The organism is Flavobacterium crocinum (genome assembly GCF_003122385.1).
GTDB classification, from domain to species: domain Bacteria; phylum Bacteroidota; class Bacteroidia; order Flavobacteriales; family Flavobacteriaceae; genus Flavobacterium; species Flavobacterium crocinum.
The window spans coordinates 4,210,014-4,267,684 of sequence record NZ_CP029255.1; the positions used below are offsets into that span (position 1 = coordinate 4,210,014).

The following is a 57,671-nucleotide window of genomic DNA, read 5'->3' on the forward strand; positions in this document are numbered from 1 at the left end:
ATTGTATTGGAACTTTCGATGGCTACGAAATCATAGAAAGCGGATTAAATATCGCTGAAGACAATACTCCTTATTCTAATTACGATGAAACTAATCCGTATGATAGTTTTAATCTTGACAATGAAGACGACAGATATTTGTATGTCTAATAAAAAAAGAATACTATGTCTCCGAAGAACGATCAGGAAATTATGAACGAATACTTGTCTAATGAAAGAACTTTATTAGCATGGCTTCGTACTGGGATTGGAATAATGGTTTTCGGATTTGTAGCAGTAAAATTTTCTTTGTTTTTAAAACAGCTTCCGACAAAATATTTAGCAGAAACCCTACCGCCAAACAGCAATTTCACCATCTATTTAGGAATAGGTTTATTAGTTGCCGGAGCATTAACTATTTTACTGTCATACCTTCGTTACATACACACTATCAAACTATTAAAAAAAGGCAAGTATCAATATTCAACTGCAATGCTTACCTTTATTACAATGATGCTGTTTGTGTTGAGCATTTCACTTATCGCCTATTTAATCATCGCGGCAAGTGCTTAAGATAGATTATCTAATTACCCAATTTTCTAATTATCAAATTAAAAAATGAATCCGCCATTACTGCAATTTAACGACAAAGGAATTTACTGCCAACAAGCCGATGTTTACTTGGATCCTTGGCGGCCAGTTACCAACGCGATTATCACACACGGACATTCAGACCATGCGAGATGGGGACATAAAAATTATATCACACATTATTCCAATATTCCTATTATAAAATATCGTTTGGGAGAAATTAATGTCTCTGGCAAAAACTGGAACGAGACTTTTACGATAAACGGAGTGAAATTTTCTTTTCATCCTGCGGGGCATATCATCGGTTCAGCACAAATTAGAGTAGAATACAAAGGTGAAATCTGGGTTTTTACAGGCGATTATAAAACCGAAGATGATGGAATTTCTGTACCTTATGAAGTAGTAAAATGTCATTCTTTTATAACCGAATGTACTTTTGGACTTCCCGCCTTTAAATGGGAACCGCAAGCTGATGTGATGACGGAAATCAATAATTGGTGGACTGAAAATCGTGCAGAAGGAAAAACTTCTGTTCTTTTTGGTTATTCTTTAGGAAAAGCACAACGATTACTAAAATATCTTGATCCAAACATTGGACAGATTTACACTCATGGAGCAATTGAAAATATGACCAATATTGTTCGTCCGATGATTGATCTTCCGCCAACAATTCGAGTCACTTCTGAAACTAAAAAAGAAGATTTATTAGGGAGTATCGTAATTGCTCCGCCAAGCGCACATGGAAGTACCTGGATTAGAAAAATGACTCCTTTTGTAACAGGAACAGCAAGTGGCTGGATGGCTTTTCGAGGAGCAAGACGCAGACGCGCCGTTGATCGTGGTTTTGTTTTAAGTGATCACTGCGACTGGACAGGTTTATTGGAAAGTATCAAAGCAACAGGAGCTGAAAAAGTAATTTGTACTCACGGATATTCAGATATATTTTCCAGATATCTAAGAGAATTAGGTTACGATGCCAGAACGGCAAACACACAATATGAAGGAGAAACAAATGACGTGGAAGAAAGTTAGGGAAGTTAGACATTATGCGATACTTTAAATGAAGCAAAAAAGTTAGACGTTATACGCAAAACGTTGTTCGATACCTAACTCCTTCCCCATAACCCATAACCCATAACCCATAACCCACAACCCACAACCCACAACCCACAACCCACAACCCATAACTCATAATCCATAACCCATAACCCATAACCCATAACCCATAACCCATAACTCATAACTTAAAAAAATGAAAAACTTTGCCGAGCTTATAAAAACCTTAGATAGTTCTAATAAAACATCGGTAAAAGTTGATGCGCTGACCACTTATTTTCTAAAAGCAAGCGACGAAGACAAAGTCTGGACAATCGCCATTCTTTCGCATCGCCGTCCTCCCAGACCTGTTAATACTACTTTACTTCGTTTATGGGCAAACGAAGTAGCAAATATTCCGCTTTGGCTGTTTGAAGAAAGTTATCATATTGTGGGTGATTTAGCCGAAACCATAGCTTTGGTTATTCCAACTACAAAAGAACATTCTGATAAAAGCCTAACCGAATTTCTACAGGAAATCATCGCTTTAAAAAAGAAAACAGATTCGGAGAAAAAAGAATATTTACAAACCAACTGGCTTAATTTAAATTATTATGAACGATTCGTTTTCACAAAGTTAATAACAGGCAGTTTCAGAATTGGTTTAAGTCAGAAATTAATGACTCGGGCGCTTTCTAAAGCGGAGAATATAGACGAAGATACACTCGCTTACAAATTAATGGGCGACTGGAATCCGAATACGATTACGTTTCAGGAATTAATTTTGGATGAAAGAAACAGTGATTATTTATCGAAACCTTATCCATTTTATCTGGCTTATCCAATCGAAGGTGAACTTGAAAATCTTGGTAATCCAGAAGAATGGAGCATCGAACATAAATGGGACGGAATACGATCACAGACTATTATTCGTGATAATGAAATTTATGTTTGGAGCCGTGGAGAAGAATTGGTATCCGATAAATATCCCGAATTTCAATCTTTCATCGGAAATATTCCAAACGGAACTGTTATTGACGGTGAAATTCTTCCTTTTATTGAAAATCAAATTGGAACATTTAATGATTTACAAACCAGAATTGGTCGTAAAAATGTATCGGCTTCTGTTTTAAAAAATACGCCTGTAATTATTAAGGCTTACGATTTATTGGAATGGCAGGGAAATGATATTCGGAATGTACCTTATGAAGAACGTCGTGCTTTGTTGGAAGAATTATTTACTTCTTTAATTGGAAAAGAAATTCCGCTACAGCTATCTGAAAGGTTTCATTTTTCATCTTGGGAAGAAGTCACCAACGAAAGATTAAAATCACGCGAACTCAAAAGCGAAGGTTTAATGCTCAAACGAAAGGATTCTCCTTATTTAGTCGGAAGAAAAAAAGGCGATTGGTGGAAATGGAAAATAGAACCTTTAACCATAGATGCCGTCCTCACCTACGCCATGCGTGGTCATGGAAGACGCTCGAATTTGTTTACCGATTATACTTTTGCCCTTTGGCAGGAAAATGAAAATAAAGAACAAGAGCTCGTCACTTTCGCAAAAGCATATTCTGGTTTAACCGATGCCGAATTTAGAATGGTAGATGATTTTATCAAAAAGAATACTTTGGAACGATTTGGACCTGTAAGAAGTGTTACACCAAAATTAGTTTTTGAAATTGGTTTTGAAGGAATTGCACTTTCCAAAAGACATAAAAGCGGAGTCGCAACCCGTTTTCCGCGAATTTTAAGATGGCGTCACGACAAGAAAATTGAAGAGGCCAATTCTATAGAAGATTTAAAAAATATGATTTCATAAATGAACAGAGAGCAGTTATTTACCATCGCCAATAATTGGTTTGAAAGTCAGGGCTGGAAACCTTTTCCGTTTCAAACTCAGACCTGGACTGCTTTTTTGCAGGGAAAAAACGGTTTGCTAAATGCTCCAACCGGAAGCGGAAAAACGTATGCACTTTGGCTTCCTATCATTTTAAACTACATTAAAGAAAACCCGAATTATAAAACTAAACATACTTCAGGATTAAAAGCAATCTGGATTACACCTCTGCGCTCTTTATCAGTAGAAATCAAACAGGCGGCAGAACGAGTTTTAAATGATTTAGACATTCCAATGACGGTCGGAATTCGTTCGGGAGATACATCTGCGGCAGAACGTGCCAAGCAAAAAAATAAAATGCCAGATTTACTAATTACAACTCCCGAAAGTCTGCAATTGCTTTTGGCAACAAAAGGTTATGCCAATACTTTTAAAAACTGCAGTTCGATTGTAATTGATGAATGGCACGAATTACTTGGAACCAAACGCGGTGTACAGATAGAATTAGCGTTATCAAGATTGAAAACAATCGCAAAAAATATTAGAATCTGGGGAATTTCTGCAACTATCGGTAATTTACAACAAGCTCAGGAAGTTTTACTGGGCATCGATTCGGAAGCTTTCAATAATTCTGTCTTGATTAAAGCCGTAATTCATAAAAAAATAAAAGTGATCTCTATTATTCCGGAAAAAATGGATACTTATCCTTGGCGTGGACATATGGGGTTACATTTGATTGATGAAGTGGCAAAAATTATAAAAGCCAGTAAAACGACTCTAATTTTTACGAATGTTCGTTCGGCTTGCGAAATCTGGTATCAGCGTTTATTAGAACATTATCCTGAATTTGCAGGCGAGATGGCAATGCATCACGGAAGTATCGACAGAGAAACCAGACTTTGGGTTGAAAATGCGATTCGGAATGAAGAATTAAAAGTTGTAGTCTGTACTTCAAGTTTAGATTTGGGTGTTGACTTTGCTCCCGTTGAATCAATTATTCAGGTTGGAGGGCCAAAAGGTGTTGCTCGTTTCATGCAACGTGCGGGACGAAGCGGACATCAGCCAGGAAAAGAAAGCGTTATTTATTTTCTTGCTACTCATGCTATCGAATTGATTGAAGCTTCTGCTTTAAAAAAAGCTGTTGAAAATACTATTATTGAAGATCGCATTCCGTATTTAAACAGCTGGGATGTTTTAGTACAATATCTCAATACGCTCGCAGTTTCAGATGGATTTTACCCTAATGAAATTTTCAAAGAAATTCAGGGAACTTTTAGTTATCAAACTATTACAATCGAAAACTGGAACTGGATTTTAAACTTTATTACACAGGGAAGTCAAAGCCTTCACGTTTATGATGAATTCAAAAAAGTAGAAATTGACGAAAACGGCTGTTATAAAATCAATAATCGAATGACCGCCACGCATCACAGAATGCAGATCGGAACTATTGTGGGAGATGCCGTTATGAATGTAAAATATATGAGTGGCGGTTATATCGGTACGATTGAAGAATGGTTTATTTCGAAATTAAAACCGGGAGATACTTTTATTTTTGCAGGAAAAAAACTGGAATTATTCAAAATCAGAAATATCCAGGTTTTGGTTAAAAAAGCGAGTCCGAAAAAGGAATCTAAAATTGCCAGCTGGATGGGCGGACGTTTGGCGTTATCTTCGCAAATGAGTGAATTATTACGTCAGGAATTGTATCGCGCGAACACAGACAATTTTTCTCCTGAATTAAAAGCATTACAGCCTTTATTCAAAAGACAACGAAAAGAATCTATTGTACCGAGTTCCGATGAATTTTTAATTGAAACTTTTAAAACCAGAGAAGGATTTCATGCCATTTTTTATCCATTTGAAGGACGTTTTGTGCATGAAGCTTTAGCTAGTTTACTGGCATTCAGAATCAGCTTACTGCAATCTATCACATTTTCTCTCGCGTATAACGATTATGGATTTGAATTGCTTTCGGATCAGGAAATTGATATTGAAGCGGTTTTAGATAATAATTTATTTTCAACCGAATATGTGCACCACGATTTACAGAAAAGTTTAAATTCAACCGAAATGGCGCGACGCAAGTTTAGAGATATTGCTGTAATTTCGGGATTGGTTTTTACTGGGTTTCCCGGAAAACTAGTCAAAACAAAACATTTGCAAAGTGGTTCTCAATTGCTGTTCGAAGTATTTAGAGATTTTGAACCTGATAATTTATTATTGCATCAGGCGTATCGTGAAACCTTTGAACATCAGCTGGAAGAAGGACGTTTGATTTTGGCTTTAGAAAGAATTCAAAACCAAAAAATTATTTGGAAACAATGCTTAAAGCCAACTCCATTTAGTTTTCCAATTATAACAGATCGTTTGAGAGAAAAACTTTCAAGCGAAACCTTAGCCGAAAGAATTCAGAAAATGACTGCTTCTTACATGAAATAAACCTTTATGAATATTCAATTAAAAAACGAAAAGTTTATACTTCATCCAACTGGAGCTGTTTTTTGGGAAAGCAAAAAAACAATCATTATTTCTGATGTTCATTTGGGAAAAATAACGCATTTTAGAAAACATGGAATCGCCATTCCGCAAAATGCTGTTTTGGAAAACTTTAGAAAAATCACGGAAGTTCTGGATTATTTTCTTCCTGAAAAAATCATTTTTCTTGGAGATTTATTCCACAGCGCCAAAAATGCAGAATGGAATTTGTTTGAAGAATGGCTTTTCAATCATCAACAAGAAACCTATTTAATTACTGGAAATCATGATATTATTGATGAAAGTCATTATAAAAAAATTGGAGTTATTATGACAGAAATTTTAGAAATTGACGGTTTCTTTTTTACGCATCATCCCACAGAAAAAGAAAACTTATTCAATTTTTCGGGACATATTCATCCCGGAATTGTCTTGCGTGGTTTGGGTTTACAGACTTTAAAGCTTCGTTGTTTCTTTTGTAAACCAAACCAAATCATTCTTCCTGCTTTTGGAGAATTTACAGGAAAGTATTTTCTAAAACCCAATTCAGAAGATACGGTTTATGCTATTGCAGGAAATGAGGTTATTCAAATTAATAAAAAATAACATAACATTCGGATAAATTTAAAATCATATCTAATTAACAATCAATAAATTATACGAATATATTCTCAAAAATAAAAGAATTATCTTTCAAATTTTAAGCTTACATTAGTTGAATTAACTTCTAAAGCTTTGAAAATGAAGAATATTACATCAAAATTTGACAAAGTCCTAAACAATTCTACAACCTACGGAAATGTTAATCACGAACCAGATTCGAGCACAGAAACACAGTTAAACACCCCCGAAAAATCAATGCCGTTTTCAGATCAGATTGGAAACTACCAACGTAATATTGGAATTCCTCTCAAGTCGCATGAAAACAGCAAAATCTATATTGTAGGAAGCGGTATTGCTGGAATGGCTGCTGCTTACTATTTTATTCGAGATGGTCGAATTCCTGCCAAAAACATCACTTTTCTGGAACAGCTTCATATTGATGGTGGTTCACTCGACGGTTCAGGAAATCCCAAAGAAGGTTATATGATTCGTGGCGGTCGTGAAATGGATATGACCTACGAAAATCTATGGGATATTTTTCAGGATATTCCTGCCTTAGAAATGCCTGCTCCCTACACTGTTTTAGATGAATATCGACTAATCAACGATAATGATTCTAATTATTCTAAAGCAAGATTGATTCATAAAAATGGAGAAATTAAAGATTTCAGCAAATTTGGTCTGAACAAAAAAGATCAATTGGCAATTGTAAAACTTCTTTTAAAAAGAAAGGACGAATTGGATGATTTGACCATTGAAGATTATTTCAGTGATTCGTTTTTAGAAAGCAATTTCTGGACATTCTGGAGAACAATGTTTGCTTTTGAAAACTGGCATAGTTTATTGGAATTAAAACTCTACATGCACCGTTTTCTACATGCTATCGACGGATTGAATGATTTATCTTCTCTGGTATTTCCGAAGTATAATCAATACGATACTTTTGTTACGCCACTTCGAAAATTCCTTGAAGAGAAAGGCGTAAACATTAAATTTCATACACTGATTAAAGATTTAGTAATTCAAAGTAATACTGAAGGTAAAGTAGTTGAAGGAATTATTACAGAGTATGAAGGCAAAGAAAATAGAACACCAATTGGCAAAGATGATTTTGTAATTGTCACCACTGGTTCCATGACTGAAGATACTTTTTACGGGGACAATAAAACAGCACCGATTATTAAAATTGATAACTCTACAAGCGGTAAAAGTCCGGGATGGATGTTGTGGAAAAACCTAGCTGCTAAATCTCCTATTTTTGGAAAACCCGAAAAATTCTGTACTAATATTGAAAAATCATCCTGGGAATCGGTTACGCTTACCTGCAAACCTTCAGCTTTTGTAGAAAAACTAAAAGAATATTCCGTAAACGACCCGTATTCCGGAAAAACAGTAACAGGAGGAATTATCACCATTACCGATTCTAATTGGTTGATGAGCTTTACCTGCAACAGACAACCCCATTTTCCAGATCAGCCGGACGATATTTTAGTACTTTGGGTTTATGCTTTGTTTATGGACAAACCTGGTAATTATATCAAAAAAGTAATGCCGGAATGTACAGGAGATGAAATCCTAACTGAATTATCTTTTCATTTAGGAATTCTGGACAAACTGGACAATATTATAGAAAATACAATTGTACGAACAGCTTTTATGCCTTACATCACTTCTATGTTTATGCCGAGAGCCAAAGGCGACCGTCCGCGAGTTGTGCCTGATGGATGCAAAAATCTTGGTTTAATCGGTCAGTTTGTTGAAACGAATAATGATGTGGTATTTACAATGGAAAGTTCGATTAGAACGGCTAGAATTGCGGTTTATAAATTATTGAATTTAAACAAGCAGGTTCCCGATATTAATCCGTTACAATATGATATTCGACATTTATTGAAAGCCGTTAGAACACTGAATGACGGAAAAGCATTTTTGGGTGAAGGCATACTGCACAAAGTTTTAAGAGGAACTTATTTTGAACACGTTTTACCGCCAATTGAAGAAGATAAAGAAGAACATGAATCTTTCTTTGCCGAACAGTTTACACGATTTAAAGATTGGATAAAAGGAATAAAAGACTAAAACTCAAAATTTATTCATTTACAACATTTTATCCATCATCATTTAAAGCAATAAATAATATTCCGTAGGAATATCTCATCGGTAAAAAAAGGTTTGTGTTACGTTGTGTCCTGTAGGGACACCTCAATTATGGGAAGAAAATATTCTGCAAATCAATCAGACGTTCTTACGGAACGTTTGTACCCACGCAATATTCTTTTTCTACCGATGAGACATTCCTACGGAATGAAAAATTTTGAATGATTATTTTTTAAATTAGAAACCCCAGTAAATAAATTTACTGGGGTTTCCTGTTTAATACTAAATTTGTAATCAGAAATTAAACATTATTGTTCGTCATTATTCATGGCAGACATCAATAAAGTGTAGGCATTTTTTACGACGATTTTAGAAGAATTATTCAACTCTTTTGAAGTAATCTGACAGAAACCTTCGTTTTTAACTCCAGATTTTACTTCTACCATTTGAAACTGATTATTTCCAAGATCTGTAAAAACAAAAAACTTGCCCTGCCAGCGCACTAAAGCATCTTCAGGAACAGTTAAAGCTTTTTGATTTTCTACTTCAACTTCGGCATTTACAAACAAACCTGGCAAAAGAGCCGGATTATAAGCATTTACTTTACAGATAATTTCAGCCGCACGATCACCATTTAAACTCTGATTAATAAAAGCAATCTTTGCAGGATATTTTTTTGCATCCGAATTATTTGCAAAAGCCATTACCGTCTGACCGATTGATAAAGACGCAACATCTTTTTCAAAAGCATTTAAAGTCAGTACAATATCTCTTTTATCAATCAATTCAAAAAGCATATCGGTTGGATTTACATATTTTCCAAGATTAACGTTTACTCTTGAAACCAAGCCGTTTATAGGCGAAACTACTTTTATGGTTTTGCTTATAGTGTTTACGTTTAATGATTTAGCATTAATTCCTAACAAATGTAATTTCTGCTCCAAAGAAGACATTGTGATGCGCTGTGTTCTCATTTCAGTCGTAATTTGCTCCAAAACTTTATCACTGCTGGCTTTGCTTGCATTAAGCTCTTTCTGTCTTTTATATTCGTTCTGAGCCAGTTCAAATTTTTCTTTTGCCATCAGATAATCCTGTTGCAATTCAATAAACTGCATATCTTCTAAAACGGCTAAAACCTGACCTTTCTGCACATTCATTCCGGCAATCAAATTCGTGCTTTTTACATATCCACCCAACGGAATACTGATACTAATTACACTTTTAGGCGGAACCGTAACGGTACCTTGAAGCTGCAAAACCTCTTTTATGTTTTGAATTGTCGGATTTCCAGTTTGTAAACCTGCATTTTTAACCTGCTCGCTGGTCAATTTTATAATATTAATGCTTTTAGGTTCAGCATTTTTATTTTCTTCATTTTGCTTCTTTCCACAAGAAAACAGTACTAATGCGCCTGCAAACGCTGCTATATATTTTTTCATTTTAAATATTATTAAGATTCTGCAGCGTAATTACTGCTTTGTTATAAGCATTCAATGCGTCCAGATATTCACTTTTGATTGTAATCGCCTGATTCACGACCAAAACCCATTGCAGATAATCAATATCTCCGTTGTAAAGCTGACTGCTTGAAGCTTCGATAATCGTCTGAGCATTTTTCAATCCTTCCTTTTCATAATACTCTAAACTTTCCTGATATTTTTTCACTTCTCGATCAGCATTTTCAATTGTGGTTTTTACCTCAATTTTTGCAGCTTCAGAAAGCGCTTCATAACTTTCATATTCGGCTTTTGCAGCACGTTTGCGTTCAGACTGACTAGTGAAGAAAATTGGAATTGAAAGTCCAGCATTGATATAATTAAATCTTTGTCCACTATCATAATAAACCTCCTGACCTGAAGCATTAGTTTGACTTCCGATAATACTCAAATTATTATAACCTAAAGTAATTTCAGGAAGCAGTTTGGCACTTTCGGTTTTCCATCTCCATTTGGCAGATTCAGATTCGTATTGCGAACGTTGTATAATTGGAAGATTTTCTGTCTTTAGATTTTCAACCAAAGACTGATTTAAAACTGCTTTCAATTTTTCTTTCTTCGGAGTATAAGCTTCTTTATCCTGCAGTACCGAATTAAATAGATTTAAGGCAATTTCGATATCACGATTTACCATTACCAATTGATTGCTGTAAAACTGTCGGGCAGATTGCGAAGCACTTTTTTCTAAAACATTCGCCTCACCTGCTTTAAATCTCAAATCCGATTTCTTTTCCATAATTCGGTAAATCGAATCGGCATAAACTAAAAGTTCTCTTTTACTCTGAAGCCATAAATAATCGTAATAAATATTTCTGACTTTAGTTTTGATTTCCTGCGAAGTCAGCTGTACTTCTGTTTTCGCTTTATTAAAATCTGCCTGAAGTGCTTTTTTCTGGTTGCTGTAAACCGTAGGAAAAGCAAAAGTCTGACTGATTCCAAATCTGGTATCTTTCTGAGCGCTGTTAAACTGTCCGTAATCTGCATCGATTTGCGTCTGTGGCAAATTATAAGCGGTTTTCTGCAAATGACTTTTGGACTGTTCGTTTAATTTAGCCGATTTAACTGTTCTGTTATTCTGAATCGCAATTGAAATCGATTCGTCCAGCGAAATTGGTAATTCTTGTGCATTTGCCATATTACCAATAAAGAAAAGTGCCAATAAAATGGTTAAATTATTCATATGTTTTTTTCTTTTTTTAGAAAATACTTTAGCGTGATAGCTCATCAAATAAATAGCCGGAAGCACAAAAAGCGTTAAAAGTGTAGCTGTTACCAATCCGCCGATTACGACAGTTGCCAACGGACGCTGTACCTCTGCTCCTGCTCCGTTACTTAATGCCATTGGAAGAAATCCTAACGAAGCAACTGCAGCTGTCATTAAAACAGGTCTTAATCTGTTTTTGGTGCCTAAAATGATAATATCAAAAGGATCTGTGATTTCGCCGTGTTTTTGGATTCGATTGAATTCGGATATCAATACGATTCCGTTCAATACAGCTACACCAAAAAGTGCAATAAAACCAACTCCAGCCGAAATACTAAAAGGCATATCTCGAATCACTAATGCAAATACACCACCAATTGCAGATAGCGGAATAGCTGTAAAAATGATAATTCCTTCTTTAAATGATCTAAAAGCAAAATATAGTAAAGCGAAAATCATCAATAAAGCGGCAGGAACGGCAACTCCCAATCTGGCTTTTGCTTGCTGTAAATTCTCAAAAGCACCGCCGTAAGTAATATAATAACCTGGATCAAATTTTATCTGCTGATTTACTTTTTGCTGTAATTCTTCCACAATAGACTGAACGTCTCGGCCACGAACATTAAATCCAACGATGATTCTTCTTTTTGCATTTTCACGTTGAATCTGATTTGGGCCTTCCACTTCATCTACTTTTGCTACTTGATAAAGCGGAATCTGCATACCTGAAGGAGTTGCAATTAACAGATTACGAACATCTTCAATTCCTTTTCTGCCATTGTCTTCCACACGAACAACCATATCGAAACGTTTTTCTCCTTCGTAAATACTTCCGGCAACAGCACCTGCAAAAGCTGCATTTATCGTTCTGTTAATATCTACAACACGAAGACTATATTTAGCCATTTCTGCCCAATTGTAATCAATTACGATTTGAGGCATTCCGGTTACTTTTTCTACATATAAATCGGCTGCACCTTCAACTGTTTTACTAATTTCTCCCAGTTTTTCTGCATATTCAGAAAGCTTTTGAAGATCTTCTCCATAAATTTTACATACCAAATCTTGTTTCGCTCCTGTCATTAATTCGTTAAAACGCATTTGAACCGGAAACTGAAAACCAGTGGTAACACCAGGCGCGATACGTTTTACCGTTTTCGTCATTTTGTCTGCCAATTCTGGAAACGACGAAGCGCTTGTCCATTCTGATTTATCTTTTAGAACAATAATCATATCCCCGCCCTCAATTGGCATTGGATCGGTTGGAATTTCGGCACTTCCAATTCTGGAAACTACTTGCTGTACTTCCGGGTATTCTTTTTTAAGTTCTTTCGATATTTTTTCGATAGTTTCTGTAGTCGTAGAAAGATTCGTTCCTAAAAGCAGACGGGTTTCTACTGCAAAATCGCCTTCTTCTAACTGCGGAATAAATTCTCCTCCCATTCTTCCAAATAAAACAACTGCTATTCCGAAAAGTACAAAGGCCGCAATTACAATTGTTTTTCTAATGCCTAAAGCTTTGGTAAGCCAGCCTTCATAAGCATTTTCTAATCTTTCCATAATTCGGTCTGAAAGATTCTTTTTATGACTTATTTTTTTACTTAGAAATAAAGCGCTGACCATTGGCACATAAGTTAGCGACAAAATAAAAGCTCCTAATATGGCAAAAGCAACAGTTTGTGCCATTGGCTTAAACATTTTACCTTCAATTCCCTGTAACGAAAGAATTGGCAGATAAACAATCAAAATGATAATCTGGCCAAAAACCGCCGCATTCATCATACGTGCTGCAGAACCAGTTACTTCTTTGTCCATTTCGTCCTGCGAAATAGCATCTATAACTTTGTATTTTTTTGAACTGTGAAGATGATGCAGAATCGCTTCTACAATAATTACAGCTCCATCGACAATTAATCCGAAATCTAAGGCTCCAAGACTCATTAAGTTGCCGCTTACGCCAAAAGTATTCATCATAATAATGGCAAAAAGCATCGCTAACGGAATAACCGAAGCCACAATAAATCCGGCTCTAAGATTTCCGAGGAATAAAACCAAAATCAAAACAACGATTAAAGCTCCTTCAATTAAGTTTTTTTCTACCGTTCCAATGGCATTATCTACCATTTTGGTTCTGTCTAAGAAAGGTTCAATTTTTAGACCTTCGGGAAGGATTTTTTCAATTTCGGCAATTTTATCTTTTACGTTTACGATAACATTATTGGCGTTTTCTCCTTTTAACATCATCACGATTCCACCAACAGATTCTCCGTATTCATCTGTAGTCAATGCACCATAACGAATGGCTGAAGAAATCTTAACATCGGCAACATCTTTCACTAAAATTGGGAGTCCGCCCTGAGTGCTTTTAACGACAATGTTTTCAATATCTTCAATACTTTTAGCTAAACCAGTACTTCTAATATAAGATACCGTTGGGCCTTTCTCGATATAAGCCCCTCCAGTGTTTTCGTTACTGCTGTTTAAAACCGTAAAAACTTCACTAATTGTCAAGTTTTGTGCTTTAAGTCGGGCTGGATTTACGGCAATTTCATATTGTTTTAATTTCCCTCCAAAAGTCGAAACATCAGCAATTCCTGCAGTTCCCAAAAGCTGTCTTCTGATAGTCCAATCCTGAATGGTTCTTAAATCTTCGAGAGAATATTTCTCTTCGTAACCTGGTTTTGGTTTTAAAACGTATTGATAGATTTCTCCTAAACCTGTTGTAACCGGAGCCATTTCTGGTCTGTTGGCATTCCGGTCGATTTCTACCTGTTGGAGTCTTTCTGTAATCTGCTGTCTTGCCCAATACACATCTGCATCGTCTTCAAAAACAACACTTACTAAAGAGAGTCCGAAGCGCGAAATACTACGGCTTTCTTTAAGATGCGGAATATTACTAATGGCTTGTTCGATCGGGAAAGTAATCAGCCTTTCTACATCTTCAGCACCTAAAGATGGTGCTGTTGTAATAATTTGTACCTGATTATTTGTGATGTCCGGCACGGCATCAATTGGTAATTGGGTAACCTCATACACACCGTAGATAATCCACAGCAGTGTAAAGATTCCAATTGCCAGTTTGTTCTTAACTGAGAACTGAATTACTTTATTAAGCATACTATATTAATTAAAAAAATAATAAATGAGCAACCGGAAACGATACGTCTCAGTCACTTCAATAAAAATTTTAAAAAATAATTATGCTATTGGAGGTCTAAAAAGAGAAAGCAGATTTGGATCTGAAAAAAGATCAGATCTGTAAGTTGGTATTTTTAATTGTGGTAATTCCGGATTAAAAGGAACCGGAAGCAAATCTTTATCGTCTAAAATGAAAACTGAGTGAAAAGAGCTGTTACTAATCACTTTAAAAGGGAGCTGCATATCACGATCATCATCATTATCATTTAAATCTTCTCCCCAATAGTGCATCGATAAGAAATCAACAAAGCTGACATTTTGCAGTTTTTTGTGCTCTTGATAGTGCTCAATCAGTATTGGCAGTTTATAAAACTGTTGCACAAAACTGCTATTCGAGGCAATAAGAAGGATAAATATGTAGATAATTGTTTTTCGCACAGGGCAAATTTAACTTAAATTCTATAAAACTCCGCTATTTAAAGAGATTTGAATATTTCTTTTAACGATTTAGAAATATTGAAAGGCATTTTTATAGAATTACATTTTATTTACATATTATTTTATAGAGTAAAAGAAAAAACGAGTTAAAGTTCTTAAAGATTTTAACTCGTTTTCTAGCTTTTAAAATTTTCGATACTCTACTCCGTTTGCATCGGCATAAGGAAGCAGTAAATCCATCATTTTAGAATGTTTTTCGTCTAATATTATTCCTTTTGTATCGTCAAGCTGTTTTGCGGCTAAATCAATTTCTTCGTCACTTTTGCCTTCATCGATCATTTTGGCAATCATCATAAAATCCTCGTTTTGAATTTCGTCTGCATATTCAAACAATTCAATTCCGGCTTTTATGATAGGTTCTGCCTCTTTTGTAGGATTCAGATTTTTTATTCTTTTAATATCTTCTTTAAAAGTGTTGGCATAAGCAAACTTAACGACTTCTACGCATGTTGCTTTCTTCATGTGTTTTCCATCTTCAGTAGGAAGCTGCAAAGTTCCGTTTATTTTATGCTGACGAAATTCTTTAAAAACCCTTTCAAAACTAAACGGAATTTTATTCGTATTTAATCCTACTGTATTAAAAACCTGAGCCGGACTGTCTTTTGCAAACTTGCAGGAAACCATAGTTATTAATACTAGGAAAAATGTAAAGTTTCTAATCTTCATAAAAAAATATAGTTTTAATATGGTTTAGTTTTTAATTTCAAAATGCACCTTTCCTATCAGCTTATCTATTTTTTGCAAGATAAAATTCTCATAAGCTGCCTGAATTTCCAAACTTTTGCGACCAGAACCAAATCCTTCACTTATTCTGTAATTCTTGACAAAATGACTTTTTTTCGCTCCTAAAGCATAATTCCAGCTTCCCATTTCAGACTGAACGAAAATAACAGCCTGATTCAGACTCATTATTTTCTTCTTTGAAAGTAAAAAATTTATCTTGTAAACCCCATTGCTTTTAGCATCAAAACAGTATTTAATTTTTGATCTAATTTGAATATCATACAAACTATACAGGGCAAAAATTACAAGTAGAATATAAATTATCCATCGTGTGGCCTCGTCGAAAGAATCCTGAAACAAAAATAAAATAATTACTCCCGCTATAATTCCAATCAAAAACCAACGAGATAACGCTACTGAAGTCTTATAGGGATAAAAAGAGAAAGAATTCTGAGCTTCCTCAATGTTATATCGTTCGCGAATGTTCATTTAATTTTAAAATTTCATCAATTTCATTAATCAAGTCCTGTATAGATCTTGTTGAAAAGCTTTGAGCAACTCCCGTACATTTCTCCTTATTATTTTTCATATAATAAAGGTTCAGACAAACATTTGTTGTAATCAAATAATGTTTTATTTTGACTAACTCAAAATTTACAAAATCAGACAATGGAATTTCAACAGGTTTATTAATCAATCCGTTTTTGATGATAAATTCATTATTATCCAAATCTATAACAAAACGCTGCGACCAGATTGCCATAAAACAAATAATCGTTAGAATTCCAAAAATCCAGATTACGGCAGAATTCTTATAATAAATTCCCCCAATTGTAAAGGCTAACATTCCACCCACAACAACTAAACCAAAACCATATTGTCTTTTCATAACATACTGATTTCCGTCTTTTTCGAATTTCTTTAATTCTTCCATATTAATCAATTTTTACACCGTCTATGACCAAAGTATCACAAATTAATGACATATAAGCACTGTTATAATCTGCCGTAATTTGATCGCTTAAAGAATCAATTCTTCCTTTTGTGAAATCGAATTTTCTGGTTGGCTGTTTTCCATAAGTATCCGTCATTGTAATCTGACCATCAATTCCTGCTTTATTCTTCATAAATGCTGTCAAGAGCGCAATATCCTGTTTTTCAAAATCTAAAGAAAAGTAATAGTTATTTTTGATTTCATTAGTTTCCGAATTAATCACTGACTTTGTAAACGAAAATGTAGCCGATCTCACAGCGCCTTCCACGACTTTGTTTCCGTCTTTTAGGGAAATTTCAATTTTAATGCGTTTTTCCTCCTGCTGACCAAATGTCAAAACAGAGAAAAAAAGACAGGCAAAAGTTACTATTGTAAAAAAAATCTTATTCATAATTTCACGTTTTTAAAAATAATTTATAACAACAAGATTACTACTAAGATCGGCCTTCGACAATTCGAAATTGGCAAATGGAGGTTTTAGATTTTTATTTGGTAATTCTATCCGTTTATTGAGAAAAGAACGCTTTGGAACTCCTTATAAAACAAGGGATTCAACAGTTTTTTCTATTGAAATTGAAGCGCCTTTTTTTTGGTTAGTCAATTCCCAATTCGTAATTTGGCTGTAATTACCACTATATGCACCAGGAAAACATAATTAATCTGATGAAAAACAGCCTTTCGAAATGGTTATTTTACATATTCATTTTATTCTTTTCATATACTAATGCCCAGGAGATTTCTTCTATCGAAAAAATAGCTGCTTATGGCTACTCAAAACGTTTTTCAGATTCATCTGCCAGCAAAAAAATACAGCTACAGGCTTTGGCTTTGGCCAAAAAGAAAAAAAATATCGACGATGAAGTAATTTGTTATTCCTATTTAGCTTTAACTCAAAGAAGGTTACTTCATTTAAGAGAATTTGCCCGTTATGCAGACACCGCTTTTATTTTAGCCGAAAAAACAAACAAAATAAGAGTAAAAGCTTTTGCTTCACTGGCGCAGGGAGCTTTAAAATCTTACATAGACGATAAACCACAGGCACTGGATAATCTTCTAAAATCTTATGAACTTTTTTCTAAAATAAAAGCGCACGATCAATGTGCTAAAATTGCTTCGGACATCTCGTATTTATTTTCTCCGGCTTCACCCGAAAAGGTAAAAAAGTATTCCCGAGAGGCTTTACAACATGCCGCAAAAGCTGGTGATCCCGAAAGTCAATTGTATGCCAGACTTGCTTTTGGAGGTTATTTGACTGACCAATTGGAAACCGGATTTAAAGAGGGATGGATTATAGCGCTAAACTTCTTTAAAGAAACCGTTGCATATTCAGAGAGACATGCTCACGATATCATTAGTAAAAGTAATATCGGAATCGCTTACATCAATCTGGCAGATCTTTATTCAAAAGGCCCAAAACCAATTGACGAAAGCGCAATGCTTGTAAATCTGGAAAAAGCAACTGCCATTGCGCAAAAATATAACGTCAAAATCATTTATAGAAGCGCTATTGGCTTACAAGGAATGTATTTTACCGAAAAAGGCGATTATACCAAAGCGGAATTATTATTTATTGAAGGAATTAAATACCAGCAGAGTCTTCCCTATACTGATAATTATTTACTGGCCACTTTTTACAATTGTCTCAAAGAGGTTGCTGTAAAAAGAAAAGATTACGAAGCTTATTTTGCTTATGATACTTTGTATAGTAAATACAATCAGTTAAAATATAATGAAAACACGCAGAAACTTTTGCAAAATGCAGATGCCCGTTTTGAGTCTTCCAAAAAAATAGAACGCATCAAGCAACTGGAACTCGAAAACGAACTCGAACAGCAAAATAAACTTTTGGGTTATGGAATTGCAGGCGTTTTATTGATTGGACTTGTTTTTATGTTTCGTTCTTACTATTTCAGACAGCGCTATTATCTGAAACGGGAAGAAATTTTAAAACAGGAACAAGCCAACAGCGAACTTAAAGTGCAATTAATGGAAAAAGAAACAATCGAAAATCTTGCCGCAAGACTTTCACTGGAAAGAAGATTGCTTCGTTCGCAAATGGATCCGCATTTTATTTTTAACGCTTTAGGAAATATTCAAAGTATGATTTTGCAAAAAGATACTATTCCGGCCGTTTCTTATCTGAATAAATTTGCCAAACTCACGCGTCAGATTTTGGAACAATCGAGAAAAGAAACTATTTCTCTGGAAGAAGAAATAAGTACTCTGAAAAATTATATTGAATTACAGCAACTTCGCCTTAATAATAGTTTTGAATATAAAATTGTATGCGATGAATCGGTTGAAGACGGAATATTGATTCCGCCTCTATTAATTCAGCCTTTTATAGAAAACGCTGTTGAGCACGGTTTAAAACCAAAACCAAAAGAAGAAAAAGGATTATTACTGCTTAATTTCACACAGCAGCCCGATCATAAAAATCTAATCTGTGTTATTAAAGATAACGGAATAGGATTAGCGGCTTCACGCAAACTTAAAATAAAAGAAAATCATCAATCACTGTCTACAACTATTACGGACGAAAGATTAGCCAAAATGCAAAAAGAACATCCGTTTGCCGGATTTCAGGTTCTGGAAAGAGAATCAGAAAACGGCGAAACGGGCTGTATTGTTATTATTAATATTCCAATCCTGTAAAAAATGTATAAAACTATAATTATTGAAGACGAACAGCGCATACGCGAAGCATTATCGATTATGCTTGAAATGGTCGCACAAGATCAAATTCAAATTATCGCTTACGCGGAAAGTGTTGAAGAAGCTGTAAAATTAATTGATCGCCTAAAACCTGATTTAGTTTTTATGGATATTATGCTCCAAAATGGAACCGGTTTTGACGTTTTAAAGCAGATTTCTTTTAACTCTTTCCATCTCATTTTTACAACAGCTTACGAACAGCATGCTATCAATGCATTCAAATACAGCGCAATAGATTATCTTTTAAAACCAATTGACCCTGACGAACTCAAAACGGCTATTGAACGTATTGCACTTTTACAAGAAAGAGTTTTAGAAAAACAACAATTGACCGAATTACAGCAAAATCTTTCGAAAACGCCTGACCGAATCATACTTCCAACTCAGGAAGCAATGTATGTGGTTAAACTGGAACAAATTTTAAGATGTGAAACTTCGGGTTCATATACAACTTTCTTTCTTAATGATGGAAGAAAAATAATGGTTTCCAAACCTTTAAAGAATTATGAGGATTTATTAGAACCGCCAATGTTTTTTAGAATTCATCAATCGCATTTAATCAATGTAAATTCAATTGTAAGTTATTCCCGTGAAGGAATGGTACACATGAATGATAAATCGGTTGTCCCGATTTCGAGAGGAAAAAAAGAGCAGTTTTTTAAATTAATGAAGGAAGAAAATTAATAAAATCCAAATTTCAGGTTTTTACGGTAAACAACAAACTATAAACAACAAACTATAAACAATCAACCATTATCAATCAAAATCTTCCTAATACCAATTGAAATCAGCCATAGACAAAGCAGGTATTTCAGCATTGGTTTATTGCTTCTACTTTTGAAGTAATAAACACTAAAACGATGAATAATAAAACCCTTTCTATTTTAAGCTACATCACCATTATTGGCTGGATTGTAGCATTTGTTAAAAGTAAAGATTTAACCCCAAAAAGCGATTTGGTAAGTTATCATTTAAAACAAGGTTTCGGAATTTTTTTGGTTTCATTAGTCATCAATATTGCTTTATCAATTGTGGTGAGTATAGTTCCTGCTCTGTATTTTTTAAGTTACGTTGGGTATGTAATCTTAATTTTATGGATTTTCGGAATAATCAATGCAGCAAATGAGCAAAAGAAACCAATTCCTGTAATTGGAAAAATCTTTGAGGATAAATTCAGTTTTATCAACTAATCTGACTGGCTTTTTTAGCTTACGTTTTTATTTTTTGGATGTAGAATTTGATTCTCAAAGAATCTCAGTGGTTTCCGTGGGGTCGTCACACTGAATAGTATTTGGGGATCTTTTCTATTTTAGATTGTCTATTTTCTATTCTCTATATTCTATGTTCTCCTCTAAGACAAACCTTCCAATTGCTGAAAAACTGGAATCAAAGCTTTTCCTTTTTCAGTCAGATTATATTCAATGTGAAGTGGTTTCAGTTTAATTGTTGTTTTTTCCAAAAGGCCTTCTTCTTCCAGTTCTTTTAAAGCCGTTGCTAAAGATTGTTTATTAGAACCCTGAATTTGTCGCAGCAAAGCATTAAATCGCAAAGGCGATTCTACTGCAAGCCGAAAAATTTCTGCTTTCCATTTTCCGGATAACATTTTTAAAAGTCTCTGAGCCGGACAAGTTTCTACTTCTTCCATAGTTTTACAGGGTAGTCAAAAAAAATTGACCTATTGTTTTGGATTCTTTTTTAATTAATTTTTGTGTAAAATGTAATGTAAAAATAGAAAATGAAATCAAAGAAACCAAGTGAAATGAGTATGGCAGAACTGCTTAAAGCTCAGAAAACGATTAATACTGTTGTTATTTTCTTAATCAGTGCATCTGTAGTATTATTTTTTATTATCCTATTCTTTTTTTAAAAAAGATCTGCTGAAAACTCGGGTTGGTAGCTTTATAATATAAATCTGACGATAAAAAGGCCTGATGTGTCTAATTTAATTTTTTGTTGATAAAAAGTTTTATAAAAAAAATTAAATTTGATCTCCCTAAATAAGCCTTTAAATTATGATTTTTCAAAAAAGACCCCTTTATTTTTTATCGCTGTTTTTCTTTCTTTTACTTTCCTTGCAAAGTAATGCTCAAGAACAGCAACCTGCTAAAAAACAAACGCCTGGAAGACTTTTCAATGACAGTACTGCCACCGACAGCGATTATTTAATGTCTATTGAAAAAGCAGAGGAAGTTCTGGAATCTGCTTATAACGATATTGATTTTAAAGGCGACACGCACCATCTTTTTGGCGACATGAAACGCACTGAAAGCAAACTAAACCTTATTCTGGCAAGTTTAAAAGGTGCTAATCCAAACGTCCGCAACCAGCAAATGTATCGTATAGTACTGCAGGAAATCCAGCAGGAATTAGAAGATCAGAATAAAGCCGTAAACGAACACAATCTGAATCTCGAAAACATAAAAAAACGTGTTATTGAACTTCGTAAAGACAAAACTTTAATTACCTTAATACGAGATACTATTCGTCGTAAGCAATTCAAAAAAGAATTTGCCAATTTAAAAAAACACTACGTCGGTACAGATAGTTTAATGACTACTAATCAGACTGTATTAAACACTAAAAAAAGACTGATTGTACAACGCCGAATAGCTGTTTCAAACGCTTTGGTGACTGTTGAAAGCAAACTTGAAAAGTCTGGAATAAATATTTTCAACAAAGAATATCCTTCTTTATGGCAGATTAACGATTCTGCTGCAAATAAAAAGGTAACGCATAATATTAAGGCAAAAATTATTATTGAAGAAAATGTTGCAGCCTATTATGTTGGTTATAAAGCCGGTGCTTTAATAACGCTTTGTTTTTTCATGGGATTATTATTTTGGTATATCTCCAGAAATATAAAATACCTTAAAACAAACGGGCACTTCGAAAATCTTTCGCAGCTAAACTTTAAATATTTAAATCGTGGTACTATAGTTCCCGTAATCGTGATTGCTTTAAATATTGTTGTGGTAACCAACTTATATGCTCCTGCCCTTTTTCTGGAATTTATGCAGCTTATTTTACTTGGAGCTTTAACCATACTTTTCAAAAATCAGTGGTCAGGAGTTTCAATGCGCAACTGGTTAATGCTTTTAGGATTATTCTTTGCGCTTTGCTTCCTTGATTTATTTATAACGATTGGTTTGTTGCAACGATTTGCTTTTGTTGCCATTAATGTTCTGGGTATTCGTTATGGATTGATACAAATCAAAACATTAAAGGAAGAGCTTTATATTAAAGCTTTCTTCAAATGGGCAAGCATTATTTTTATTGCTTTAAATGTTTTGTCTATTCTTTATAATGTATTCGGAAGAGTTTCGCTTTCTAATATGCTAAGTTTAACAGCATTTATTTCGCTTACGCAGATTGTTGCTCTAAGTGTTCTATTGAAGATTATTCTGGAAATTATCCTTTTACAGATTTACACCACAAGAGTAAAAAGAGGTATTGTGAAAATGTTCGATTTCGAAAATTTATCGGATACTTTAAAAAAACCGTTTATCATTGTAATTAGTTATATGTGGCTGATTGTCATTGCTTCCAACCTGAATATTTGGGAGTCACTTCGTTCCGGTTTTCAAAAGTTATTAAGTCATCCTAACACTATTGGAAGTATTACCTTTACTTTAGGCAATATCGTTTTATTCTTCATTATCATTTGGGCAGCGCACTTACTTCAAAACTATGTGGCGTATTTCTTTGGTGAAATTGACGACGAAAATGAAGAAAACATCAACAAAAGACAACATTCTAAATTGTTAATTACCCGTTTAGTTGTTTTAATAAGCGGTTATCTTCTGGCGGTTGCTGCATCCGGAATGCCATTAGACAAACTGAGTATTCTTTTAGGTGCTTTAGGTGTTGGTGTCGGACTTGGACTTCAGAATATTGTAAGCAACTTTGTATCGGGAATCATTTTGATTTTTGATAAACCAATTCAGATTGGTGATGTGGTGGAAATTAGTTCAGAATCCGGACGAGTGAAATCGATGGGACTTAGAACCACCAAAATCAACGCTCCAAACGGTGCCGAAATCATTATCCCAAACGGTAATTTATTATCTCAGAATATTACCAACTGGACGTATACCGATAATTATAAATTAGTTGAAGTTACTTTTGAAATCGCCGGCGAAACGGTTCCTGAAGAAATTAATTCAGTAGTAAATGAAACGTTGGCTAATCTCCCAATGGTAAACAATTCAAAACCATCACAAATTTATTACAGTGCTATTTCTGACGGAAAATATAAACTTTTAATCAAATTCTGGTGCAGTATTTACAGAACCGAAGAAACAATAAGTTTAGCCAGACAAGAACTTTACGTAAGTTTTAAAAATAAAGGACTGAATTTCTCTAGTTAAGGGCAATAAATAAATCCTAAGTTAAAAAAGAAAACTACAACTTAAAATAGTGGTAGTTTTCTTTTTTTTATTTCCTGTCAATTATAAACCTTTTTTAAACGTTTAGTTTTTATTGCCTATAAAAATTCAGAACAAAGAACAACTGATTCAGAACAAATCATCTCGGAAATTATAATCTATTTTATAAATTTGAATAGAAACGAAAAAAATACCATTCAACAATTTTAATCTATTCTTTTTTAATCTTTCCTGCAGTGAGATTTTGTATTAGCCTTTTTCTAATTCTAACCTCCTTAATTTGTTTTGGACAGTCCTCTTTTGAGCACTTGAAAAAAGATCTTGAGCAGAAAATAATACACTGTAATTTTAAGGAAGCTTTAGACATCATCAATGCAAATGGTGACATGTATCAAGGTTCAGCAAAAGTTGAACTGGATATTATGAAAATGAAAATCCTCACTGAGTTGGGGCTTTATGATGAATCTTTTAAACTTTCTCAAAATTTAGTCAGTAATTCTCAAACCACTCCGGAACAACAGCATAAAATTCATGTTGAAAGAGCATTGGTTTTTGAAATTAATGACGACTACTCTTCTTGTATTGAGGAATTAAAAAAAGCAGAACAACTGATTTCCAAATATCCTCATCTCAAATCTAAAAACTACACCAATTTTCTTATTCGCAAATCTTCGTATTATCGTGTTACTGGTTCTTCAAAAATTGCATATAATTTGGCACTGCAGGCAGAAAAATATGCAAAAACTGTAAATGACACTATAAATATGCCTGTTGTACATTTAATCATAGCACTTGGTAATCGAAGAATGAATTCAGAGAAAGAATTGCAGCATTATAAGAGGGCACTTTGTTTGTACAAAAGACAGCATCATTACGAAGCCGTTATTTCTATGTATACTAATTTGAGTTACTACTACTTTGATAAAAAAGAGTATCAGCCTGCCACAATTTATATCGATTCTGCACTTGCTATTGTATCAAAATCAAATGTTCTGAGTTATACCGCAGATGTCTACAAAACCAAAAGTATGATATTAGAAAAGGTTAATAAGCCAGATTCTGCCCTTTATTATTTTAAAAAAGCTTCAGAATACTATAAAAAATTTTACAGCGAACAGCGAGATCTTAAGATCAAAGAACTGGAAACACAATACAATTTTGAAAAAGAAAAAACGGAGAAACAGTCCCTTAAAAAAAATATCAAGAACTCCCGTGTCTTCAATGCAACATTAATTATTTCAATTCTTGTTCTGGCTTTGTTTATTCGACAGCTGATGAAGAACAAAAGAAAAATTGAAAAACAGAGAAAAAGAATTTACGAGAACAATCTGGCTCTCAAAACAAGTCTCGAAGAAAAACAATTTCTGGTACAGGAATTAAACCATCGTGTTAAAAATAATCTGGCAGTGATTTTAAGTCTTATCGATTTTCAAAAAGAACAGGAAAAGAATGAAAATTATAAATACAGATTTGATGACCTTTACCAGCGAATTAAAACCATCATGATTGCTCATGAACTTTATACCTATAGTGTAAATTATAATGATAATGCACTGGTAGAAACTCAAAATTATCTCGAAAAAATATTTGAAACCCATCAAAATAGTAGTCTAAGAACATTTACATACATAAATGACGCTGAAAAAATTCTTTTTAATGTTGATAAAATACTTTCTTTAGGATTGCTTTTAAATGAACTGGTAACCAATTCCATAAAACATGCAAATCCTGTCGGAGAACTAATTTTAAATTTGGAACTTAAAAAAACCGATGAAAATCAAATAATAGTTCATTATTTCGACAATGGAACAGTTTTCAATTTTGATAATAATAATGATTCTTTAGGACTTATTATTATTGAAGGAATGGTAAAACAATTAAAAGGAAATTATACCAGAGAAAACGCCCACTATAAAATCGTGTTTCCAAATGACTGAACATAAAAGCAGAATATTAATCGTAGAAGATGAAGTATTAATTGCCTTATCTTTAAAAAAAATGCTGGAACCTACTTTTGCCGCTGAGACCGCTCATGGTTATGAAGAAGCAAAAATGCTCTTGTCACATAAACTTTTTGATCTTGTTTTAATTGATATTTCCCTTTCCGGAGATAAAACGGGACTAGACCTGGCATTATTAATAAATACTAATATTTCGATACCTTTTATATTTACAACAGCCCTAACTGATCCTGGTACTTTAGAAAAAGTAACCAATCTTAGGCCGTCTGCTTATCTTTCTAAACCGGTAGAAAAAGTAAATCTTATAACTGCTATTCATCTGGCTTTAGCCAATGAAGATGCAACTTTTAAAATTGAACTGGGAAAACAGATTTATTATTTTCAGTCCAAAGATTTCCTTTTTGCCGAAGCAGATCACGTATACATTGAAATACATCTTAAATCAGGTAAAAATCAGATTTTAAGAACCACAATGGCTTATCTCGAAGAAGTATTCCCTCCTAAATATTTCAAAAGAATCAACCGCAGCACCGCTGTAAACCCTTATCATGTATCAAAAATCATCAATGATAAACTGCATATCGAAGACCAGATTTTTAAAATATCAAAGAATTTCTGATATTATCTTATAACAAAATAAGAGGGTTTCAGAACAAAAAAAACAGGTTTCAGAACATTTTCTTCAGCATTTCGTCAGTAAAGTTTTAGTTTTATTCACCAAATACTACCAAAAGCCCCCTGTAATATTCTATTTTGTTCGGATGCGACAGACTTCTTTTGGAGCTTCTGTCATTTTTAAAGAAGCAGATTAATAAATTAATTAACTATTCTCTAAAACAATAACGATATGAAAAAACTCTACTTACTTATCAAATTGTGTTATTTTATTCTTTTTTTATTTTTTACCTCAAACAATATAATAGCGCAGACTTCAACAGAATCTTTTGAAACGGAATCAAATGGTTCTTCCAGTTTTACAGACAATGGAGTCATTTTTAACATTATTTCTCATACCGCTACATTCGACATACAGGCAAATTATCCGGGAACAGGCTGGAGCGGAACAGCAAATGACAATAGATATATTGACAACGCAAATTCTCCAAATTCAAATGCCTCTTTTAGCATTAAGACCACTTCAAACCTGTTTAAAGTAAACCGATTTTGGATATTTGCATCAGAAGCAAACCTCAATCAAAATGTTACCGGAACACTTACAATCACAGGTAAACTAAGTGGAGTAACCAAATTTACTCAGACTAAAACTAATGGTTTTGCTACTTCATTAGGCTCTACTAATGGGTATACTTTAATAGATCTAACCAACTTAAATGGGCAAAATTATTCTAACATAATTATAGATCAACTTCAGATTACAGCAGGTGGAAACTTTGCTTATATAGGGTTAGATGCCTTTACCTGGGTAAAAGATAGCAACGTAGTACTAGGTTGTTTAAACTTTTCATCACAACCGTCTAACAGTACAATTTGTGCCGGTGCCAATAGTTCTTTCACTGCAGCAGCAAATTTTGCAGATAACTATCAATGGCAGGTAAATACCGGAACCGGATTTACAAATGTTCCTAACAGTGCGCCGTATTCCGGTGGTACATCATCTACACTTACCATAACTGGCGCAACAGCCGCAATGAATGGATATCAATATAAAGTAATCGCATCAGGGTCCTGTGGAACATCTACTTCTTCAAATACAGCCACTTTAAATATTAACTCTGCTCCAGCAATAACATTAAATCCTATTAATAACAGCCCTATTTGTTCAGGAGGCAATGTTTCTTTTTCTGTATCGGCCAGTAATGCAACACAATATCAATGGCAGGTAGATCAAGGAAGTGGTTTTTCAAATATTTCAAACAATGCACCTTATTCTGGTGCAAATACCACCACTCTAAACATTACTGGAGCAACAGGAACGATGAATGGATACAAGTATCGCGCTGTAGCAAAAGGAACATGTTCTCCAGATGCAACGTCAAATAGCGCTACACTAAATGTAAATCATATCAATGTAACGGTAAGTAAAATTGATGTAAAATGTTATGGCAATTCAACTGGCGAAGCCACTGCTACAGCCAGTAACGGAGCAGGTACGTATACCTACTCCTGGGCTCCATCTGGTGGAACTGCCGCCACTGCAACCGGACTTGCAGCTGGTACTTATACGGTAACTGTTACGGATGCTAATAATTGTCAAGCAACAGAATCATTTACTATTACGCAACCTAGTGCTCCTTTAAATGCGTCACCACTTGCTCAAACCAACATAGCCTGTTTTGGAGGTTCTACAGGATCTGCAACTGTTAATGTAACAGGAGGAACAGGCGCGTATTCATATTCTTGGGCCCCTTCAGGCGGAACTTCGTCAACAGCTACAGGACTTTCAGCAGGAACATATACAGTAACTGTAACTGATGCCAACAACTGTACAGATACTCAAAGTTTTACAATAACTCAACCTGCAGCAGCATTATCTACAACAGCAGGTACTATAAATAATACAAGTTGTAATGGCGGTAGTAACGGGACAGCACAAGTAATAGCATCTGGTGGTACTCCTGGTTATACGTATTCATGGGCTCCATATGGAGGTACTAATGCGACCGCCACAGGAATTGCTGCAGGAACATATACCGTTACCGTTACTGATGCCAACGGTTGTACAGCAACGCGAAGTTTTACGATAACACAACCTAATCAATTAGTAGCATCAGTTGGTGCACAAACCAATGTTAGCTGCAATGGTGGCGCTAATGGTTCTGCAACCGTGGCAGTAACTGGAGGTACTCCTTCATATACTTATTATTGGTCTCCTACTGGCGGAACCGCAGCCACAGCATCTGGCCTGGTTGCTGGGACTTATACTGTCACAGTTACCGATGCAAATATCTGCCAAACTACACAGAGCTTTACCATTAACCAACCAACACCTTTAATTTCAGGAATTTCTAAAACAGACGTTGCATGTAATGGTGGTTCAACAGGAAGTGCTACAGTAACACCAACTGGTGGAACCAGTGCTTATACCTATTTATGGTCTCCATATGGAGGAACTGGAGCTACAGCTTCTGGATTAGCCGTAGGAAATTACAGTTGCTTAATAACTGACGCAAACGGATGCTCTATAACAAAAAATATTACTATTAACCAACCTTTGACTTTAGGTGCAACAACTTCACAAACAAATGCCACTTGCTCTTCTGGTGGCGATGCAGCCGTAACACCATTCGGGGGTGTAGGAGGTTATAGTTATTTATGGACACCTGGAGGCGCTACAACACAAAGTGTTTCAGGTTTGGCGGCTGGTAACCATAGCTGTTTGATCACTGACGCTAATGGTTGTAGCATTACCAAAAATTTTGTTATTGCCACTAATAATACACTAGTTGCCAGCACTTTTCAGACTAATTTATTATGTAATGGTGTCAATACAGGCTCAGCTGGGGTAATTCCGACTGGAGCTCCTGGACCATATACTTATGTTTGGTCGCCTTCGGGAGGTAATACCGATACAGCTACAAATCTTGCTGCAGGTAATTATAGCATATTGATTACGGCTTCTAATGGATGTTCTATAACAAAAAACTTTACAATTACACAGCCATCGGCACTTATAGCTACTGCAGGTGCACAAACAAATGTTACTTGTAATGGCGGAACAAATGGTTCTGCCACTGTAAATGTTACTGGTGGAACTGGTGCATATACTTATTCATGGGCGCCTTCCGGAGGAAGTGCTGCAACCGCAAACGGACTCGCTGCCGGAACTTACACGGTAACAGTAAAAGATGCTAATTTATGTCAAAAAACACAAAGTTTTACGATTACAGAACCACCTCTTCTAACGGCATCAACGTCTCAAACAAATGTTTCTTGTAAAAATGGATCTAACGGAACTGCAACGGTGAATGTTACTGGAGGAACGGGAACATATACTTACTCATGGGCTCCATCTGGAGGAACAAATGCAACAGCTAGTGGACTTGCCGCAGGAAATTATACTGTAACAGTTAAAGATGCTAATCTATGTATGATAACAGCAAATGTTACTATAAAGGAGCCTGATCAGCTTACTGCGGCGATATCCAAAACAGATGTTTTATGTAATGGTGCCAATAATGGTACTGCTACTGTAACAGCTTCTGGAGGAACCGGAACTTATACTTACGCATGGGCTCCATTTGGTGGAACTGCGGCTACGGCAACTGGATTAAGTCCGAATACTTATACCGTTACTGTTACGGACGAAAACGGATGTTTTACAACTCAAACCGTTCAAATCATAGAACCTCCAGTACTTTCTATATTAGATTCACATACAAATGTATCTTGTAATGGAGGTAATAACGGTTCGGCTTCTGTAACTGTATCCGGCGGAACCGGAACTTATACTTATTCCTGGGCTCCATCTGGAGGAACTGCGGCGACGGCAACTGGTCTTTCTGCGGGAGTTTATACTGTAACTGCAACTGATGCAAATTTATGTTCAATTTCTAAAACAATTACAATTACAGAACCCGATGTTTTAGCTACAAATGCAACAATAATAGATGTTTCCTGTCATAATGGAAATAACGGTTCTGCTTCAATAACGGCAACAGGAGGAAGCGCTCCATATACTTACTTATGGAAACACAACGGAGCAACCACATCATCTGTAACGGGGCTTGCCAAAGGAACTTATGAAGTCATTCTAAAAGACAGTAATTCTTGTACTTTATCTACATTTATCGAAATAAAACAGCCGGAAAATCCAGTTAATCTTAATACAGCAAGTGTTTCAGAAATAACAGTTTCCGGAGCTAAACTATCAGGCACAGCTTCTTCTGACGGAATAAATACGGATAAGGGAGAATGTTTAACAGAAGTTGGTTTTGTATACGCATTACATACCAATCCATCTACAGCAGACACTAAAATCAATACAACTGCTGCATTAGGCAACTTTACAACCACTTTAACTGGTCTTAGAGGAAACCGAACTTATTACATTAGAACGTATGCTGCAAACAGTAATGGTTATATTAATTATGGAAATGAAGTTAGTTTTACTACAGAAAAATATACACTGAATATAACTGCATCTTCAGGGCATACAAAAGTTTATGGCACTTCTGATCCAGTATTCAATTATACTGCAACTGGATTTGCTAACGGAGATACTAATACTATAATTACCGGACAACTTTCCAGAGAAATGGGAGAAAATGTCGGAAAATACAATATCACACCAGGAAATATCAATGCCGGCGCAGATTACACAATTGTTTTTACTGGTGCTGAATTTGAAATCACAAAAGCAAATCAGACTATAACCTGGGATCAGACTTTAGAATTTGGCTGTGATGATTCGACTGTTATTAACTTAAACGCAACAACAGACAGCGGATTAACTGTTTCATACACCATAGCTAATAACGAAATCGGTACAATAAATGAATCAACTTTAACTATTTTGAATTCCGGAAGCACAACGATTACAGCTGTTCAAAACGGAGATCAGAATCATAATCCTGCTGTGGCTGTAATTCAACCAATCGAAGTAAGTCAATCCGGACTTATAACACAACAATGGGCAGATGTTCTTTTATTTGATAATAAATCCAATAGTTTTACAAGCTACCAATGGTATAAAAACGGAAGTGCTGTTTCTGGTGCAACACGCCAGTATTACAGCGAAAACCAGCCATTAAACGGTTCGTATTATGTTATTGCTAAAAATACAAATGGCAGTTCAATTAAATCATGTCCAATTGAAGCCACTGGAACTGCTTTTTCTAAAAGTTTGAAAATCCATCCAAATCCTGTAAGGCCAATGAGCGAATTTACTTTAGAATGCGACTTCAGCGAATCTCAGCTAAATGGATCCGAGATTACCGTTTTTGACATTACAGGAAAATTAGTGCAGACTATTACCAATGTAAAACCTCAAAATCAAATCACTGCTCCTTCTCAAGTAGCCATTTATGTTGTCGTTCTTTCACTGAGTAATGGTCAGAAAAAAACAATCAACTTATTGGTTAAGTAAAAATGAGATTTAATTTAAAATGAAAGAAATGAAAATTAAAATCACCATAGCGATAGTAGTATTTTTTAATCTCACTATAAAAGCACAGGAACTTAATATAAAAATCAATGGAGGACCATCGGGAATTCTTTACGATAGCTCTATTGGAGAAGGCAAACTAAAATTTGGAGGAGGAATTGGTGTTGGATACACCTATTTCTTCAGTAAAAATTGGGGAATTTCTACAGGAATTGATGTAATGTACAATCAGAACAGTTTTGAACTGAATGATGGAAACACTATCAACTCTTACGAAGTTGACGATCAAACTTCTGCATTTGAATACCGTGTAACTCCGTCAAAGTACAAGGAAGAACAACATTTTATTGCAGCCTCCATTCCACTTCTTATCCAATACAGAACTGCTTTTGCTTCTAACACGCAATGGTATCTTGGATTTGGAGGAAAAATCCTTTTTCCCGGAAAGCAAACCGTAAAAGCGTCGGCTAATCAATTACAGCTGAGCGGTTATTATCCGGATTTAAATTTAGTGATCGATGACCTGCCCTCTCATGGTTTTGGACAGTTAACAAACTGGAAAGACGAAACAAAAACAAGTTTGGATCCCACGTTTTTATTAAGTGCAGAAACAGGGCTTACTTTTAAAATCAAAGAAAAGACACAGCTTTATACTGGAATTTATCTGGATTATGGTTTAACCAATTTAGCCAAAGAAACTCCAGATCTTAATATCGTGGCTTATGATCCAAACGGAATTAATAATACTCAGGCAAATGGTACAATCGGAAATAAAAGAATTGTTCAGGACACCCGCTACCTTTCTGCAGGCATTCAGATTAAATTAGGTTTTTCATTAGCTAAAGAAAAATCACAACCCGCAGAACCAAAAACAGAAACAGTAGTTCAAACACAAGTTGCTGCTCCTGTTCAGGAAACTCCTCCTACTCAGCAAAAAATAGTTGAAACGGCTCCTGTCAAAACTGAATTGACAACGGAAGAAAGAAATTATATCGAGAAAAAACCGCTGGCATTTCAGGAAGTTGGAAATACAAGTGTAACTCCGGAACTCGCTTCCAGATTAGACGAAATTGCTAAAATTTTAAACGCAAACCAAGATACAGATTTAAATATTACAGGCTATACCTGTGATATTGGAACCAAAGAACGCAATCTTGAAATCGGAATGCAAAGAGCTCAGGCTGTAGCCGATTATTTAAAGAATAAAGGAATCCAATCCAATCGTATGCATCTGTTCTCAAAAGGAGAAAGTGAACCACTCGTTCCAAACAATCCTGCAGAAAATAAACCGCTCAACAGAAGAGTTTCACTTATACTGATAGACGCAAAATAATTTTTTTTAACTACAATTGTATAAAGCATGATGCAAGAGTTTCTTTATCTCTTCATCATGCTTTTTCTTTTTCATAACACCCTCCTTTATCGCACTAATATTTTCCCAATATCATTAGAGTATACTTTTATTTTAAAACAATTCAAAAACTAACAATTATCATATTTTATTTCCTTTTTAATGCCTTCATTTGTTTTAATTAAAACAATACCAAATACTTAACCAATTTCTTATAATGTGTTAATTGTTTCGCCATGCATATTGATACTGACTTACTTTACACTTGGGGTGCTGTAGCTAAAAAGATTCCTAAAAATTCAATTATTTTTTTTGAAAATGATGTTGCACTTTCCTATTTTCAAATTTTAGAAGGAACAGTAAAAATGAGTTATACTAACGAAGATGGCAAAGATTTGACGGTTGGTATTTTTAATGAAGGAAATAGTTTTGGCGAACCGCCACTTTTTATCGGACAGCCCTACCCCGCTTCGGCAATTGCCCAGACGGACTGTATTGTTTTAAAATTATCCAAAACAAACTTCTTTTCTTTTCTTGAAGAAAACCCGGAAATGCAATTTAAAATACTCAAATTATTTGCATGGAAAATCTATAATAAAATTGTTTTTTCTAAAAATATAGTCAATCATAAACCAGAATATCGTATTCAGTATTTTTTAGATAACTTAAAAAAACAGGAAAATATCGCATCGTGCACAAAAATGAAAATTCCATATACAAGGCAAGAAATTGCAGATTTTACAGGACTGCGGGTAGAAACCGTAATACGCACATTGTCACTTATGAGCAAAAACAAAAAAATTGAAATTATAGATCACAAATTGTTTTACTAATTTCATGTCTTATGATTTGAATCATACTTAAACAATTCCATTTTTTCTTTATTTGTATAAGAGTAAAAGAAATTATTAATTCAGTTCTAATAGCTTTAAAAATAAAAACGGGAGCTTTAAAAGTTCCCGTTTTTATATTAAGAAATGACCTTGTTCATCATTAATTTTGAAATATTTTCTGCCCTTACTTTTATCTCATCAGCCTTTTCTCCTTCAAACAAATCATCGACTGTTTTTTTCCAAAGCTTTGTCCAATGTTTAAAATGAGCATCTGTAAGTATACTTTTCAGGTTCAGCGTTCGATGCTTCATCATAGGATTTCCTTCAAAATTTCCCGTATGAAAAAGAATGTTATCCCAAAAGTTATACATAATCGGCAGATGTTTCTCCCAATTGACTGCAGCGATTTCTGTAAACAAATATCCTATAGTCGAATCTGATCTTACTTTCAAGTAAAAAGCATCTACCAATACAATTATATCATCTTTATTTTTAATATCTGTTTTCATATTTATTTTGTTCTGAATAAATAATAAAAAATTAAAGATCCTTACGGTCAAATTTTCTAACCGAAATTAAAAACGGAACTGCTATCCACAAAACAAGCAGTAAAAAAGAAATCACCAACCCGATAGTTGTTCCGAAAAAATCTTTAAAAATAGCACCTGTATAACCCATCATTGCAGATTGATCTAAATGCAGCAATATTTGTATTCTAGCCAAATCAATCGGACTTGAAGCTGTAATTCCTACCATCGCTTCTTCGATTGGATATTCTGCAAATTGAAACAAAAGAAATAACACCAAAGCATCAAACAATATGGCAAAATACATCCAAAATAAAATGGCCAAACCTATTCCCATTGCTTTATCTCGAGTTAAAATACAGCTCAAAAAAGCCAGTGACACAAAAACAACAGAAATTAAACTTCCAGACAGAACCATCATCAATCCTGCCATTCCTGGCGCATTTACCAAAAGAGGAATTCCTGCTCCAAGAAAAAAAGCCAAAAGCATCGCTATAGAAAGTCCTGTAAACAAACTAATCCAGATTTTCTTTCTTTTGATAGGCTGGCTCAACAAAAGTTCTATAAACTCTGAACTATTGTATATATAGATAGTAGAAAAAAGTATTGATACTAGTGGGACTGTGAATAAAATAACGTTCAAAATCGTTAGTAAACCTTTAGCTGTATTATCTTCAAGCATAAAAGATCCCCAAGAAAGCAGCGCTAGAATTAGAGCATAACTCACAACAATCTTATTTTTAAGAATATCCAATAAGACAATTTTAATTATTCTGTTCATGCTGTTTTTCTTTTAATATTGTGGCAATAGATTTTGAAATTTTGTTTTCTCCAGTTGATTCCAAGAGATCTTTAATCGTTTTATGAAAATGTACTTTTCCGTCTTGCATAAAAATGATTTGAGTAATCATATCATCTAATTCACTCAATAAATGCGAAGTGATCAAGATTAGTTTTCCTTTGTTTTTCTCTTTAATGATTTTCTCTTTCAAAATTTCGGCCGCCAACGGATCTAGTCCTGCAGTCGGTTCGTCTAGAATTAAAACATCAGGATTAAAAAGGAAAGCTAATGTTGCACTTACTTTTTGCGTTGTTCCGCCAGAAAGTGTCCTCATTTGTTTGTCGCTCATTTTATCTAATTTAAAAGCTTTTATCAAATCCTCATCCAATTCTTTTTTCGAATTCCGAATCTGCTTGATCATTTCTATAATCTGAGAAATGGTCATATTATCAGGATAACGGCCAATTTGTGGCATGTAACCTATTTTATTCCGATATTCAAACTTCTTTAAAATAGATTCTTCATGAAGTAAAATATCACCACTATCAGGCAATACCATTCCTAAGATCGATTTTATCAAAGTTGTTTTTCCACAGCCGTTTGGACCAATAAGCGCAATGCATTCTCCTGCTTTAAACTCAAGGTTTACATCTTTCAAAACCTCTAGTCTGCCAAATTTTTTATTTATATTTTTTAAAGTAATCATAATATGAGAGATTTCATTTCGGGAGATTCATCTACAAAATTATCGGGTGTTATGCTCGGAAGGATTTTTTCTGATTTATCCAAAAGCGTAATCATAAAACTTCGAAACAAAAGCATAGCCGACGGATTGTTTTCTGTAATAACAGCAAAAAGACTCAGCGGATGAAAAGGCACATCGCCAATTCCGTCCCGATTTAAATCGTAGCCTTCATATTTATCCCAATAATTATTATTGAAATGATTTAGAACCAAACTTCCGTTAGTACTGATATCGAAAGTATTGGAAAGAAAATTATTAAACGAAATCTCATTATCCATACAGCTTGCCTGCACTTTCATTCCCCATCCATTGTCTTTAAAAATGTTCTTTTCCAATTTTACACGGCTTGTTCCTTCCATATAAATTCCAGAAGTATTGCGGATAAATTTATTTCCAACAATATAGCTGTCTGAAATTTCTTTGAGCAGTAAACCATAAGCAGCGTCGCCCCAGTTCTCTTCAAAATAATTGTTGAACATTTTTACATTTTTGGTAAACATGACCGCCACTCCTGCTCCATTATTTTTAAAAACATTGCCTATGTAAGAATCATCATTGGAGAACATAAAGTGTAATCCGTAACGAATGTTGGCTTTAGATACATTTCGCCAAATGACAGAATTAGAAACAAACTCAAAATAAATTCCGTCACGATGTCCCGAAATTCTATTTCCTATAATCTGCATGCTATCGCTTTTCCAGCAATGAATACCGTTGCCAATACGCTGTTCTTCTTTTTGATAGGCTTTTATGGTATTGTTTTTTACGATGCAGTTTGATCCTTTCTGAACATAAATTCCGAAAAAATTATTATCTAGAACATTGTCTTTTACGACAACTCCGATTTTATCATATATTTTAATTCCACAGGGATCATTAAGGGACGCATATCCTGAATTGATAACTTTAAACCCAGAGAAAATTACGCTGTCGGCTTTTATCGAAACTACTTCATATTTTTGCTGTCCATCCAGAACTGGCAAGCCTTTTCCTTGTAGAATTAATTTTTTATCTATAATAATATTACCTTCTCGATAAATGCCTTTATTGACAATAATAGTGTCACCAGATTTGGCAAGTTCTATTGCCTTTTTAATTGTTTTAACTGACTTATCTGAACCTACCTCAATCTTTTGAGACCAGAGACAATTAAAAAACAATAGCAATGAAAGGCAAATATGAAATTTCATGATTTAATATTTTAATTAAGACGGCATTTTATTTATTCAAAATTGCAGTCCATTCTGTTTCAACTCCTTTTGATTCTGCTTCAAAAGCTTTTGCCTCACTCTTGTTAGAAAAAGCGGCAATATTTCCATTCATCGGACTTTTTATCGTGCCACCCGAAACAAAAAAAGCGTTTTCTGTCTTTATTAATTCATTATTATTGGCGTAATCGTGTACGTAATATGCTTTTATTTTGGTGTCTTTATGCTCTTTACAATAATGTGCCATACAAGCAATATCATCAAACTTGTACGCCCTTCCTTTCTCCGTAATAATTTCGGCTCCGTGTCTTCCGTCACTAATTCCCATCATACAGAAATCACAATTATCAGTATTTAGTTTAATAGGAACAGGTTTGTCTCCAGAACATGAAAAAAGAAAAGTGCAAACAAGCAAAACGCCCAAGAGCCGACCAGATGGTTTAGTATATTTTTCCTTTATAATAGCAGCAAATAGCAAAGCTCCAACTACAATTAGCATCCATCCTCCAATATCCGGAATTGAATAAGCGCCAAAATTTAATAATTGTTTGTATCCAAGCATTGGCGGCTGATAAGCCATTCCAGGAACTCTAATAGCAGCATTCGGATCTAGATTATGTCCGTATTCATAATTCCATCTGTAGAAATCGCAAGCAGATAATATTCCAAACAGCACAAAAGAAAAGAAGAATACAAAGAGTCCTTTTCTATTTGATTTCCATGCACAAGCAATTGAAACAATTCCTAATCCTACAAGAATAAACGGTAGCACTTTAAACTCAATAAAATCTTCTGTATGCAGAGTTTTCATTCCAATATAATGATTCAATCCGTTTATAATATCAACATCACCAGCAATCTTAGAAGCATGAAGTTTTAATACCAAACCTTCAGGATATTGGGGTGCCGTAAGTTCAATTTTCCAAATAGGAAAGAATACAGCTCCAATTAATAAAAGCCCTGATAAAAATAGCATAACTTTAGAAAAAGGGGATAGTTTTTTATTTTTCATAATAATTCAAAATAAAAGGGAACAAAGAATACTTTGTTCCCTTATGGTTACTGACTATTCTTTTGGTAAATTGGTACCTACACTGTAAGTAATCGGAACGTTGCTTCCTGCTGGCGAAACTCGCACATAACCTTGCATTTCTTGGTGCAATGCACTGCAGAAGTCTGTACAATAGAATGGGAAGATTCCTTTTTTCTCAGGAACCCATTTTAATGTTAAGGTTTCTCCTGGCATGATTAGCAATTCGGCGTTGTTTGCACCTTTTATAGCAAATCCGTGAGGAACATCCCAGTCTTGCTCAAGGTTGGTGACATGGAAATAAACTTCATCTCCCACACGAATTCCTTCAATATTATCTGGTGCAAAGTGCGAACGAATACAAGTCATATAAATATGTACCTTATTGCCTTCTCGAACTACTTTAGATTCTTTTTCACCTTTAGTCGCAAAAGGATGTTTGTTGGCTGCAATATCATAATATTTCAGCTGTCCATTATTTCTAACTTTATCTGCTGGAATACCTTGTGCGTAGTGTGGTTCTCCAATAGTTGGGAAATCCAGAAGCAATTTCATTTTTTCTCCGCTAATATCAAACAACTGTGCACTTTGAGCTAATTCTGGTCCAGTTGGCAAGAAACGATCTTTGGTAATTTTGTTATAAACCACCATGTATTTTCCAAATGGTTTTTCTGTATTTCCACCAGGAACCATTAAGTGTCCAGGAGAATAATACGTTGCTTTTCTGTCTAAAACTTTTAGATCTTTAATATTCCATTTTACAACCTCAGATGAAACGAACATTGTAGTGTAAGCATTTCCTTTTCCATCAAATTCTGTATGAAGAGGCCCTAAACCGGGTTTTTGAACTTCACCATAAAGTGCTGCTTCATATTTTACAACTGGAATTCCTGCATAAGCACCATCAAATTGTTTTTTAGCAATTGCATCTTTTAATTTTGTGAAACTAAACACCGGAATCAAAGCTGCCAATTTTCCACTTCCGATAATATATTCTCCTGTTGGATCTATATCACAGCCGTGTGGCGATTTCGGACAAGGAATCATATAACAGATATCTTTCAATTCTGAAGCATCTAGAGTTAAAACCTCATTCATGATTACAGATTTAGCACTTTGAGTTTTTTCATCCCAAGTATTGTGGGCATATTTTGCAGGAATTCGTTTTCCTTTTCCAGCTTTAATATATTCTTCTGCTTTTTTCCAGTTTACCGCCATGATAAAATCCTTGTCATTTTTAGAAGCATTAACTTCCAATAAGGTATTGGCTTGTTCTGTATTATAGCAAGAGAAGAAAAACCATCCGTGAGATTCTTTTTTTCCTGGGTGGCTAAGATCAAAATTCACACCTGGAGCAACGATTTGGAAAGAAAGATCCAATTGACCTTCTTTACCAATTTTTACGAAACTAAGATATCCTTTAAAGTTTTTCTTGTACGTATTAATAGGCACATCGCCATTATCATTATCTGGTGGCACACTAAAACGACTTGCTCCTACTACATATTCTGTGTTCTCCGTAATAAATGGTGAAGAGTGATTACCCGCACAGTTTGGAAGCTCAATAATTTCGGCAGTTCTAAACGTTTTCAAGTCAATACGTGCAATACGTGGCGTATTATTCGCATTAGCGAAAATCCATCGTCCGTCTACTTCTCCATTTGTTTGCGATAAATCCAAGTGATGCTGGTCATCCCAAGGTACATAACCATGAGAGGTATTCAACATTGGTTTTGTTTCTTCACTGTAACCGTAACCGCTTTGTGGATCTTCAGAAAACACAGGCATTACCTTTAGCAATCTTCCGCTCGGAAGTCCGTAAACACTGACCTGACCGCTAAAACCGCCAGATACAAAGTTATAGAATTCATCATATTTTCCGGGTGCTACATACACTTTTTGGGCAGCATCGCCTTCAACAGCATCTGTAGAATCTTTCGGTTTGCACGAAACAAACAAAGCACACCCTAACGTAACAACGAAAATCGATTTTAAAAATTTATTTTTCATAAGGCTATTATTTAGATTTTGATTCCTTTTAATTATTTCACTCCATCATTCTGGCGCATATATTCCAAAATAGATCTTGCTTCATCTTCTGTTAATCCCTGATTAGGCATACGAATCATGCAAAGCTCTAATTGTGCCTGCAATTCTGGATCTTTGTCAATCATTGGATCTGGATTGGTAATAAAATTCATGATCCATTGCGGTGTTCTTCTTTTTGTTACCCCTTTCCATCCAGGACCAACTAATTTTTCATCTGTTGGTTTATGACAAGAAGTGCATTTTACTTCAGCAGTTTTAAGCCCTTTTTCAGCTAATGCTTTATCTAAAGAAGCTCCTAATTCAACTGTTTCATACTTCCCAAGACCTCTTTTTGGATCGTAAGATTCTGCATCAGCTGTTTTCTCAGCTGCAGCTGGAGTAGAAAAATCCTGATCGGTGTTTGACTTTTCTTTCCCGCATGATGTGAGCAGGGCAAAACCAAACATGGTTAATAAAAATAATCTGTTCATTACTTTGTTTTTTACTTGTTAAACTTTTGATCAAAATTCTAAAACTTGTTTTTAGTAAAGTATGATTGCAATCATATCCTCAAAAAAAAGTTCATAATACCTTCGTATTCTCAAAAATCAACAAGCAATGAAGTTTTGTGTTTACATATTTTTATTTGCAGTGGTATTTCGCCCAGCATTTCCATTTCTGGATTATGTGGTCAACTACCATTACATCGCAACTGAATTATGCGAAAACAAAAATGCTCCCGAACTTCATTGTAACGGAAAATGTCATTTGAAAAAAGAACTGGCAAAAAGCTATAAAAACGATACGCCAGCTTCTAACGAAAAGAAAAGTGAAACAGCAGAAACTGTGATTCTGTTTATGGTACAAATCCCAGTATTCTCTTTTGAAAAAAATAGAGTTTCTACTTTTATAGTAAATGCATTTTATAACAACTTATATTCTCATTTAGAGGCCATCAACATCTTCCGCCCTCCGATTTTCATTTGATTTTTATTTCATTCTTTTCCTCCTATCGAATTCATTCGACAGACCTTTTATTATCATTATTTAAATTAAAATCTTATGAAAATTTTAAAATACACAGCCATTTTATTTCTAGCAATTACCTCATTAGCTTGCTCTTCTGATGACGATTCTTCTTCAATTCCAGTAGATGAAACAAGCGGACTACATAAAATACAGGAAATCGCAAATGACACTCATATTATAGAATTGTATTCATCAACTGGTTCTTTGGTTCAGGGATACAATCATATTTCACTTCGAATAAAAGACAAGAAAACCAGCACTTATATTACAGATGCCGAAATCAATTGGACACCGTTAATGCACATGGCTATGATGCAGCACTCTTGTCCAAGATCTGAAGTAGAAAAAATGGACAAGAAAACGGTATTTGAAGGAGATATCATTTTCCAAATGGCGCAAAACGAAACGGAATATTGGGAACTAAGCATTACATACAAAATTAATGGCGCAAGCTACACCGCAACTGACAAAATAAATGTTCCTGCATCGGCAAAACGAACTGTAAGCTCTTTTAAAGGAAGCGACGGAAACAATTACGTAATTGCCTATGTCGCACCATCTTCTCCAAAAGTCGCTATAAACGACATGACAGTAGGAATTTACAAAATGAAGGATATGATGAATTTTGATGCTGTAAACAATTTCAAAGTTAAAATCGATCCAAGAATGCCAAGCATGGGAAATCACGGTTCTCCTAATAACACTGATTTGCTTCAATCTGAAACTAATAGTTTTTATAAAGGAAAACTTTCTTTGACCATGACAGGATACTGGAAAATAAACCTTCAGGTATATAATGAAAAAGATGAAGTTCTAAAAGGTGAACCTGTTACAACAGACAATCCGTCAAGCAGTCTTTATTTTGAGATTGAATTTTAAGTCTAAAAAATAACAAGAAAGAGGCATAACACAATTTGTCTCTTTCTATTAAAGTATGAAATGATGAAAAATCTAACAGCAACCTTCTTGGCTGTATTTTCAACAATATGCTGGGCGCAGGAAAAACCAAATGATAGTCTAGAAACCGTAAAGCTTAACGAAATAATTGTCATTGGAAGTAAACCTTCTTTACATCTAAAACAATCAAAATCATTAACCTCTGTAGAAGAATATCTCTCAAAATCATCAAAAGTTAATATGATTAAAAGAGGTGCTTATGCATGGGAACCTGTTATAAATAACATGGCTACAGAACGCACCGTGATTACGATTGACGGAATGCGCATATTTGGCGCGTGTACCGACAAAATGGATCCGATTACTTCTTATGTAGAGGTTTCAAATTTGGCCGAAGCCAGCGTAGCATCTGGACAGCAAGCAAGCTGTCATGGTGCAGGAATTGGCGGATCTGTCGATTTAAAACGCAATCAGTTTAATGATAAAAATACAGGCTGGAACGGCAGTTTAAATTCTGGCTTTGAAAGCAATAATTTTCAAAAAATTATTGGAGCTTCTTTAGGGTACAATGATTCTCAATTTTATACTCATATCGATTTTATGCATCGTGATGCCGATAATTATAAAGCAGGTGACAATAAAGAAATCCCTTTTTCTCAATTTACAAAATACAATATTTCTGCTACTGCAGGTTATTTTATAAACAAACAAAATCTATTGGAAGCTTCTGTAATTAATGACAAAGCAACAAATGTGGGCTACCCTGCCCTTCCTATGGATGTTTCTTTAGCCGAAGCTAAAATTGTATCTCTAAGTTATAAATATGTGCCAAAATCACGCCTGATAACAAATTGGGAAACAAAAGGATATTACAATTCTATAACTCATAAAATGGACGATACCAAAAGACCAACCGTACCGATACACATGGATATGCCTGGATGGTCTGATACTTATGGTTATTACTCGAGAATTAAAGGAAAAATTAAAAACCATAATTTTCTAGCTGACTTGAACGGCTTTTACAATAAGTCCATTGCAGAGATGACCATGTATCCGACAAATCCAAAAGAAAACCTCATGTTTATGTATACATGGCCAGATGTTAGAACATTATATAACGGATTGTCTTTAGAAGATAATATTACTATTTCCGAAAAAGATCATCTGAGAATTGGTGCAAATCTCGGATTCCAAAATAATACCGTAGCAAATGATTTTGGTTTAGCGAGTCTTCGCATTTTTTATCCTGATATGGATGCTTCAAAAAACCGTTTTCTAAAAAGCTTTGCTACAAATTACACCAAAAATGAAGGGCAATTTGAATTCGGATTTGGTTTGGCTTACGCCGAAAGAGCTCCTTCTGTTTCTGAAGGCTATGGATTTTATCTGTATAACAGCAGTGATTTTTATGATTATATCGGAAATCCAAATCTAAAAAATGAAAATGCTCTTGAAGGAAACTTTTCAATTGGCTATAAAACATCGCAATTATCAGCAAAAATTACGGGTTCGTATTTCTATTTTTCAAACTACATAATAGGTAAAATTGATCCAAATACGCTTCCTATGACTATTGGTGCTTCTGGGGTAAAAAGATATGAGGCTATAGATAATGCCAAAATATTCAATACCGATTTTAATCTGACTTACGATTTTCTAGAAAATTGGCAATTCAAATCTCAGCTTACTTATAGTTCAGGAAAAGATCATGAAGGAAATAATCTTCCATTTATAAGTCCAATTAAATACAGCGCTGGAATCGATTTTAAGAAAGAAAATTTCAATGCTGGAATTAATGCTTTAGGAAATCTGGCTCAAAATGAATTTGCAAAAGTGTACGGGCAAACTAAAACCCCAGATTATGTCATTTTTGGAATTAATGCAGGCTATACTTTCAATTGGAGCCAAAACAAATTAAAAATACAAACTGGTGTAGAAAACATTTTTGACAAATATTACACCACTTATGCCGACTGGAATAAAATTCCGCGAATGGGACGAAATATCTTTGTAAATCTCAATTTTTCTTTTAATTAAAATTAATTCTCAAGGTTAACATATAAAAACAAATATAAAACAGTATGATTTGAATCATGTTTTGAAAGAAATGATGATAATACATTTACCCTATTAAAATTATATGCTTAAAAGCACTTCCAAACCAACATTTTATTAAGATTATAAAAATGGATAAGAACTTTCTAATACAAGAAATAACCCGATTGAAACAGGAAAAAAAAGCTGTTATTCTGGCTCATTATTATCAAGATGAGAACATTCAGGAAATAGCAGATTTTATTGGGGACAGTCTTGAATTGGCTAAAAAAGCACAAAATACCAATGCAGACATCATTGTATTTGCGGGAGTTCATTTTATGGCAGAAACGGCCAAAATTTTGAATCCCAATAAAAAAGTGTTGCTGCCAGATTGGGAAGCCGGATGTTCGCTTGCAGATGGCTGTGATCCGAAAGATTTCAGCGAATTTAAAACACAATATCCTGATCATGTAGTGGTAACTTATATCAACTGTTCTGCCGAAATAAAAGCCATGAGCGATTTGGTTTGTACTTCGGCGAATGCCAAAAAAATAATAGAATCGATACCCGACGAACATAAAATCATTTTTGCACCGGATGAAAATTTAGGTAATTATCTTCAAAAGGAAACCAAACGTGAACTCGTCTTATGGAAAGGCTCGTGCGTGGTACATGAAGCCTTTTCATTAGACAAACTAATCGAATTATACAACAAAAATCCGACTGCAAAAATTGCAGCCCACCCAGAGTCAGAAAGTCATATTTTAAAAGCAGCGCATTTCATCGGCTCTACCTCGGGTATTATTAATTTCATTAAAACGGATCCTGCTGCCGTTTACATTGTGGCTACAGAAGCCGGTATCCTGCATGAGCTTTCAAAAGCTGTACCGAACAAGACGCTGATTCCGGCTCCTTCCACAGAAGACAATAGCTGTGCCTGCAGCGAATGTGCTTTCATGAAAATGAATACATTGGAAAAACTGTATTTGTGTCTTAAAAATGAAAGTCCAGAAATGCTGGTAACAGAAGAACTGAGAATTGAAGCCTTAAAACCAATTGAAAAAATGCTTCAATTATCTTAAAAAAAAATTGCAATAACTCTAAATCAAAATAACATGCTTACAACAGATATATTAATCATCGGTTCAGGTATTTCGGGATTATTTTTCGCCATGAAAACGGCTCAAAAACGCCCAGATTTATCTATTGTTATAATGACTAAAGAAGCAGCCAGAAATACCAATACACAGCTTGCACAAGGTGGCATTGCAGTAGTGACAGATCTTATAAAAGATAGTTTTAACAAACATATACATGATACGCTTCGTTCCGGAGGCGGACTTTGCGATAGAGAAATCGTTAATATGGTCATTACGCAAGCTCCAGAAAGACTTAAAGAATTAATTGAAATTGGAACTTCATTTGACAAAGATGAAAAAGGCCGATGGAATTTAGGTTTGGAAGGCGGGCATTCACAACATAGAATACTACATCATAAAGACAGTTCCGGATTGGAAATTGAGCGTAAACTGCTCAAAATAATCCGAAAAATGCCCAACATTGAACTTTGGGAAAATCATATGGTTATTGATCTGAATACCGAAACCAGAAAAAATAAAACGACTTGTACAGGTGTTTTCTTTTATGATAAAAAACACAATAGAATAAAATACATCAGAACACGAACAGTTGTTTTAAGCACAGGAGGATGCGGACAGCTTTTTGAAAACACTACCAATCCAAAAATCGCAACCGGAGACGGACTTGCAATGGCAGCACGCGCAGGTGCAGAAATTGTGGATATGCAATACATTCAGTTTCATCCAACAGCTTTATATACCAGTAAAGAGAATCCGTTGTTTCTAATCTCCGAAGCGGTAAGAGGTTTTGGTGCTCATATTGTAAACGAAGACAAAAAAAGGTTTTTATTTAAATATGACATTCGGGGCGAGCTGGCTACACGCGATATGGTATCAAGTGCCATCAGTAAAGAACTTCGTTTAAGCGGAAAAGATCACGTTTACCTGGATTGCAGACATTTAAACAAAGCTGAATTTTACGCCAATTTCCCCATAATTGCAGCACATTGTAATGAACTCGGGATTAAACCTGAAAAAGATTTAATTCCAATTGTTCCTGCAGCACATTATCAATGCGGCGGAATAAAAGTAGATCAAAATGGAACAACAGCTATTCCAAATCTGTATGCTATAGGAGAATGTGCAAGAACAGGACTTCATGGAAAAAACCGTTTGGCTTCCAATTCGCTTTTAGAGGCTTTGGTATTTGCGCATCAAGCTTCGGAGAATGTGGATAGAACCATTGCCGGATTCCTTTTTTCCAACAGAATTTTAATACCAAAGTTTCCAAAAGCACATCAGGTTGATGATTATCTGGCTTTTGAAATATTGAAAAAAGAATTGCAAAAACTAGTTACAGCTTTTTATACCAACGAAGAACGTGATGCCGATTTGACTTTTGAAAAAATAAAAGAGCTTCATAATTATGCTGTTTCGCTTACACAAACACACGAAATTACAATTCCGTTTATAGAATTTTCAAATATGATTGCAGTGTCTTTAATCATTGTTAAACAATGCAAGGCATCAAACAAAGAAATGTGCTGAAACCAATAAATCCCCCCACTAATATGAAACTAACAAATAAAACCACGATTGGCGAAATTGTAGCAGATGATTTTAGAACAGCGGCAATTTTCACGAAATACCACATCGATTTTTGCTGTAAAGGATATCGAACTATTGAGGAAGTATGTAAAAAAAGAGATATCGAAGAAAGTGAGCTTATCGAACATATCGAAAAAGCCAGAAACAGTTCTGTCAATCAGTCTTTTGATTATAAATCTTGGCCTGCGGATATGATTGCAGATTATATTACCAAAACGCATCATCGATATATTGAAGAAAAAGCGCCGATTATTATTCAATATCTAACCAAATTGTGCGGTGTTCATGGTGCAATCCATCCGGAACTCCATGAAATACATACTATTTTCTCTAAATCGGCTTTGGATTTGACGGCTCATATGAAAAGAGAAGAATTGATTGTTTTTCCTTTTATCAAAAAAATGAAATCGGCTCAAAGTAAAGGAACTCCGTTTGAAATGCCTGCTTTTTTCAGTATCGAAAATCCGATAACAAGCTTAAGAGAAGATCATATTACCGAAGGACAGCGTTTCAAAAGAATTGCGGCTTTAACCAATAATTATACGCCACCTGTTGAATCTTGCACAACCTACAAAGCTGCTTTTGCCATGCTCGAAGAATTTGATAAAGATTTGAAAAAACACATTCACATGGAGAATAATATTTTATTCCCAAAAGCCATTGAACTCGAAAAAACTTTTGAAAAAGTGTCCTAAATTAAGAATAAACCATGGAAAAATACGTCATTAAACGCAATGGAGATTATAAACCTTTTGAGGCTTATAAAATTCATGACGCGATTCAAAAAGCTTTTCAAAGTGTCAATAAAACTTTTGATAAAAAAATCTATAAAATTGTCCTTTCCGGTCTTGAGGTAAAGTATTCGTGGCCTGTAGAAGAAATTCAGGACATGATCGAAAGGGTGCTTTTTGAAAATGGCTATTTCCAAACCATGCGTTCGTTTATCATCTATAGACATACCAGAAAATTACAGCGAGAACATGTTAACGGATTAAACGATGACACCACTTTCATAGACAGTACACAGACTGTAGAAGAATACATCAACCAGTCAGATTGGCGAATTAATGCGAATGCGAATATTTCGTATTCAAACGCGGGACTTGTCAGTAATACCGCGGGAAAAGTAATCGCCAATTATTGGCTGGATAAAATATACAATAAAGAAGAAGGTTCTGCTCATAGGAATGGCGACATACATATCCATGATTTGGATTGTCTTACCGGATACTGCGCCGGGTGGAGCCTGCGCATGCTCTTGAACGAAGGATTTAACGGCGTGCGCGGCCGTGTCGAGAGCAGACCTCCTTCTCATTTTAGAGAAGCATTGGGACAAATGGCTAATTTTCTGGGAATTTTGCAAAGCGAATGGGCAGGCGCTCAGGCATTCAGTTCTTTTGATACTTATCTGGCCCCTTATGTTTTTAAAGATCAGCTTACTTATGATGAGGTTTTAAAAACCGTTAGAAGTTTTGTTTATAATCTGAATGTTCCGGCACGTTGGGGTCAGTCACCTTTTACGAATATTACGCTGGACTGGAATGTACCAGATGATTTAAAAGAACAAATTCCGACGAAAAATGATCTGCATTTGTTTTTGAATGTTACGGATGAAAATCTGATTCACGAGGCTCAAAAAAGAGGCGTTTCCAAATTAGAGAATCTAAAGTATGCTGATTTTCAAACAGAAATGAATCTCATCAACAAAGCTTATTATACGATTATGACTGAAGGTGATGCCAATGGACAGCCGTTTACCTTTCCTATTCCAACAGTTAATATCACAGAAGATTTTGACTGGAATGGCGAAAACGTGGATTTGTTATTTGAAAACACGGCTAAAATTGGTTCGTCTTATTTTCAGAATTTTATTGGAAGCCAATATCTTTTGGATGATAATGGAAACCGAATTGAAAATCCCGACGCTTATAAACCCAACGCTGTAAGAAGTATGTGCTGCAGATTACAGCTTGATCTAAGAGAATTATTAAAACGCGGCAACGGACTTTTTGGAAGTGCAGAAATGACGGGAAGCATTGGAGTTGTGACTATCAACATGGCGCGTTTGGGTTATTTGCATAAAGGAAATATCATTAATTTGTTTGCACATTTAGATGAATTATTGACCATTGCAAAATCGACTTTAGAGAAAAAAAGAAAGTTTATACAGGAAATGTATGACCGTGGTTTATATCCTTATACACAACGTTATTTAAAGCATTTCAAGAATCATTTTTCGACCATTGGCGTAAACGGAATGAATGAAATGGTAATCAATTTTACCGAAGGAAAACAAAATATAACTGACAATTCGGGAATTCATTTTGCTACCGAAATTCTAGATTACATCCGATTGCGAATGAAAGAATTTCAGGAAGAAACGGGAAATCTTTATAATCTGGAAGCAACACCAGCCGAAGGTACAACCTATCGTTTTGCAAAAGAAGATAAAAAACGTTTTCCAGAGATTCTGCAAGCGGGACACGACAAGCACATTTACTATACGAATAGTTCACAAATTCCGGTAGATTATACCGAAGATCCTTTTGAAGCCTTATTGCTTCAGGATGAATTACAATGCAAATATACTGGTGGTACCGTTTTACATCTTTATATGAGAGAAAAGATAAGCAGTCCTGAAGCCTGTAAAAATTTTGTAAAAAAGGTTTTAACCAACTTTAAACTGCCTTATATAACCGTAACGCCTGTCTTTAGCATCTGCCCTGTTCATGGATATTTGAACGGAGAACACGAATATTGTCCAAAATGCGATGAAGAATTGCTTCATGCCAACAACCAAAAACACTTAGCTTATGAAAACAAAAACGCATAAAATACTAGCCGAGAATAATAACAAAAGAAGCAAATGTCTCGTTTACACACGAGTAATGGGTTATCACAGACCCGTAGAAAGTTTTAACATAGGAAAAAAAGGTGAACACCAACAGCGTACACATTTCGAAGAAGCAATTATCTACTAAAGTAATCTATAGCCTCACGCCTTTTACTTTATTAGATTATCCGCATAAAACAGCCTGCATTGTGTGGTTTGCGGGCTGTAACATGCGGTGTTTATACTGCTATAATCCTGAAATTGTTTTGGGAAAAGGAAAAATGGATTTTGACTCCATCCTTTCTTTCCTTAAAACCCGAAAACGATTATTGGATGGCGTGGTATTAAGCGGCGGAGAGTGTACGCTTTCTAAAAATATCATTTCTTTTATCAAAGAAATCAAAACAATGGGATTTGCCGTTAAAATAGATACAAACGGCTCTACCCCTAAAGTACTGAACAGCCTGATTCATGATCAATTAATTGATTATGTCGCGTTAGATTATAAAAGTCTTCCTCATACCTTTAAAAAGATAACGCAATCAGGCTTATTTTCTCCATTTGAAGAAAGTCTGAAACTTTTAATTCAGTCTAATATTCCGTTTGAAATTCGGACTACTTTTCATTCTTCCTTAATTACGGAAACCGATTTTGTTCAAATGATCGAATACCTCGAAACACAAAATTTTGAAGGCAATTATTATGTGCAGCATTTTATGAATAATGTGCCAACGCTTTCAAAATTAAATGATTCCCATAAAGAAATAAGATTAAAGAATTATTCCACTTCAAAAATAAAAATTGTTTTTAGGGAATAATTTCTATCAAAAAATTTAATAGTCAACTATGACTTTACATCATTTTATATTAACTATTCATCTTTTAGCTGCGACAGTTTGGGTTGGCGGTCATTTGCTTTTAAGTATCAGTTATCTTCCAAAAGCTTTAAAGAAAAAAGACCCTAAAATTATTCTAAATTTTGAAAAGAAATTTGAAGCCCTCGGAATGTCTTCTTTGGCTTTATTGATTGTAACAGGTATTTGGATGGCGTATGATTTTGGTGTAACCATCGAAACCTGGTTTGATTTTTCAGGTGGTTTTGAAACCGTGATTTCAACCAAACTCGTATTGTTATTCTGTACTTTCGTTTGTGCTATTTGTGCACAATTGTACTTTATTCCAAATCTTGACAAATACAATATCAGGATAATGGCATTTATTATTTTAACCGTTACTTCAATTGGAGTTGCGATGCTGGTTTTGGGATTTACGCTGCGTTATGGGGGGATTTGATTTCTTTTTACTTCTTTTAAAAATATACTTTTTGCGTTCACAAATAAGACATTTGTATTAGCGAATGAATAATTAAAAACACATAAAATTAATAAAGGCTTGTAGGTAAAAGACTAAATATTCTGTAAATTTGATTAATGTCGATTTGTAAAAAGCATTTTGAATGTTATTTACAAAACATTAATCGATCTGTAATTTTATAAATACCACAAAGAATGAAAAAATTTTTTTTTGCATCATTTTGGACCGTTTATATGCTCTTTTTTGCAATCCCATTTCCAATGCTGATGTACTATAATATCAACAATGAATTCGATATAAGTGCATTAAATGATAAAAATCCGTGGATGGCGCTAGGTATATTAGCATTCTCAATTATACTTTGGACAATACTATTATTTGGATATTTTAAAAGATGGATAGTACAAATTTTTATTACTAAGAAGAATTTAGAAGCAATAAAAGAGAATGGAGTCCGCAGGGAAGCAAAAATTATAAACGCCAGAATCATTTCAAAACAAAATGCTAAATTCAATACATACGAACTTGATTTGTTGTTTAAAAACCTTTCTGATACCGAAATCACCCATAAAACAATCATTACAGACAGCAAACCTCATGAACGTCGTTTTGAAACAGGGAAAAAACTAAATTTATTACTCAATAAAAATACTAAACAACTGCCCTATTTTATTATATCAACCACACAAGCGAAGCTCAATTATGGGAATTTGATTTTAAGAATATTGGGGTGGTCAATTGCTGTAATTTCAGTAATGGGTTATTATTTTTATTCTTATAAAACAGAAAGTCAGGGTATGGGATGGCGTTTTATGAGTTTTGGACATCCTCTCATAATCTGCCCAATGGTACTTTTATTTTATCGTTTTATTTTGAGATTCATCATTAATAAATTTACAGGTCTGAATCCCGATTCTGTTTTAATTAAATTTAAAGGAATAAAAACTCCGGCAAGATTAATTAAAGTCAGCCAAACCGGAACTTATATTAATGAACAGCCTATGATGCGTTTTGAAATGGAATACACAGATAATCAGCATCGCCTTCATAAAAATACTCTAAAGAAAGTCATTGGATTACTTGACCTTGATATTACCAAACAAAAAGAAATTGATATTTTTTATTTACCTGAAAATCCTACACAAATTGCCTTTGCAAGCGATTTAGATAATATAGCCTAATCATATGAAAAAATTAATAACATTATTCTTTTGCAGTTTACTATTTCTAAGCTGCAATCAAATCTCTAAAAGTATCGACGAAACATTTAAGACTAATGATTCGCCAATGAGCAAAACAGATGAAAAGTCTGATGATATTGAAAAAACACAAACAAATGCACAACAAAAAGAGCTTAGTAAGAATTCTGAACATCATTTTTTATCGGATATTGACGGACTCAAAAAAGCAGAAGAAGAACTTAGAAAACTGCCTCAATACAACGGAAAGGAGATTTTTATTTATTCTCTTTTATATTTTTATGATAACGGAAGAATAAATATTAAACTTCAGCATCCAGAAAATCCCAAATATATTGATTCTTATGAGTATAAAGATAATCGATGGTCAGAACCGAAACCGATTCAGCTTTCTATCAGAGATAATATTCAGGATCAATTAATATCCCTTAATAAGATTGACTTTGCGAATGCTGCTAAAGTAAGTGCTGTTTTAAACAAAAAATCAGAGCATATAGAAGGCGCTAAACCTCCTGAAAGTGTTTATATTTCTATCCGAAAAAATCAAATATACTGGTATCCGACTACTATTAATGGAAGCCGTGAAAGGTATTCTATACAATTTAATGACGATGGAACATTAAAAAGTTTTGAACAGGATTAATCGAAAAAAACTTTTTCATTTCATAAAAACAGTGTTTCATTTAAAAAGACAAATTATATCCTAAAGCAACAGACTTTAGTCTCAAATAAGAACCATCTTCAACATAGTAAGAAGAATATCCAACAGAAGAACCTACTAAACCTCTTGTTCTAAATACATCAGAATTTGGATTATCCGGAGTCCAACGATTTTGATAACTCGTGAATTGATTTAGTCCTTCCTGTGCTTTCTGATTTCCATCAAAAATAATACGGTTAGCATTCATAATATCATTTCCATAAGACCATTGGAAAAAGACATTTAAATCAAAATTTTTGTATGTGAAATTATTTGTAAATCCGCTGGTATGAACAGGATTTCCATTTCCAATAGTAGTGTAATCCTTTGCATTTACAACTCCATCACCATTTTGATCTTTGAATTTTGCATCTCCGGGCTGAATATTGGCTCTTGTATTACCATTTGTAGCAATTTCCGGTTTTAAACTGTAAACTGTTGTACCACTTCCATTCACTGATGTGTTAAAATCTTCGTATTTATAAGTTCCCAAATATTCAAAACCATACATTTGCCCTAAAGGTTCACCTACTCTTGCTACATAAGTACTTACTGTACTCCAGTTAAAATCCCATGGAATGATAGTTTCCAGTTTATCCTGTCCTTCAGCTAAAGACAATAATTTATTTTTATTGAAGGCAATATTGGCGCTTGTAGTCCAGCTAAAATCTTTATTAATAATGTTTTTTGTTGTTAAACTAAGCTCCAAACCTTTATTTTCTACACTACCAATATTTTTGATTGCTGTTGTAAATCCGGAAGACAATGGAAGCTGTGTTTTAAGTAATAAGTCCTTCGTTGTTTTTCTATACACATCAGCACTTAAAACCACTCTTTGTTTAAAGAAACCTAAATCGATTCCTGCATCAATTTGTTCAGTCGTTTCCCATTTCAAATCAGAGTTTCCAAGTTTTGTTGCGGCTACTCCAACTACATAATTTTTATCAAAAGTATAGGTTCCAAAAATTGGGTTTGCCGGATTGTAATAGGTTGTAAGATAATCAAAGTCCCCAACACGGTTGTTTCCTGTTTGTCCATAACTTAATCTTATTTTACCTTCAGATAATACTTTATTTTTCAGGAATTTCTCTTCGCTAAACTTCCATGAAGCGGCTGCAGAAGGAAAATAGCCCCAATGATTTTTTGAAGGAAATTTAGACGATCCATCTGCTCTGTAAGATGCAGTCAACATATATTTGGAATCATAGCTATAATTTATTCTCGTTAAAAAAGAAGCCATTGTCCATTCAGATTCGGTTGGGTCAACTCTTAGTGCCACTCCCTGATCAAAACCGTCAAACATTAAATCTTCATTCGGAAGCTGAATAACTGACCTTCCATTAGACCAGCTTTTTTGTTTCTGTGCAGTAAATCCACCTAAAGCAGTAAATCTTGATTTTCCGATTTTTTTATCCCAGGTCAGGGTATTTTCGTTGAGCCAGTTATTATAATTGTTGTTTGTAATTTTTCCATTTACACCATTAGGATTTCCTGGTCGCCCGTAAGCAGTTTTTGAATTGTAGAATTCATCTCTTTCAAAATCATTTTCAATAAAACCAAGTGTACTTCTTAATTTTAAATCTTTAGTAAATTGATACTCTAAATAACCATTTACACCAATATTACTTGTTGTAGCTACATTGTAGGTATTTTTAAGATTCATTACCGGATTTACTCTATAATCTGTTGCCGAATTGACATTGGGATCAAAAAATTCATCCTCCGGATTTTCAACATTTGGCGTATAGGGACGCGATCCCCAAACAGAAACCATTAAATTGGAAGTTCCACTGCCTCCGGAAGTTGACATGGTAGGATCTAATCCTGTTTGTTTTAAACGGCTATAGTTACTATTAATTCCTATTTTAAGTTTATCTGTAATTTTATAATCAAGATTTACACGTCCTTGATATCTTAGATAATTTGAATTTAGTAAAATACCATCCTGATCTGTATGCGAACCGGAAAAAGCGTATTTCAGTTTTTTAGTTCCTCCCGTTATTGATAAATTATTATTCTGGTACAAAGCTGCACGGGTTACTAAATCCTGCCAGTCTGTACTTCCAACATTTCTATAATCTTCTAATGTTTTTCCTGGTCCTGTAAGATAGATTTCTGTTGGCGATTTTACCGGAGTCGAAGTAGCTGCAGGATTATACTCTAATTGATATTTTACAAATTCATAGGTACTCATGACATCCATCTTTTTGCTCATTTCCTGCACTCCAATAGTGCTCGAGAAAGTAAAAACAGGCTTACCTTCTTTTCCTCTTTTAGTTTGAATAACCACTACTCCATTAGCACCTCTCGCACCATAAATAGCAGTTGCCGATGCGTCTTTTAAAATGTCGATAGATTCAATGTCACTAGGATTAATTACGTTATTGTTTGAATCTTCAATCAAAAAACCATCTATAACGTACAAAGGACTGTTTGCCTGAGTAACCGAGTTGTTACCTCGAATCACTATATTTATTCCAGAACCGGGTCTTCCGTCAGATGACGTTACCTGTACTCCGGCAACACGTCCGGCCAAAGCTTCGTCAAAAGAACGAACGGGAGTCTTATTAAGATCTGACATATTTACACTCGAAACCGACCCTGTTAAATCTTTTCTTTTTACTGATCCGTATCCAATTACTACAATCTCATCAAGATTACTAGTCGATGATTTTAGGGTAACATTTACATTTTTTTTGTCTCCAATAGCTGTTGTAAAACTTTCAAAACCAACATAAGTAAAAACCAGTTGATCTCTGGATTCTGCTTTAATAATATATTGTCCGTTAAAATCAGTTAATACCGCATCCTTGGTTCCTTTAATGGTAACTGTAACTCCAGGAAGAGGATCTTTCTTCTCATCTGTAACTACACCCGATATGGTTCTCTTATCCTGTGCCTGAGCCAAAAAAGGAATGATCATAAAAAAAATACCAACAAACAAATGTTTTAATACCTTTTGGGAAGGCTGGTATTTTAAATTCATCTTTTTCATAATTCTTAAATTTAATATTGGTAATTAAGTTAGTTTGGTTTTTTGTTCAAATTGCGAAAACGTTTTCTTTTAAGAATTCATTTTCCAAAATTACTTTGATGTGGTCTGTTCAAGAGGAGATTATCTTCCTTTTTAGGATTAAAATCTTCCTTTTTTGTAGTCTTTTCAATTGATAGCATGCTTTTAGCATTGATCGCTCTTGCATCATACGATCATTTTTTTAATTTTGGACAATAATTACAATCCTAACATAATATTTATTATATAGATAATAAAGCTTTATATTTAATTGTAAAACTTAAATGTTTTAACAATATAAAACAAGAACTCCAATATATTCATTCAAATACTTTTTAATGCATTTCAAAACTCATAATCGGGTATTTATTTTTTTGTGGATTTGCTTCTGGAGTTTATTTACTTCAACTTTAAAAAGCTATTCCCAAACCAAAACTATTGTCTTTAATCACCTTGATGTTACCAACGGGCTTTCAAATAATTCTGTTTTATCTATTACTCAGGATTCAGTAGGATTTATCTGGATTGGTACAAAATATGGTCTTAATCGTTATGATGGACGTACATTCAAAATCTTTAAAAATGACCCTGCGGTTAAAACTTCCATCTCCTCAAATGATTATATCAAAAAACTGGCTTTAGAAACAAATAAAAGAATGTGGGTTGTATCTGATGGATTAGATTTATATCATTCTGAAGACAATACTTTTAAAAACATTATTTCTCCTAAAGAAAATGTTGGAAAAGTTTTAAAGGATTCTAAAGGTAATTTATGGATTGGATCATCTACTCAATTGCAGTTTAAATCTTCCCGCAATTCAAAGATAATCCCAATAAAAATTAGTACTGATAAATTACAAATTTCTGAACTTTATGAAGATAACTTAAACCATATATGGGCAGGAAGTTCTAATGGATTATATGAGTTATATTTTTCAAAAAACAAACTTGTTGTAAAACGTCATTTTAGTGCATTATTTAAAAAAGATGAAAATATTGGGATTATTACATCAATAACACAGGATGAAGATTCAAAATATTGGATTGGAACAAGAAAAAATGGTATTTATCTCTTTGATAAAAAAACTTCTAAAATAACACATTTTGAAAAAATAGATAATGACAAAAATTCTCTGGTAAATAATAATGTCCGCAAAATTTTACGTCATAAAGACGGCTCTCTCTGGATAGGAACGCAGGACGGATTATCAATTCTAAATCCTTACACTTATCAATTTAGTAATTATCAGCACGACCCGGTAAATCCTAATAGTATAAGCCAAAATTCTATCCATGATATTTTTCAGGATAAAAATGGTTCTGTTTGGCTTGGTACTTATTTTGGCGGAGTCAATATCGTATATTCTGTTAATACTCCTTTTACTATTTTTCAGAATAAAACGGATCAAAATAGTCTGAGCAGTAACATAATTAGTTCCATTGTTGAAGATAAAAACCAAAATTTATGGATTGGCACCGAAGCCGGAGGACTTAACTATTTTGATAAGAGACAATAAAAGTTTTTTAACTATAAAAATAATACCAACAATAAAAATAGCTTAAGTTCTAATTTGGTCAAAGCCATAGCAATTGACAAAAGCCAGAATATTTGGATAGGAACTGGATTGGGCGGATTGAACTTATTTGACCCAAAAACAG

Annotated in this window: 46 protein-coding genes and 1 pseudogene (2 of these 47 cut by a window edge); 31 read left to right on the forward strand and 16 right to left on the reverse strand. The window is 34.4% G+C overall.

The genetic code is table 11. The features are described 5' to 3' along the window. The 7 genes from HYN56_RS18755 to HYN56_RS18785 form a co-directional block, all read left to right on the forward strand. Nucleotides 1–149, forward strand: partial view of a hypothetical protein gene (locus HYN56_RS18755; protein WP_109193571.1) — the 3' portion only. Its footprint begins 148 nt before the window's first position; only the last 149 of its 297 coding nucleotides appear in the window; its start codon lies beyond the left edge, outside the window; it ends in the stop codon at nt 147–149. Nucleotides 150–164: 15 nt separating this feature from the next. Further along, nucleotides 165–551, forward strand: coding sequence for a YidH family protein (locus HYN56_RS18760; RefSeq protein ID WP_109193572.1), 387 nt, complete (start codon nt 165–167; stop codon nt 549–551). A gap of 45 nt (nt 552–596) precedes the next feature. Beyond that, nucleotides 597–1,601: a ligase-associated DNA damage response exonuclease gene (locus HYN56_RS18765; protein ID WP_109193573.1), complete on the forward strand. Its 1,005-nt coding sequence runs from the start codon at nt 597–599 to the stop codon at nt 1,599–1,601. 220 nt (nt 1,602–1,821) lie between these two features. Then, the gene (locus tag HYN56_RS18770) at nt 1,822–3,423 is read left to right on the forward strand and encodes an ATP-dependent DNA ligase (protein ID WP_109193574.1); all 1,602 of its coding nucleotides are present in this window, start codon (nt 1,822–1,824) and stop codon (nt 3,421–3,423) included. Further along, a complete protein-coding gene (locus HYN56_RS18775; protein WP_109193575.1) occupies nt 3,424–5,883 on the forward strand; it encodes a ligase-associated DNA damage response DEXH box helicase in 2,460 nt (819 codons plus the stop codon). A 6-nt stretch (nt 5,884–5,889) separates the two neighbouring features. Next, the gene (pdeM, locus tag HYN56_RS18780; protein WP_109193576.1) at nt 5,890–6,525 is read left to right on the forward strand and encodes a ligase-associated DNA damage response endonuclease PdeM; all 636 of its coding nucleotides are present in this window, start codon (nt 5,890–5,892) and stop codon (nt 6,523–6,525) included. Nucleotides 6,526–6,660: 135 nt separating this feature from the next. After that, a complete protein-coding gene (locus tag HYN56_RS18785) occupies nt 6,661–8,601 on the forward strand; it encodes an oleate hydratase (protein WP_109193577.1) in 1,941 nt (646 codons plus the stop codon). 326 nt (nt 8,602–8,927) lie between these two features. Here the strand turns inward: HYN56_RS18785 and HYN56_RS18790 are convergent, their stop codons facing one another. The 7 genes from HYN56_RS18790 to HYN56_RS18820 all read right to left on the reverse strand — a co-directional run bounded on the left by HYN56_RS18790 (nt 8,928) and on the right by HYN56_RS18820 (nt 17,063). Continuing rightward, nucleotides 8,928–10,058: an efflux RND transporter periplasmic adaptor subunit gene (locus HYN56_RS18790; protein WP_109193578.1), complete on the reverse strand. Its 1,131-nt coding sequence runs from the start codon at nt 10,056–10,058 to the stop codon at nt 8,928–8,930. Between the two features lies 1 nt (nt 10,059). Then, on the reverse strand, nt 10,060–14,436 hold the full coding sequence (locus HYN56_RS18795; RefSeq protein ID WP_109193579.1) for a CusA/CzcA family heavy metal efflux RND transporter: 4,377 nt from the start codon (nt 14,434–14,436) through the stop codon (nt 10,060–10,062). A gap of 81 nt (nt 14,437–14,517) precedes the next feature. Next, complete coding sequence (locus HYN56_RS18800; RefSeq protein ID WP_240622583.1) at nt 14,518–14,838, reverse strand: hypothetical protein; 321 nt, start codon at nt 14,836–14,838, stop codon at nt 14,518–14,520. Between the two features lie 240 nt (nt 14,839–15,078). Beyond that, entirely contained in the window at nt 15,079–15,621 is a 543-nt protein-coding gene (locus HYN56_RS18805) for a hypothetical protein (protein ID WP_146194609.1), read from the reverse strand. A gap of 24 nt (nt 15,622–15,645) precedes the next feature. Next, nucleotides 15,646–16,167 carry a hypothetical protein gene (locus tag HYN56_RS18810; protein ID WP_109193582.1) on the reverse strand — a complete coding sequence of 174 codons (522 nt, stop codon included), beginning with the start codon at nt 16,165–16,167 and terminating at the stop codon, nt 15,646–15,648. Further along, entirely contained in the window at nt 16,145–16,612 is a 468-nt protein-coding gene (locus tag HYN56_RS18815; protein WP_109193583.1) for a hypothetical protein, read from the reverse strand. Before HYN56_RS18815 ends, HYN56_RS18810 begins: the two co-directional genes overlap by 23 nt. Before the next feature lies 1 nt (nt 16,613). Further along, entirely contained in the window at nt 16,614–17,063 is a 450-nt protein-coding gene (locus HYN56_RS18820; protein WP_109193584.1) for a hypothetical protein, read from the reverse strand. 272 nt (nt 17,064–17,335) lie between these two features. Between HYN56_RS18820 and HYN56_RS18825 the strand changes: the two genes are divergently transcribed. The 3 genes from HYN56_RS18825 (at nt 17,336) to HYN56_RS18835 (ending at nt 20,577) form a co-directional block, all read left to right on the forward strand. Then, nucleotides 17,336–19,327, forward strand: coding sequence for a sensor histidine kinase (locus HYN56_RS18825; RefSeq protein ID WP_240622584.1), 1,992 nt, complete (start codon nt 17,336–17,338; stop codon nt 19,325–19,327). A 3-nt stretch (nt 19,328–19,330) separates the two neighbouring features. After that, complete coding sequence (locus HYN56_RS18830) at nt 19,331–20,071, forward strand: LytR/AlgR family response regulator transcription factor (protein ID WP_109193586.1); 741 nt, start codon at nt 19,331–19,333, stop codon at nt 20,069–20,071. A gap of 176 nt (nt 20,072–20,247) precedes the next feature. Further along, nucleotides 20,248–20,577 (forward strand): import component protein, encoded by a 330-nt coding sequence (locus HYN56_RS18835; RefSeq protein ID WP_109193587.1) that lies wholly within the window; start codon nt 20,248–20,250, stop codon nt 20,575–20,577. A 161-nt stretch (nt 20,578–20,738) separates the two neighbouring features. Here HYN56_RS18835 and HYN56_RS18840 read toward each other — a convergent pair whose 3' ends face one another. Further along, entirely contained in the window at nt 20,739–21,032 is a 294-nt protein-coding gene (locus HYN56_RS18840) for a winged helix-turn-helix transcriptional regulator (RefSeq protein ID WP_109193588.1), read from the reverse strand. 90 nt (nt 21,033–21,122) lie between these two features. On the opposite strand from HYN56_RS18840, the gene HYN56_RS25260 reads away from it, so the two are divergent. The 7 genes from HYN56_RS25260 (at nt 21,123) to HYN56_RS18870 (ending at nt 33,981) form a co-directional block, all read left to right on the forward strand. Next, nucleotides 21,123–21,254, forward strand: coding sequence for a hypothetical protein (locus HYN56_RS25260; protein WP_262510126.1), 132 nt, complete (start codon nt 21,123–21,125; stop codon nt 21,252–21,254). 145 nt (nt 21,255–21,399) lie between these two features. Next, nucleotides 21,400–23,754: a mechanosensitive ion channel family protein gene (locus tag HYN56_RS18845; RefSeq protein ID WP_109193589.1), complete on the forward strand. Its 2,355-nt coding sequence runs from the start codon at nt 21,400–21,402 to the stop codon at nt 23,752–23,754. A 326-nt stretch (nt 23,755–24,080) separates the two neighbouring features. Then, entirely contained in the window at nt 24,081–25,709 is a 1,629-nt protein-coding gene (locus tag HYN56_RS18850) for a sensor histidine kinase (protein ID WP_109193590.1), read from the forward strand. After that, nucleotides 25,702–26,352: a response regulator transcription factor gene (locus tag HYN56_RS18855; RefSeq protein WP_109193591.1), complete on the forward strand. Its 651-nt coding sequence runs from the start codon at nt 25,702–25,704 to the stop codon at nt 26,350–26,352. Before HYN56_RS18850 ends, HYN56_RS18855 begins: the two co-directional genes overlap by 8 nt. Nucleotides 26,353–26,580: 228 nt before the next feature. Beyond that, the gene (locus HYN56_RS18860) at nt 26,581–31,779 is read left to right on the forward strand and encodes an MBG domain-containing protein (protein WP_109193592.1); all 5,199 of its coding nucleotides are present in this window, start codon (nt 26,581–26,583) and stop codon (nt 31,777–31,779) included. A 28-nt stretch (nt 31,780–31,807) separates the two neighbouring features. Next, a complete protein-coding gene (locus HYN56_RS18865) occupies nt 31,808–33,130 on the forward strand; it encodes an OmpA family protein (RefSeq protein WP_167398331.1) in 1,323 nt (440 codons plus the stop codon). 254 nt (nt 33,131–33,384) lie between these two features. Beyond that, nucleotides 33,385–33,981, forward strand: a complete 597-nt coding sequence (locus HYN56_RS18870) for a Crp/Fnr family transcriptional regulator (protein WP_109193594.1) — start codon at nt 33,385–33,387, stop codon at nt 33,979–33,981. 137 nt (nt 33,982–34,118) lie between these two features. Here the strand turns inward: HYN56_RS18870 and HYN56_RS18875 are convergent, their stop codons facing one another. The 7 genes from HYN56_RS18875 to HYN56_RS18905 all read right to left on the reverse strand — a co-directional run bounded on the left by HYN56_RS18875 (nt 34,119) and on the right by HYN56_RS18905 (nt 40,791). Then, nucleotides 34,119–34,490 (reverse strand): group III truncated hemoglobin, encoded by a 372-nt coding sequence (locus HYN56_RS18875; protein ID WP_109193595.1) that lies wholly within the window; start codon nt 34,488–34,490, stop codon nt 34,119–34,121. Between the two features lie 31 nt (nt 34,491–34,521). After that, nucleotides 34,522–35,289, reverse strand: coding sequence for an ABC transporter permease subunit (locus HYN56_RS18880; RefSeq protein WP_109193596.1), 768 nt, complete (start codon nt 35,287–35,289; stop codon nt 34,522–34,524). After that, on the reverse strand, nt 35,273–35,995 hold the full coding sequence (locus HYN56_RS18885; RefSeq protein ID WP_109193597.1) for an ABC transporter ATP-binding protein: 723 nt from the start codon (nt 35,993–35,995) through the stop codon (nt 35,273–35,275). Before HYN56_RS18885 ends, HYN56_RS18880 begins: the two co-directional genes overlap by 17 nt. Further along, the gene (locus HYN56_RS18890) at nt 35,992–37,224 is read right to left on the reverse strand and encodes a nitrous oxide reductase family maturation protein NosD (RefSeq protein WP_109193598.1); all 1,233 of its coding nucleotides are present in this window, start codon (nt 37,222–37,224) and stop codon (nt 35,992–35,994) included. Before HYN56_RS18890 ends, HYN56_RS18885 begins: the two co-directional genes overlap by 4 nt. A 28-nt stretch (nt 37,225–37,252) precedes the next feature. After that, complete coding sequence (locus HYN56_RS18895; RefSeq protein ID WP_109194867.1) at nt 37,253–38,218, reverse strand: nitrous oxide reductase accessory protein NosL; 966 nt, start codon at nt 38,216–38,218, stop codon at nt 37,253–37,255. A gap of 90 nt (nt 38,219–38,308) precedes the next feature. Continuing rightward, nucleotides 38,309–40,282, reverse strand: coding sequence for a Sec-dependent nitrous-oxide reductase (gene nosZ, locus HYN56_RS18900; RefSeq protein WP_205727626.1), 1,974 nt, complete (start codon nt 40,280–40,282; stop codon nt 38,309–38,311). Between the two features lie 32 nt (nt 40,283–40,314). Continuing rightward, nucleotides 40,315–40,791 carry a c-type cytochrome gene (locus tag HYN56_RS18905; RefSeq protein ID WP_109193600.1) on the reverse strand — a complete coding sequence of 159 codons (477 nt, stop codon included), beginning with the start codon at nt 40,789–40,791 and terminating at the stop codon, nt 40,315–40,317. 127 nt (nt 40,792–40,918) lie between these two features. Here HYN56_RS18905 and HYN56_RS18910 point away from each other — a divergent pair, with 127 nt between their 5' ends. The 12 genes from HYN56_RS18910 (at nt 40,919) to HYN56_RS18965 (ending at nt 52,942) form a co-directional block, all read left to right on the forward strand. Next, entirely contained in the window at nt 40,919–41,287 is a 369-nt protein-coding gene (locus HYN56_RS18910) for a hypothetical protein (protein ID WP_240622585.1), read from the forward strand. Nucleotides 41,288–41,362: 75 nt separating this feature from the next. Continuing rightward, entirely contained in the window at nt 41,363–42,208 is an 846-nt protein-coding gene (locus HYN56_RS18915; RefSeq protein ID WP_109193602.1) for a hypothetical protein, read from the forward strand. A gap of 60 nt (nt 42,209–42,268) precedes the next feature. Next, nucleotides 42,269–44,266, forward strand: coding sequence for a TonB-copper family protein (locus tag HYN56_RS18920; RefSeq protein WP_240622586.1), 1,998 nt, complete (start codon nt 42,269–42,271; stop codon nt 44,264–44,266). A 149-nt stretch (nt 44,267–44,415) separates the two neighbouring features. Continuing rightward, nucleotides 44,416–45,348 carry a quinolinate synthase NadA gene (gene nadA, locus HYN56_RS18925; protein ID WP_109193604.1) on the forward strand — a complete coding sequence of 311 codons (933 nt, stop codon included), beginning with the start codon at nt 44,416–44,418 and terminating at the stop codon, nt 45,346–45,348. 33 nt (nt 45,349–45,381) lie between these two features. Next, entirely contained in the window at nt 45,382–46,893 is a 1,512-nt protein-coding gene (gene nadB / locus HYN56_RS18930; protein WP_109193605.1) for an L-aspartate oxidase, read from the forward strand. Between the two features lie 23 nt (nt 46,894–46,916). Then, nucleotides 46,917–47,648 carry an iron-sulfur cluster repair di-iron protein gene (gene ric, locus HYN56_RS18935; RefSeq protein WP_109194868.1) on the forward strand — a complete coding sequence of 244 codons (732 nt, stop codon included), beginning with the start codon at nt 46,917–46,919 and terminating at the stop codon, nt 47,646–47,648. Nucleotides 47,649–47,662: 14 nt separating this feature from the next. Next, entirely contained in the window at nt 47,663–49,786 is a 2,124-nt protein-coding gene (locus HYN56_RS18940) for a ribonucleoside triphosphate reductase (protein ID WP_109193606.1), read from the forward strand. After that, nucleotides 49,767–49,934, forward strand: a complete 168-nt coding sequence (nrdD, locus tag HYN56_RS25285) for an anaerobic ribonucleoside-triphosphate reductase (protein ID WP_109193607.1) — start codon at nt 49,767–49,769, stop codon at nt 49,932–49,934. The genes HYN56_RS18940 and nrdD overlap by 20 nt, the downstream gene beginning before the upstream one ends. After that, nucleotides 49,888–50,604, forward strand: a complete 717-nt coding sequence (locus tag HYN56_RS18950) for an anaerobic ribonucleoside-triphosphate reductase activating protein (RefSeq protein ID WP_109193608.1) — start codon at nt 49,888–49,890, stop codon at nt 50,602–50,604. The genes nrdD and HYN56_RS18950 overlap by 47 nt, the downstream gene beginning before the upstream one ends. A 28-nt stretch (nt 50,605–50,632) precedes the next feature. Then, nucleotides 50,633–51,079, forward strand: a complete 447-nt coding sequence (locus tag HYN56_RS18955; protein ID WP_109193609.1) for a copper resistance protein CopD — start codon at nt 50,633–50,635, stop codon at nt 51,077–51,079. Between the two features lie 215 nt (nt 51,080–51,294). After that, nucleotides 51,295–52,281: a hypothetical protein gene (locus HYN56_RS18960; RefSeq protein WP_109193610.1), complete on the forward strand. Its 987-nt coding sequence runs from the start codon at nt 51,295–51,297 to the stop codon at nt 52,279–52,281. Nucleotides 52,282–52,285: 4 nt separating this feature from the next. After that, nucleotides 52,286–52,942, forward strand: coding sequence for a hypothetical protein (locus HYN56_RS18965; protein WP_109193611.1), 657 nt, complete (start codon nt 52,286–52,288; stop codon nt 52,940–52,942). Between the two features lie 40 nt (nt 52,943–52,982). Here HYN56_RS18965 and HYN56_RS18970 read toward each other — a convergent pair whose 3' ends face one another. Next, the gene (locus tag HYN56_RS18970) at nt 52,983–55,994 is read right to left on the reverse strand and encodes a SusC/RagA family TonB-linked outer membrane protein (protein WP_109193612.1); all 3,012 of its coding nucleotides are present in this window, start codon (nt 55,992–55,994) and stop codon (nt 52,983–52,985) included. A gap of 356 nt (nt 55,995–56,350) precedes the next feature. On the opposite strand from HYN56_RS18970, the gene HYN56_RS18975 reads away from it, so the two are divergent. Continuing rightward, entirely contained in the window at nt 56,351–57,529 is a 1,179-nt protein-coding gene (locus HYN56_RS18975) for a ligand-binding sensor domain-containing protein (RefSeq protein WP_109193613.1), read from the forward strand. Nucleotides 57,530–57,574: 45 nt separating this feature from the next. Beyond that, nucleotides 57,575–57,671, forward strand: a pseudogene (locus HYN56_RS25325) (ligand-binding sensor domain-containing protein) (its annotated part continues 377 nt past the right edge of the window); the annotation flags it as partial.

What these genes read in the sequence shown, in the direction of transcription:
- HYN56_RS18760 (WP_109193572.1), top strand. Translation starts at nt 165, where the DNA reads ATGTCTCCGAAGAACGATCAGGAAATTATGAACGAATACTTGTCTAAT.
- HYN56_RS18765 (WP_109193573.1), top strand. Translation starts at nt 597, where the DNA reads ATGAATCCGCCATTACTGCAATTTAACGACAAAGGAATTTACTGCCAA.
- HYN56_RS18770 (WP_109193574.1), top strand. Translation starts at nt 1,822, where the DNA reads ATGAAAAACTTTGCCGAGCTTATAAAAACCTTAGATAGTTCTAATAAA.
- HYN56_RS18775 (WP_109193575.1), top strand. Translation starts at nt 3,424, where the DNA reads ATGAACAGAGAGCAGTTATTTACCATCGCCAATAATTGGTTTGAAAGT.
- pdeM (WP_109193576.1), top strand. Translation starts at nt 5,890, where the DNA reads ATGAATATTCAATTAAAAAACGAAAAGTTTATACTTCATCCAACTGGA.
- HYN56_RS18785 (WP_109193577.1), top strand. Translation starts at nt 6,661, where the DNA reads ATGAAGAATATTACATCAAAATTTGACAAAGTCCTAAACAATTCTACA.
- HYN56_RS18790 (WP_109193578.1), bottom strand. Translation starts at nt 10,058, where the DNA reads ATGAAAAAATATATAGCAGCGTTTGCAGGCGCATTAGTACTGTTTTCT.
- HYN56_RS18795 (WP_109193579.1), bottom strand. Translation starts at nt 14,436, where the DNA reads ATGCTTAATAAAGTAATTCAGTTCTCAGTTAAGAACAAACTGGCAATT.
- HYN56_RS18805 (WP_146194609.1), bottom strand. Translation starts at nt 15,621, where the DNA reads ATGAAGATTAGAAACTTTACATTTTTCCTAGTATTAATAACTATGGTT.
- HYN56_RS18810 (WP_109193582.1), bottom strand. Translation starts at nt 16,167, where the DNA reads ATGAACATTCGCGAACGATATAACATTGAGGAAGCTCAGAATTCTTTC.
- HYN56_RS18815 (WP_109193583.1), bottom strand. Translation starts at nt 16,612, where the DNA reads ATGGAAGAATTAAAGAAATTCGAAAAAGACGGAAATCAGTATGTTATG.
- HYN56_RS18820 (WP_109193584.1), bottom strand. Translation starts at nt 17,063, where the DNA reads ATGAATAAGATTTTTTTTACAATAGTAACTTTTGCCTGTCTTTTTTTC.
- HYN56_RS18825 (WP_240622584.1), top strand. Translation starts at nt 17,336, where the DNA reads ATGAAAAACAGCCTTTCGAAATGGTTATTTTACATATTCATTTTATTC.
- HYN56_RS18830 (WP_109193586.1), top strand. Translation starts at nt 19,331, where the DNA reads ATGTATAAAACTATAATTATTGAAGACGAACAGCGCATACGCGAAGCA.
- HYN56_RS18835 (WP_109193587.1), top strand. Translation starts at nt 20,248, where the DNA reads ATGAATAATAAAACCCTTTCTATTTTAAGCTACATCACCATTATTGGC.
- HYN56_RS18840 (WP_109193588.1), bottom strand. Translation starts at nt 21,032, where the DNA reads ATGGAAGAAGTAGAAACTTGTCCGGCTCAGAGACTTTTAAAAATGTTA.
- HYN56_RS25260 (WP_262510126.1), top strand. Translation starts at nt 21,123, where the DNA reads ATGAAATCAAAGAAACCAAGTGAAATGAGTATGGCAGAACTGCTTAAA.
- HYN56_RS18845 (WP_109193589.1), top strand. Translation starts at nt 21,400, where the DNA reads ATGATTTTTCAAAAAAGACCCCTTTATTTTTTATCGCTGTTTTTCTTT.
- HYN56_RS18855 (WP_109193591.1), top strand. Translation starts at nt 25,702, where the DNA reads ATGACTGAACATAAAAGCAGAATATTAATCGTAGAAGATGAAGTATTA.
- HYN56_RS18860 (WP_109193592.1), top strand. Translation starts at nt 26,581, where the DNA reads ATGAAAAAACTCTACTTACTTATCAAATTGTGTTATTTTATTCTTTTT.
- HYN56_RS18865 (WP_167398331.1), top strand. Translation starts at nt 31,808, where the DNA reads ATGAAAATTAAAATCACCATAGCGATAGTAGTATTTTTTAATCTCACT.
- HYN56_RS18870 (WP_109193594.1), top strand. Translation starts at nt 33,385, where the DNA reads ATGCATATTGATACTGACTTACTTTACACTTGGGGTGCTGTAGCTAAA.
- HYN56_RS18875 (WP_109193595.1), bottom strand. Translation starts at nt 34,490, where the DNA reads ATGAAAACAGATATTAAAAATAAAGATGATATAATTGTATTGGTAGAT.
- HYN56_RS18880 (WP_109193596.1), bottom strand. Translation starts at nt 35,289, where the DNA reads ATGAACAGAATAATTAAAATTGTCTTATTGGATATTCTTAAAAATAAG.
- HYN56_RS18885 (WP_109193597.1), bottom strand. Translation starts at nt 35,995, where the DNA reads ATGATTACTTTAAAAAATATAAATAAAAAATTTGGCAGACTAGAGGTT.
- HYN56_RS18890 (WP_109193598.1), bottom strand. Translation starts at nt 37,224, where the DNA reads ATGAAATTTCATATTTGCCTTTCATTGCTATTGTTTTTTAATTGTCTC.
- HYN56_RS18895 (WP_109194867.1), bottom strand. Translation starts at nt 38,218, where the DNA reads ATGCTATTTTTATCAGGGCTTTTATTAATTGGAGCTGTATTCTTTCCT.
- nosZ (WP_205727626.1), bottom strand. Translation starts at nt 40,282, where the DNA reads ATGAAAAATAAATTTTTAAAATCGATTTTCGTTGTTACGTTAGGGTGT.
- HYN56_RS18905 (WP_109193600.1), bottom strand. Translation starts at nt 40,791, where the DNA reads ATGAACAGATTATTTTTATTAACCATGTTTGGTTTTGCCCTGCTCACA.
- HYN56_RS18910 (WP_240622585.1), top strand. Translation starts at nt 40,919, where the DNA reads ATGAAGTTTTGTGTTTACATATTTTTATTTGCAGTGGTATTTCGCCCA.
- HYN56_RS18915 (WP_109193602.1), top strand. Translation starts at nt 41,363, where the DNA reads ATGAAAATTTTAAAATACACAGCCATTTTATTTCTAGCAATTACCTCA.
- HYN56_RS18920 (WP_240622586.1), top strand. Translation starts at nt 42,269, where the DNA reads ATGATGAAAAATCTAACAGCAACCTTCTTGGCTGTATTTTCAACAATA.
- nadA (WP_109193604.1), top strand. Translation starts at nt 44,416, where the DNA reads ATGGATAAGAACTTTCTAATACAAGAAATAACCCGATTGAAACAGGAA.
- nadB (WP_109193605.1), top strand. Translation starts at nt 45,382, where the DNA reads ATGCTTACAACAGATATATTAATCATCGGTTCAGGTATTTCGGGATTA.
- ric (WP_109194868.1), top strand. Translation starts at nt 46,917, where the DNA reads ATGAAACTAACAAATAAAACCACGATTGGCGAAATTGTAGCAGATGAT.
- HYN56_RS18940 (WP_109193606.1), top strand. Translation starts at nt 47,663, where the DNA reads ATGGAAAAATACGTCATTAAACGCAATGGAGATTATAAACCTTTTGAG.
- nrdD (WP_109193607.1), top strand. Translation starts at nt 49,767, where the DNA reads ATGAAAACAAAAACGCATAAAATACTAGCCGAGAATAATAACAAAAGA.
- HYN56_RS18955 (WP_109193609.1), top strand. Translation starts at nt 50,633, where the DNA reads ATGACTTTACATCATTTTATATTAACTATTCATCTTTTAGCTGCGACA.
- HYN56_RS18960 (WP_109193610.1), top strand. Translation starts at nt 51,295, where the DNA reads ATGAAAAAATTTTTTTTTGCATCATTTTGGACCGTTTATATGCTCTTT.
- HYN56_RS18965 (WP_109193611.1), top strand. Translation starts at nt 52,286, where the DNA reads ATGAAAAAATTAATAACATTATTCTTTTGCAGTTTACTATTTCTAAGC.
- HYN56_RS18970 (WP_109193612.1), bottom strand. Translation starts at nt 55,994, where the DNA reads ATGAAAAAGATGAATTTAAAATACCAGCCTTCCCAAAAGGTATTAAAA.
- HYN56_RS18975 (WP_109193613.1), top strand. Translation starts at nt 56,351, where the DNA reads ATGCATTTCAAAACTCATAATCGGGTATTTATTTTTTTGTGGATTTGC.